This window comes from Rubellimicrobium thermophilum DSM 16684 (assembly GCF_000442315.1).
Lineage (GTDB): Bacteria > Pseudomonadota > Alphaproteobacteria > Rhodobacterales > Rhodobacteraceae > Rubellimicrobium > Rubellimicrobium thermophilum.
In genome coordinates this window covers 1-56360 of sequence record NZ_KE557318.1, presented here as the reverse complement: position 1 = coordinate 56360, position 56360 = coordinate 1, and the positions used below count along the sequence as shown (strand labels likewise).

General features: G+C 68.8%; 49 protein-coding genes, 1 tRNA gene and 2 pseudogenes (1 of these 52 running past the window's edge). 29 read left to right on the top strand and 23 right to left on the bottom strand.

The genetic code is table 11. The annotated features are described in order from the left end of the window. The 7 genes and pseudogenes from RUTHE_RS00255 to RUTHE_RS00225 all read right to left on the bottom strand — a co-directional run. Window positions 1-885: the 5' portion of a transporter substrate-binding protein gene (locus RUTHE_RS00255; protein ID WP_021096200.1), read on the bottom strand. Its footprint begins 156 nt before the window's first position; 885 of the gene's 1041 nt are visible here — the first part of the coding sequence; its start codon is at window positions 883-885; the stop codon falls past the left edge of the window. A gap of 181 nt (window positions 886-1066) precedes the next feature. Continuing rightward, window positions 1067-1453 (bottom strand): monovalent cation/H(+) antiporter subunit G, encoded by a 387-nt coding sequence (mnhG, locus tag RUTHE_RS00250; protein WP_021096199.1) that lies wholly within the window; start codon window positions 1451-1453, stop codon window positions 1067-1069. Then, a complete protein-coding gene (locus RUTHE_RS00245) occupies window positions 1450-1734 on the bottom strand; it encodes a K+/H+ antiporter subunit F (protein ID WP_021096198.1) in 285 nt (94 codons plus the stop codon). The genes mnhG and RUTHE_RS00245 overlap by 4 nt, the downstream gene beginning before the upstream one ends. After that, entirely contained in the window at window positions 1731-3875 is a 2145-nt protein-coding gene (locus tag RUTHE_RS00240; RefSeq protein ID WP_021096197.1) for a monovalent cation/H+ antiporter subunit D, read from the bottom strand. The genes RUTHE_RS00245 and RUTHE_RS00240 overlap by 4 nt, the downstream gene beginning before the upstream one ends. Further along, on the bottom strand, window positions 3872-4219 hold the full coding sequence (locus RUTHE_RS00235; protein WP_021096196.1) for a Na+/H+ antiporter subunit C: 348 nt from the start codon (window positions 4217-4219) through the stop codon (window positions 3872-3874). The genes RUTHE_RS00240 and RUTHE_RS00235 overlap by 4 nt, the downstream gene beginning before the upstream one ends. After that, window positions 4219-7157, bottom strand: a pseudogene (locus tag RUTHE_RS18500) (monovalent cation/H+ antiporter subunit A). The gene RUTHE_RS00235 and the pseudogene RUTHE_RS18500 overlap by 1 nt, the downstream one beginning before the upstream one ends. Window positions 7158-7245: 88 nt before the next feature. Then, entirely contained in the window at window positions 7246-7737 is a 492-nt protein-coding gene (locus RUTHE_RS00225; RefSeq protein ID WP_040644839.1) for a PTS sugar transporter subunit IIA, read from the bottom strand. A gap of 253 nt (window positions 7738-7990) precedes the next feature. Here RUTHE_RS00225 and speD point away from each other — a divergent pair, with 253 nt between their 5' ends. Both speD and speE read left to right on the top strand, forming a co-directional pair. Next, complete coding sequence (gene speD / locus RUTHE_RS00220; protein WP_021096192.1) at window positions 7991-8503, top strand: adenosylmethionine decarboxylase; 513 nt, start codon at window positions 7991-7993, stop codon at window positions 8501-8503. Beyond that, the gene (speE, locus tag RUTHE_RS00215) at window positions 8500-9354 is read left to right on the top strand and encodes a polyamine aminopropyltransferase (RefSeq protein WP_021096191.1); all 855 of its coding nucleotides are present in this window, start codon (window positions 8500-8502) and stop codon (window positions 9352-9354) included. Before speD ends, speE begins: the two co-directional genes overlap by 4 nt. Window positions 9355-9624: 270 nt before the next feature. Here the strand turns inward: speE and folE2 are convergent, their stop codons facing one another. Then, window positions 9625-10728: a GTP cyclohydrolase FolE2 gene (gene folE2, locus RUTHE_RS00210; protein WP_021096190.1), complete on the bottom strand. Its 1104-nt coding sequence runs from the start codon at window positions 10726-10728 to the stop codon at window positions 9625-9627. 113 nt (window positions 10729-10841) lie between these two features. Then, the gene (gene metZ, locus RUTHE_RS00205; RefSeq protein ID WP_021096189.1) at window positions 10842-12017 is read right to left on the bottom strand and encodes an O-succinylhomoserine sulfhydrylase; all 1176 of its coding nucleotides are present in this window, start codon (window positions 12015-12017) and stop codon (window positions 10842-10844) included. Between the two features lie 227 nt (window positions 12018-12244). Between metZ and RUTHE_RS00200 the strand changes: the two genes are divergently transcribed. From RUTHE_RS00200 to RUTHE_RS00185, 4 genes are all read left to right on the top strand, one after another. After that, on the top strand, window positions 12245-12949 hold the full coding sequence (locus RUTHE_RS00200) for a glutathione S-transferase N-terminal domain-containing protein (protein ID WP_021096188.1): 705 nt from the start codon (window positions 12245-12247) through the stop codon (window positions 12947-12949). A 134-nt stretch (window positions 12950-13083) separates the two neighbouring features. Further along, window positions 13084-13983 (top strand): hypothetical protein, encoded by a 900-nt coding sequence (locus RUTHE_RS16585; protein ID WP_021096187.1) that lies wholly within the window; start codon window positions 13084-13086, stop codon window positions 13981-13983. A gap of 71 nt (window positions 13984-14054) precedes the next feature. Further along, on the top strand, window positions 14055-14486 hold the full coding sequence (locus tag RUTHE_RS00190; RefSeq protein WP_021096186.1) for a hypothetical protein: 432 nt from the start codon (window positions 14055-14057) through the stop codon (window positions 14484-14486). 141 nt (window positions 14487-14627) lie between these two features. Next, a tRNA-Ser gene (locus RUTHE_RS00185) sits at window positions 14628-14717 on the top strand. A gap of 905 nt (window positions 14718-15622) precedes the next feature. On the opposite strand, the gene RUTHE_RS18105 is transcribed toward RUTHE_RS00185, so the two are convergent. The 4 genes from RUTHE_RS18105 to RUTHE_RS00170 all read right to left on the bottom strand — a co-directional run bounded on the left by RUTHE_RS18105 (window position 15623) and on the right by RUTHE_RS00170 (window position 17780). Beyond that, window positions 15623-15814 carry a hypothetical protein gene (locus RUTHE_RS18105; protein ID WP_021096185.1) on the bottom strand — a complete coding sequence of 64 codons (192 nt, stop codon included), beginning with the start codon at window positions 15812-15814 and terminating at the stop codon, window positions 15623-15625. 23 nt (window positions 15815-15837) lie between these two features. Then, on the bottom strand, window positions 15838-16377 hold the full coding sequence (locus RUTHE_RS00180; RefSeq protein ID WP_021096184.1) for a hypothetical protein: 540 nt from the start codon (window positions 16375-16377) through the stop codon (window positions 15838-15840). Between the two features lie 168 nt (window positions 16378-16545). Next, on the bottom strand, window positions 16546-17178 hold the full coding sequence (locus tag RUTHE_RS00175; protein ID WP_021096183.1) for a MarR family winged helix-turn-helix transcriptional regulator: 633 nt from the start codon (window positions 17176-17178) through the stop codon (window positions 16546-16548). 185 nt (window positions 17179-17363) lie between these two features. Next, a complete protein-coding gene (locus RUTHE_RS00170; protein ID WP_040644809.1) occupies window positions 17364-17780 on the bottom strand; it encodes an RrF2 family transcriptional regulator in 417 nt (138 codons plus the stop codon). 87 nt (window positions 17781-17867) lie between these two features. Here RUTHE_RS00170 and RUTHE_RS00165 point away from each other — a divergent pair, with 87 nt between their 5' ends. The 3 genes from RUTHE_RS00165 (at window position 17868) to RUTHE_RS00155 (ending at window position 19358) form a co-directional block, all read left to right on the top strand. Then, a complete protein-coding gene (locus tag RUTHE_RS00165; RefSeq protein ID WP_021096181.1) occupies window positions 17868-18326 on the top strand; it encodes a group III truncated hemoglobin in 459 nt (152 codons plus the stop codon). 220 nt (window positions 18327-18546) lie between these two features. After that, on the top strand, window positions 18547-19011 hold the full coding sequence (locus RUTHE_RS00160) for a 5-formyltetrahydrofolate cyclo-ligase (RefSeq protein WP_021096180.1): 465 nt from the start codon (window positions 18547-18549) through the stop codon (window positions 19009-19011). A gap of 17 nt (window positions 19012-19028) precedes the next feature. After that, a complete protein-coding gene (locus tag RUTHE_RS00155) occupies window positions 19029-19358 on the top strand; it encodes an integrase core domain-containing protein (protein ID WP_158453411.1) in 330 nt (109 codons plus the stop codon). Window positions 19359-19610: 252 nt separating this feature from the next. On the opposite strand, the gene RUTHE_RS00150 is transcribed toward RUTHE_RS00155, so the two are convergent. The 6 genes from RUTHE_RS00150 to RUTHE_RS00125 all read right to left on the bottom strand — a co-directional run bounded on the left by RUTHE_RS00150 (window position 19611) and on the right by RUTHE_RS00125 (window position 34903). Further along, a complete protein-coding gene (locus tag RUTHE_RS00150; RefSeq protein ID WP_021096178.1) occupies window positions 19611-20372 on the bottom strand; it encodes an HNH endonuclease in 762 nt (253 codons plus the stop codon). Beyond that, window positions 20372-24238, bottom strand: a complete 3867-nt coding sequence (locus RUTHE_RS00145) for an Eco57I restriction-modification methylase domain-containing protein (RefSeq protein ID WP_245542161.1) — start codon at window positions 24236-24238, stop codon at window positions 20372-20374. Before RUTHE_RS00145 ends, RUTHE_RS00150 begins: the two co-directional genes overlap by 1 nt. Before the next feature lie 26 nt (window positions 24239-24264). Further along, on the bottom strand, window positions 24265-27030 hold the full coding sequence (locus RUTHE_RS00140; RefSeq protein WP_021096176.1) for a DEAD/DEAH box helicase: 2766 nt from the start codon (window positions 27028-27030) through the stop codon (window positions 24265-24267). 4 nt (window positions 27031-27034) lie between these two features. Beyond that, a complete protein-coding gene (locus RUTHE_RS00135; RefSeq protein ID WP_021096175.1) occupies window positions 27035-32206 on the bottom strand; it encodes a DEAD/DEAH box helicase in 5172 nt (1723 codons plus the stop codon). A gap of 724 nt (window positions 32207-32930) precedes the next feature. Beyond that, a complete protein-coding gene (locus tag RUTHE_RS00130; RefSeq protein ID WP_021096174.1) occupies window positions 32931-33650 on the bottom strand; it encodes a response regulator transcription factor in 720 nt (239 codons plus the stop codon). Further along, window positions 33647-34903 carry a GAF domain-containing sensor histidine kinase gene (locus RUTHE_RS00125; protein ID WP_021096173.1) on the bottom strand — a complete coding sequence of 419 codons (1257 nt, stop codon included), beginning with the start codon at window positions 34901-34903 and terminating at the stop codon, window positions 33647-33649. The genes RUTHE_RS00130 and RUTHE_RS00125 overlap by 4 nt, the downstream gene beginning before the upstream one ends. Before the next feature lie 249 nt (window positions 34904-35152). Here RUTHE_RS00125 and RUTHE_RS00120 point away from each other — a divergent pair, with 249 nt between their 5' ends. The 5 genes from RUTHE_RS00120 (at window position 35153) to RUTHE_RS00100 (ending at window position 40519) form a co-directional block, all read left to right on the top strand. Next, the gene (locus RUTHE_RS00120; protein WP_021096172.1) at window positions 35153-36181 is read left to right on the top strand and encodes an ABC transporter substrate-binding protein; all 1029 of its coding nucleotides are present in this window, start codon (window positions 35153-35155) and stop codon (window positions 36179-36181) included. Between the two features lie 97 nt (window positions 36182-36278). Next, on the top strand, window positions 36279-37730 hold the full coding sequence (locus RUTHE_RS00115; protein WP_245542160.1) for a sugar ABC transporter ATP-binding protein: 1452 nt from the start codon (window positions 36279-36281) through the stop codon (window positions 37728-37730). Continuing rightward, complete coding sequence (locus RUTHE_RS00110) at window positions 37727-38668, top strand: ABC transporter permease (protein ID WP_021096170.1); 942 nt, start codon at window positions 37727-37729, stop codon at window positions 38666-38668. Before RUTHE_RS00115 ends, RUTHE_RS00110 begins: the two co-directional genes overlap by 4 nt. Beyond that, complete coding sequence (locus tag RUTHE_RS00105) at window positions 38665-39609, top strand: ABC transporter permease (RefSeq protein WP_021096169.1); 945 nt, start codon at window positions 38665-38667, stop codon at window positions 39607-39609. The genes RUTHE_RS00110 and RUTHE_RS00105 overlap by 4 nt, the downstream gene beginning before the upstream one ends. Before the next feature lie 67 nt (window positions 39610-39676). Then, on the top strand, window positions 39677-40519 hold the full coding sequence (locus RUTHE_RS00100) for an SMP-30/gluconolactonase/LRE family protein (protein ID WP_084464959.1): 843 nt from the start codon (window positions 39677-39679) through the stop codon (window positions 40517-40519). A 632-nt stretch (window positions 40520-41151) separates the two neighbouring features. Here the strand turns inward: RUTHE_RS00100 and RUTHE_RS00095 are convergent. Further along, the gene (locus RUTHE_RS00095) at window positions 41152-41442 is read right to left on the bottom strand and encodes a DUF2218 domain-containing protein (protein WP_040644836.1); all 291 of its coding nucleotides are present in this window, start codon (window positions 41440-41442) and stop codon (window positions 41152-41154) included. A 126-nt stretch (window positions 41443-41568) separates the two neighbouring features. On the opposite strand from RUTHE_RS00095, the gene RUTHE_RS00090 reads away from it, so the two are divergent. The 4 genes and pseudogenes from RUTHE_RS00090 to RUTHE_RS00075 all read left to right on the top strand — a co-directional run bounded on the left by RUTHE_RS00090 (window position 41569) and on the right by RUTHE_RS00075 (window position 45081). Further along, window positions 41569-42462 carry a siderophore ABC transporter substrate-binding protein gene (locus RUTHE_RS00090; RefSeq protein WP_021096166.1) on the top strand — a complete coding sequence of 298 codons (894 nt, stop codon included), beginning with the start codon at window positions 41569-41571 and terminating at the stop codon, window positions 42460-42462. Continuing rightward, window positions 42459-43391 carry an iron chelate uptake ABC transporter family permease subunit gene (locus tag RUTHE_RS00085; RefSeq protein WP_021096165.1) on the top strand — a complete coding sequence of 311 codons (933 nt, stop codon included), beginning with the start codon at window positions 42459-42461 and terminating at the stop codon, window positions 43389-43391. Before RUTHE_RS00090 ends, RUTHE_RS00085 begins: the two co-directional genes overlap by 4 nt. Continuing rightward, window positions 43384-44323 (top strand): annotated as a pseudogene (locus tag RUTHE_RS00080) (iron chelate uptake ABC transporter family permease subunit). The gene RUTHE_RS00085 and the pseudogene RUTHE_RS00080 overlap by 8 nt, the downstream one beginning before the upstream one ends. Further along, window positions 44320-45081 (top strand): iron ABC transporter ATP-binding protein, encoded by a 762-nt coding sequence (locus RUTHE_RS00075; RefSeq protein ID WP_040644802.1) that lies wholly within the window; start codon window positions 44320-44322, stop codon window positions 45079-45081. The pseudogene RUTHE_RS00080 and the gene RUTHE_RS00075 overlap by 4 nt, the downstream one beginning before the upstream one ends. A gap of 583 nt (window positions 45082-45664) precedes the next feature. On the opposite strand, the gene RUTHE_RS00070 is transcribed toward RUTHE_RS00075, so the two are convergent. Both RUTHE_RS00070 and RUTHE_RS00065 read right to left on the bottom strand, forming a co-directional pair. Further along, window positions 45665-46006, bottom strand: coding sequence for a YnfA family protein (locus RUTHE_RS00070; protein WP_021096163.1), 342 nt, complete (start codon window positions 46004-46006; stop codon window positions 45665-45667). Continuing rightward, window positions 46003-46443 (bottom strand): MerR family transcriptional regulator, encoded by a 441-nt coding sequence (locus RUTHE_RS00065; RefSeq protein ID WP_021096162.1) that lies wholly within the window; start codon window positions 46441-46443, stop codon window positions 46003-46005. The genes RUTHE_RS00070 and RUTHE_RS00065 overlap by 4 nt, the downstream gene beginning before the upstream one ends. An 87-nt stretch (window positions 46444-46530) precedes the next feature. Here RUTHE_RS00065 and RUTHE_RS00060 point away from each other — a divergent pair, with 87 nt between their 5' ends. The 5 genes from RUTHE_RS00060 to RUTHE_RS00040 all read left to right on the top strand — a co-directional run bounded on the left by RUTHE_RS00060 (window position 46531) and on the right by RUTHE_RS00040 (window position 51013). Beyond that, window positions 46531-48828 (top strand): heavy metal translocating P-type ATPase, encoded by a 2298-nt coding sequence (locus tag RUTHE_RS00060; protein ID WP_021096161.1) that lies wholly within the window; start codon window positions 46531-46533, stop codon window positions 48826-48828. A 4-nt stretch (window positions 48829-48832) separates the two neighbouring features. Beyond that, window positions 48833-49456 carry a methyltransferase family protein gene (locus RUTHE_RS00055; protein WP_021096160.1) on the top strand — a complete coding sequence of 208 codons (624 nt, stop codon included), beginning with the start codon at window positions 48833-48835 and terminating at the stop codon, window positions 49454-49456. A 186-nt stretch (window positions 49457-49642) separates the two neighbouring features. After that, window positions 49643-49933, top strand: a complete 291-nt coding sequence (gene lspA, locus RUTHE_RS16900; protein WP_021096159.1) for a signal peptidase II — start codon at window positions 49643-49645, stop codon at window positions 49931-49933. Further along, window positions 49920-50357, top strand: a complete 438-nt coding sequence (locus RUTHE_RS00045) for a disulfide bond formation protein B (RefSeq protein WP_021096158.1) — start codon at window positions 49920-49922, stop codon at window positions 50355-50357. Before lspA ends, RUTHE_RS00045 begins: the two co-directional genes overlap by 14 nt. Then, on the top strand, window positions 50354-51013 hold the full coding sequence (locus tag RUTHE_RS00040) for a DsbA family protein (protein WP_021096157.1): 660 nt from the start codon (window positions 50354-50356) through the stop codon (window positions 51011-51013). The genes RUTHE_RS00045 and RUTHE_RS00040 overlap by 4 nt, the downstream gene beginning before the upstream one ends. Before the next feature lie 8 nt (window positions 51014-51021). On the opposite strand, the gene mntR is transcribed toward RUTHE_RS00040, so the two are convergent. Next, on the bottom strand, window positions 51022-51474 hold the full coding sequence (gene mntR / locus RUTHE_RS00035) for a manganese-binding transcriptional regulator MntR (protein ID WP_021096156.1): 453 nt from the start codon (window positions 51472-51474) through the stop codon (window positions 51022-51024). 114 nt (window positions 51475-51588) lie between these two features. On the opposite strand from mntR, the gene RUTHE_RS00030 reads away from it, so the two are divergent. From RUTHE_RS00030 to RUTHE_RS00005, 6 genes are all read left to right on the top strand, one after another. Then, window positions 51589-52911, top strand: a complete 1323-nt coding sequence (locus tag RUTHE_RS00030; RefSeq protein WP_021096155.1) for an Nramp family divalent metal transporter — start codon at window positions 51589-51591, stop codon at window positions 52909-52911. A gap of 89 nt (window positions 52912-53000) precedes the next feature. Continuing rightward, window positions 53001-53594 carry an SCO family protein gene (locus tag RUTHE_RS00025; protein WP_021096154.1) on the top strand — a complete coding sequence of 198 codons (594 nt, stop codon included), beginning with the start codon at window positions 53001-53003 and terminating at the stop codon, window positions 53592-53594. 6 nt (window positions 53595-53600) lie between these two features. Next, complete coding sequence (locus RUTHE_RS00020; protein ID WP_021096153.1) at window positions 53601-54074, top strand: copper chaperone PCu(A)C; 474 nt, start codon at window positions 53601-53603, stop codon at window positions 54072-54074. Beyond that, on the top strand, window positions 54053-54655 hold the full coding sequence (locus RUTHE_RS00015) for an SCO family protein (RefSeq protein ID WP_021096152.1): 603 nt from the start codon (window positions 54053-54055) through the stop codon (window positions 54653-54655). Before RUTHE_RS00020 ends, RUTHE_RS00015 begins: the two co-directional genes overlap by 22 nt. 16 nt (window positions 54656-54671) lie before the next feature. Next, entirely contained in the window at window positions 54672-55835 is a 1164-nt protein-coding gene (locus RUTHE_RS00010; RefSeq protein ID WP_021096151.1) for a M23 family metallopeptidase, read from the top strand. Beyond that, window positions 55832-56311 carry a DUF411 domain-containing protein gene (locus tag RUTHE_RS00005; protein WP_021096150.1) on the top strand — a complete coding sequence of 160 codons (480 nt, stop codon included), beginning with the start codon at window positions 55832-55834 and terminating at the stop codon, window positions 56309-56311. The genes RUTHE_RS00010 and RUTHE_RS00005 overlap by 4 nt, the downstream gene beginning before the upstream one ends. The last annotated feature ends 49 nt before the right edge of the window (window positions 56312-56360 follow it).

Here is a 56360-nt window from a genome sequence, read left to right as displayed (position 1 = left end):
CGGGTCGATGGCCAGCACGCCCCCGTCAGGGGCGGCCAGCAGGTCCTCGAGCGGGGCCCCGGCGCCGGTATGGGCCATGCGCCGTGCAAGGCTGAGCACGGCGGCATGGGCGGCGGTCTCGAAGGAGCCCAGCCCCTCGCCGAAGGAGGGACCAGCAGCGATCAACCCCTCGGCCGCCGCACCGAGGGCCGGCAACTCGCATTCGGTGAGGTTGCAGGACAGGATGGGAATGGTCAGCCCCCCGGCCCGCAGATCGGCCATCGCCCGCAGGAAGGCATAGGAAGAGGCCCCGACCAGACTGTTCAGGACGAAATCGGGCCGCATCGCACGGATTTCGGCCAGCAGGCGCGCGACATCCTCGTCGCCCAGCGGCAGATGCCGTTCGGCCAGCACGGCGCCACCTGCCCCCTCGATCAGGTCACGGGCGACACGGTTCGTCTCCCAGCCCCAGATGTAGTTGGAACCGGTCAGGATGGCCCGGCGCCCCAGGCGCGGCAGCGCCCAGGCGAGCAGCGGCACCAGATGCTGGCTCGGGCAGGCATGGGTATAGACGACCTGCGAGGAGGCCTCGAACCCCTCATAGGGGCACGGATACCAGAGCACCGTGCCGGTGCGCTCGAGCGTCGGGATGACCTCCTTGCGGCTCCAGGAGGTCACGCAGCCCACGACATGGCGCGCCCCCTCGGCGGCCAGTTCGGCACAGAGGGGGGCATAGGCATCGGCCTCGCCTGCGGGATCGCGTTCCACCGGCTCGAAGGTGACGGCCAGCGAGGGATCGGCGTTGACTTCCCTCACGGCGCGCAGGGCGCCGGCGCGGCAGGCCTCGGCCAGGAGGCGGTAGGTGCCCGAACGGGACAAGAGCAGACCGATTCGCACCACCGTCACGGATCATGCCCTCCCAAAAGCCAAGCGCCCCGCGCCGCACCCCCCAAAAGGCAGGAGGGCGGCACGAGGCGCGATTGCCGACCGGGCGCAAGGCCCGGCATGTGGCTTCATTCATGCGCTGATCGGACGGCCCGTCAAGACCCATCGCAGGGCGGATCCTCCGGCGCAGCCGGACCGACCATCAGGCGGGCGGCCGGGGGCCCTGTGCCTCTTTTTCGGGCAGGGTCGCTGCGCCGGCGCCTGAGGGGCCGGCGCGCCGCTCGATGCGGTCGCGATAGAGGGCGGCGCGCGCGAGCAGCATGAGCGTGACGGGGGTCGTGACGGTGGTGAAGGCGACGACCAGTAGCTCGGCCAGATGCAGCTTTCCCGTGGCGACCGTGAAGGCGACCATCGAGGCCGTCGCGATCGCGGCGATGCCGAGCGAGGTGCCCAGGGTCGGGGCATGGGCCCTTTCGTAGAAGGAGGGCAGGCGCAGCAGGCCCAGCGATCCCGCACAGGCGAGCCCCGCCCCCGCAAGGACCAGCAGCGCCACCGGAATCGCGGCCCAGGCGGGCAGATCGGGGGTCATTCGATCACCTCGCCGCGCATCAGGAACTTGGCCAGCGCCACCGTCGAGACGAAACCGAGCAACGCAATGACAAGGGAGGCCTCGAGGTAGACGCGGCTGCCGCTAGCGATGCCGAAGGTCATCAACAGCATCGAGGCATTGACATAGAGGGTATCGAGGCCGAGCACCCGGTCCTGCGCCCGGGGCCCCGCGATCATGCGGAAGGCGGCCGCGAGCATCGCAAGGGCCAGCAAACCCTGCGCAAGCATCAGCGCCCAGCCGAGGATCGCGACAGCGGTCATGAGGGCGCCTCCTCTCCGACGATGGCCATCAGGCGGGATTCGTAGCCGGCGATCACCCGTCGCCAGGCGTCCTCGTCCTTCAGGTCGAGGACATGGAGCAGCATGCTGCCATCGGTCGAATCATACTCGACCCAGAGCGTGCCCGGCGCGACGGTGAGGATCACGGCGAGAGCGGCAAGGACATAGGGATCGCGCGTATCCAGGGGGACGCGGACAAAGCCCGAATGGCGGCGCCTGCCCCCCTGCGGCGAGAAGATGATCCAGGCCACCGCCAGGTTGGAGCGCAGGACCTCCCGCAGGACATCGCGCAGCAGCGCCAGCAGCGCGAAAGGACGGGCCAGGCGCAGTCGCGGGGCGCGCAGGGCCGCAGCCAGACGGCCGCCCCCCAGGGCGAGCAGCAGCCCCAGAAGCATGGCGCCGGGCGCGGTGCTGCCCGTGAGCAGAAGCCAGGTCAGCAGCAGGCCCAGCGAGAGCAGCGGATAGGGCAGCCAGCGGGTCATGGCATGTCCTCTCTTCCTGTCCCGGTTTCTTCCGCAGCCTCTCCGCCCTGTTCCATCGGGGCGGCGGTGACGACCTCCTCGACATAGGCGGCGGGGGCGATGCAGGGCGCGGGCCGTATCCTCCATGTAGCGCAGCACCGGACCCGGGCGGACGGTCAGGGCGACGCAGACCGCGAGCAGGACCAGGATCGGCCCGATCTCGACCGGACGGATGCGGGGCGGGCGCTCGGGCGGAGAGGTCCAGAAGATCTCGATCCCGGTGCGGGCCATCGCCACCATCACGGTGAACCCCGAGAGGATCAGCCCGCCCAGGAGCCACCAGGCCTCGGTGCGGACGGTCCGGTCCCCTTCGAGCAGGGGGGCGAGGATCGCGAATTTGGCGAGAAAGCCCGAGAGCGGCGGCAGACCGGCCAGCAGCAGCGCACAGGCGAGGAAGCTGAAGCCCAGAACGGCCGCCGTGGCGGGGATGGCGATTCCGGGATCGTCTTCGGCCGGATCCTCCTCCTCGCTGCCGAAGGCGGCACGGCTGACGGCCAGCACATCCGCCCCGACCTCGCGCCCGCGTTCGAGCAGCTCGATGAGCAGGAAGAAGGCGGCCAGCGCAGGGACGGCCACGACGAGATAGAACAGGGCCCCGGCGGTCACTGCGGCTTCGCCCATGCCGATGGCAGTCAGCAGCGTGCCCGAGGAGACGAGCAGGCTTGCCCCGGCGAGACGGGCCATGTCCTGTGTCGCCAGCACCGCGATGGCCCCGTAGCCGAGCGTCAGCAGCCCGCCCGCCAGGAGCCAGCCTTCGCCGAAGCCCGCCGACGGCCCTGCCGCCTGATCGAACAGCAGAAGCCACAGGCGCAGGACGGCATAGATGCCGACCTTGCTCAGGAGCGACAGGATCGCCGCCGAGGGGGCCGCGGCGGCGGCATAGGTCGTCGGCAACCAGAAGCCGAGCGGCCACATCCCCGCCTTGATGAGGAAGGCCGTGCCGAGCAGCGCCGCGCCGGCCTCGAAGAGGGCGCGGTCGGCGGCATCGATCTGAGGGATGCGGGCGGCCAGATCGGCCATGTTGAGCGTCCCGGCGACGCCGTAGATCATGCTCACCCCGATGAGGAAGAGCAGCGAGGCGGCCAGATTGATGGCCATGTAGTGCAGCCCCGCCCGCACCCGTGCTGTCCCCGATCCATGCAACGCCAGCCCGTAGGAGGCCGCCAGCATCACCTCGAAGAACACGAAGAGGTTGAAGAGGTCGCCGGTCAGGAAGGTGCCGTTCAGCCCCATGAGCTGGAACTGGAGCAGGGGATGGAAGAAGGATCCGGCCCGCTGCCAGCCGGCCAGCGAGAAGACGAGCGCGGCCAGCCCCAGCCCGGAGGCCAGCAGGACCATCAGTGCCGAGAGGCGGTCGAGCACCAGCACGATGGCGAATTCGGAGGGCCAGTTGCCCAGCCGGTAGACCTGTACGGCCCCCTCCCGCGCCCCGTCCGCCATCGCCACGAGGGCCACCGCCACCGCGACCAGCGCCCCTGTCGAGACAAGGCCGAGCGCCGTCTCCACGCGCCGGCGCCATTCGCCCGCCAGGATCATCAGCGCGCCCGTCAGAAGCGGGATCAGGACGGCCGCGGCCAGCAGATGGTCGCTCCAGTGGGTCACGACGGTTCCCGCTCCCGTCCGTCCACATGGTCCGTTCCCGTCAGGCCGCGTGCCGCCAGCAGCACCACGAGCAGCAGCGCCGTCGTGGCAAAGGCGATGACGATCGCCGTCAGCACGAGGGCCTGCGGCAGCGGATCGGCATGGCGGGCCAGATCGCCGGTCTCGCCCTTCGCGAGGATCGGGGCGGCGCCGACGCGCAGGCCCCCGGTCGCGAAGATGAACAGGTTGACCGCATAGGACAGCAGCGACAATCCGGCGATGAGCTGGAAGGTCCGCGGACGCAGCAGAAGCCACAGCCCCGATCCGGTCATCACCCCGATGGCCAGCGCCACGACGAGTTCCATCATCCCTCCCTTCCCGCTGCCGGGGACTCTCCGGTCGGAGCGGGGCCGCGGGGGGCGGCACGCCGCCCCCGGATCGACTGATGCGCCAGCGCGATCAGCAGCAGCACGGCCGAACCGAAGACCAGCATGAACACCCCGATATCGAACAGGAGCGCGGAGGCCGTCGGCACCTCGCCCAGGAGCGGCAGATCGGCATAGCCGAAATAGCTGGTCAGGAAGGGCAGGCCGAAGGGCCAGGCGGCCAGCCCGGTGCCGACCGCGACCAGCAGCCCCCCGCCCATCCAGGTCAGCGGCCGCACGAGGATGCGCGATTCGATCCATTGCGCCCCGCCGATCATGTATTGCAGCAGCAGTGCGATCGAGGCGGTCAGCCCCGCGGCAAAGCCGCCGCCGGGCTGATCATGCCCGCGCAGAAGCAGATAGACCGCAACCAGCCCGATCACGGGAAACAGCAGCCGCGCGATCACCGACGGCACAAGCAGCCAGTCGGCGACGATCGTCCCTTCGGAGCGGGCGGGATGGGCGGCCTCCCAGGCGGCCAGGGTGCGCTGCTGGTCGGGGATGTCCACGCTGTCGGCGGCAGGCCGGAAGCGCCGCAGCAGCGCGAAGGTGGCCAGGGCGACCGCGGCCACCACGGCGATTTCGCCCAGCGTGTCGAAGCTGCGGAAATCCACGAGGATCACGTTGACCGCATTGGTCCCGCCCCCTGCCGTATAGGCATTCTCGAGGAAATACTGGCCGAGAAGGTCGGGCGGGATGCGCGTCATGACCCCGAAGGCGAGCAGGGCCATGCCGGCCCCCCCGGCGATGGCGAGGGTGAGGTCGATCAGGCGACGCGCCGTGGTGATGACCTCGGGGCCGGGGGTTCCGGGCGACCTCCCGGCGCTGGGGCAGCCAGCGCAGACCCAGCAGCAGCAGGACGAGCGTCACGATCTCCACCAGGAGCTGGGTCAGGGCCAGATCGGGGGCCGAGAGCCAGACGAAGGTCACGCAGCTGGCCAGGCCGGTGCCTCCCAGCAGGATCAGCGCCGCGAGGCGGTGATACTTGGCCGACCAGGCCGTCCCCAGGGCGCAGGCCCCGCCCACCAGCCAGACCAGCGCAAAGGCCGGATCGACCGGCGCGGGAAGGAGATCGCCCGGACCGATCCCGCGCCACCACACCGTGCCGCCGCCTGCGGCCAGGGCCGCCAGGACAAGCAGACGAAGCTGCGGTTGCAGGCGTCGCGTGCCCAGACGCCGTTCCGCGGCCCGCGCCAGGCGCCAGGACAGGAAGACCAGGGTCTTCTCGAACAGGCGTCGCCCGTCGAGGCGGCCGATCAGGGGGGCGCCATCCATGCCACGGGCCAGGCGCGGCTCGAGCAGAAGATAGAGCCCCACGCCCAGGGCCAGGGCGACGGCGCTCATCAGCAGGGGCAGGTTCAGGCCGTGCCAGATGGAGAGGCTGTAGTAAGGCAGGTCCGGCCCGAGGATCGAACCCGCCGCGAGCGCAAGCGCAGGGCCCACGGTGGCAGCCGGCAGAATGCCCACGACGATGCAGATGAGGACCAGGATCTCGACCGGAAAGCGCATCCAGGAGGGCGGCTCATGCGGGGTGCGGGGCAGATCCGAAGGGAGCGGGCCGAAGAAGGCACCGTGGATCAGCCGCAGCGAATAGGCGACGCTGAAGGCGCTGGCCACGACGGCTGCCAGCGGGAGGATGTCGAGGAGGAAGGGCAGCGCGGCCTCGGCCGAAAGCGCCTCGGCAAAGAACATCTCCTTGGACAGGAAGCCGTTGAGCAGCGGCACGCCGGCCATGGCGGCGGCGGCGACGGTGGCCAGGCGCGCGGTGAAGGGCATCGGCCCTGCAAGGCCCGAGAGGCGGCGGATGTCGCGCGTGCCCGTCTCGTGATCGATGATGCCGGCGGCCATGAACAGCGAGGCCTTGAAGGTCGCGTGGTTCACGATGTGGAAGACGGCGGCGACAAGGGCGCGTTCGCTGTTCAGGCCCAGCAGCAGGGTGATCAGGCCCAGATGGCTGATCGTCGAATAGGCCAGCAGACCCTTCAGGTCGTTCTGGAAGATCGCGACATAGGCGCCAAGCAGCAGCGTCACGAGACCGGCCGTGCCGACGATCCAGAACCAGGCCTCGGTCCCCGCGAGCACGGGCCAGAGCCGGGCCAGCAGGAACACCCCCGCCTTCACCAGCGTTGCCGAATGCAGATAGGCCGAAACCGGCGTCGGCGCGGCCATCGCCTGCGGCAGCCAGAAATGGAAGGGGAACTGGGCCGACTTGGTCAGGGCTCCGAGCAGGATCAGGATCAGGGCAGGCAGATAGACCGGATGCGCGCGCACGCGTTCCCCGGCAGCAAGAACGGCATCGAGATCGTAGCTGCCTGCCGCATGGCCGAGCAGGAGCATCCCGGCAAAGAGACACAGCCCGCCCCCCCCGGTCCAGCGTGAGCGCCATGCGCGCCCCTTCGCGTGCGGCCGCGCTCTGGGTGCGGTAGGCGATCAGGAGGAAGGAGAAGAGGCTCGTCATCTCCCAGAAGAAGGCGATCTGGAGGAGATTGCCCGACAGCACCAGCCCGAGCATGGAGCCCATGAAGGCCAGCAGGAAGGCAAAGAAGCGCGGGACCGGATCCTCGGCCGCCATGTAGTAGCGGGCATAGATCGCCACGAGCGCACCGATCCCCGTCACCAGCGCGGCGAAGAGCCAGGCGAAGCCATCGAGCCGCAGGCTCAGGCTGATTCCCAGCGAGGGCATCCAGGGCATGCCGTGGCGGATCACGCCATCGCCCGCCGAAGCCGGATCGAGCGCCAGCACCACGGCCAGCGAGAGGACGGCGACCGACCCCGCCAGCCAGGCGGCGGCATTGCGCGCATGGGTCGGCAGAAGGCCCGCCGCCGCTGCACCGGCGAAAGGCAGGCAGACAAGAAGGAAAAGCAGCGTTCCGGTCATCGTCTCCCTGTCCGGGGTCGTTCCGACCTATGGCAGAGGGGCCGCGCGGAGGGAAGCGCAGCGAACCGGAAATTCCTGCACGACCTCGTCAGTTCCGGTCGGGGTCCCCTGTGGCCTCGGGGCGGGCCGTTGCATCGTTCAGCAGGGCGGCGACCTCCTCTGCGGTCCCGGCCCGGCGCAGGCGTCGGAGGAGGACGGGATCCCGCAGGCCCTGCGCGATCTCGCCCATCCGGCCGAGCAGGCCGGCGCGCATCTCGGCCGGCCAGACCAGAAGGATCGCGAGATCCACGGGCTCGTCGTCGCGGGCCTCGAAATCGATGGGCCGGCGCAGGCGGGCCAGGAGAACGGCGGGCGACCCGGCCCCCGTGATCTGGGCATGGGGCATGGCGATCCCGCGGCCGAGCGCGGTCGATCCCAGGGCCTCGCGCGCCAGAAGCGCCTCGAGGATCGCCTCCTCGCCGACATGGCATCGCGGCGCGGCCGCCGCAGCAAGGATTTCGAGAAGCTCGCGGCGGTTGCGCGGCTCGATGTCGAGCAGCACATCCTCCGCGCCGAAACGATCCGGGTCCGGGACGGTCATGGCCTCCTCCGGCTGCGCCAGCAGCGGTTCTCTCTGGATGCCAAGAACCGCCTCCGCACGCCAGAGCAGGCTCTGCCGGTCGCCGCCGGGCGTGCGCCGGAGGGCACGGCGGAAGGCGACGCCGCGCCGGGACGATTTGCAATCGCCGCCCGTCTGCCCTATCTGGGCGCTCCACGGATCTCCGATCACGAACCTCCCCGGAGGGGACGCTAAGGAGCCGTTCAGATCTCATCTGCTGGTAAGGGAGGCGCGCATGACCCATGCAGCCCTCGGCCAACTGGGGATGGACCTGGCGACAGGCGCCCCCGTGCAGGCCGGACCGATCGACACTTCCGCAGCCATCCCGGTGACGGCCGCGGATCGCCACGACCACTTCATCCGCCGCGACGGCAAGGTCTTTGCCGGCACCCATCTCATCGTCGAGGTGCTGAGGGGCGAAGGACTCGACGACGAGGCCCTCATCGAACAGGCCTTCCGCGACTGCGTGAAGGCCTCCGGGGCCACGCTGCTGCACATCCATACCCACAAGTTCACGCCGCAGGGCGTGTCGGGCGTCGCCGTCCTGGCCGAAAGCCACATCTCGGTCCATACCTGGCCCGAGATCGGCTATGGCGCCTTCGACGTGTTCATGTGCGGCGAGGCGACCCCTGGGCCGCGGTCGATGTCCTGCGCCGCACCTTCCGCGCCGGCGAGGTGCGGGTGCGCGAGATCCTGCGCGGCGAAGGCCTCATCTGAATCCGCACGGATCCGGGAGCAGAGAGCATGACCGACACACCGGAATGGTTCCGCGAAACGCTCTGCCCCGACTACGGGCTGAGCCTGCGGGTGGACCGTGTCCTGCAGGAGAGCGAGACCGGCCACCAGCGGCTGCGCCTGTTCGAGAACGCGCGATTCGGGCGCGTTCTCACGCTCGACGGGGTGATCCAGACGACCACCGCCGACGAGTTCATCTATCACGAGATGATGGCCCATGTGCCGATCCTCGCCCATGGCGCCGCGCGGCGGGTCCTGATCCTGGGGGGCGGGGATGGCGGCCTCGCCCGCGAGGTGCTGCGCCACGCCTCGGTCGAGCAGGTGACGATGGTGGAGATCGACGCCGGCGTCGTCGCCTTCTCGCGCGAGCATCTGCCCGGTCTCTCGGCCGGGGCCTTCGACGATCCGCGGCTCGATCTGGTCATCGCCGACGGAATGGCCTTCGTGACACAATCCTCCGCGCAGTTCGACGTGATCCTGGTCGATTCGACCGATCCGGTCGGCCCCGGCGAGGTGCTGTTCACCGACAGCTTCTACGGCCGCGCGAAGGCGCGACTGGCCGAAGGCGGAATCCTCGTCACCCAGAACGGCGTGCCCTTCATCCAGCCCGAGGAGCTGCGCCAGAGCATGCGCGCCTTCCGCGCCCTGTTCCGGGACGCGACCTGCTACCTCGCCACCGTCCCGACCTATTCCGGCGGGCCGATGGCCCTGGGCTGGGGCACGGACGGAACAGCGCGGCAGACCCCGGTGGATGTCCTGCGCGACCGGCTCGAGGCGGCGGGTTTCGAGCCCCGCTACTACACGCCCGAAGTCCATGCCGCCGCCTTCGCGCTGCCGGGCTATGTCGCGCGCCTGATGACGTGACACGCCGCGCAACCGTCCTGCCGTCATCCTCCCTCCTGCCCTTCTGTCCCTGCCGGCGCGGGAAGACAGCCCCGCCCCTTCCGTCAGACGGCAGGATCGTCACGACAGGTTAAGGATCGGTGACAGGACCGAACGGTGGAGGTGCGATTCGCGCAACACCTTCATGCCCGTCCCGCGTCCCGGCCGCAGCGGCCCTGGTCGGGGCCACGGACAGGCACCACAGGCGCAGCGCCCCGGACGGCGCCGCACGACCCCGCCCGTCAGACCCCGTCAGGGCACATGGATCAGCGTGCCGAACAGACGCGGATCGAGGCTCTGGGCGGCGAAGGTCTCGCCCTCCACGAGGATCGAGACCGCATCATGGCTGTGCAGCGATTCCTGATGGCTGGCGATCACGCGGAAATCGCCGATCCGGGGATCGGCCAGCAGCTCGGCGGCAAAGAGACGGGCGGCATCCTCGACAAAGACGGGATGGGCGGCGTTCAGCTCGCCGAAGGCCTGTTCGTCCTCGCGCTTGACCATGACCTGCGTCTCGGTGGGCACGGCGCGGCGGGCCATCTCGATGAGATCCTCGAACCACAGACGCGCCTGGCCGGGCAGCACCTCCACCGACAGGCGGGCGACCGAGCGCTGGGCATGCGGCACGGCGAGCTGGCCGCGCATCTGGCGGGCATGCTCGCTCAACTCCAGCGAGCAGGGGCAGGTCGAGGAATAGACATAATCGAGATGGAACAGCTTCTTGCGCACCCCGCCCGTTTCCACCAGTTCGAGCGCGATGTCGTAATACTGCCAGCCCGAGAGGCCCGAACGCAGCGAGGCCACGCGCAGCGGATAGCGGAAGCGCATCTGGAGGCGGGCATCGCAGCTTGCCAGATCCGCCTTGTAGCGATCGAGCGCGCGTTCCATCACGTCGAAGGAGAAGGTCTCCTCCGCATACAGATAGAAGCTCCGCATCAGGCGGGACATGTTGATGCCCTTCTTGCCCGCCTCGAGGCTGACGGTCCCGGTGACGGCCGTCTCGAGCGTCACCTCCCCGTCATCGCGGGTGCGGAAGCGGACCGGCAGTCGGAAGCCGGAGATCCCGACATGCTGGATCGGGGCCCTGGCGCCGCGGATCAGGGATTCGGGCCCGTTCTGGAGATCCGGCAGCGTGGCCCGATAGCACGCATCGGCCTGGAACCCTTCGGGATAGCTGCGGGAAAGATCGGGATAGTTCGACAGCTCGCGCCCCGGCAGAAGGCGGGCGATGGCCGGATCGAGATCGGCCACTTCCTCCGGGCTGGCGCGGGTGGCCCAGCGGCGCAGGGTGGCCAGGGCATCTTCGGCCTCGGCGCGCGTTAGGTCCCGCTCGAAATCCGGCTGATGGAGGTTCATCGGCTGGCTCCCCTTGCGTCACGAAACCCGCATATGGGGCATCCGTGACAACCCCGCAACGATAGCACCGATACGCCGTGCTGTCCCGGCCGGATCACGACGCCGCGCAGGCCTCAGACGGCATCGAGGGCGGCGGTGAGATCGGCCAGCAGATCCTCGGGATCCTCGAGGCCGCAGGACAGCCGCACCAGACCCGGCGTGATCCCGAGGCGGGCCTTCTGTTCGGGCGGCAGGCGCTGATGCGTCGTCGTTGCGGGATGGGTGGCGATGGACTTGGCATCGCCCAGATTGTTCGAGATCGTGACGATGCGCAGGGCGTTCAGCAGGCGGAAGGCGGCCTCGCGGCTGCCGGTATCGAAGGACAGGACGGTCCCGCCCGATCCGGTCTGCGCCATGGCCAGGGCATGCTGGGGGTGGCTCGGCAGGCCGGGAAAGATCACGCGGGTCAGCTTCGGGTGCCCCTCGAGCGCGCGGGCCAGACGCAGGGCCGTCTCGGCCTGAGCGCGCACGCGCAGGTCCATCGTCTCCAGCCCCTTGAGCATCAGCCAGGCGGTGAAGGGCGACATCGCCCCGCCCGTATGCTTCATGTAGGGCTCGAGCGTCCGGCGCACGAAGGCCCGGCTGCCCAGCACGATGCCGCCCAGGGCCCGCCCCTGCCCGTCCACATGCTTGGTCGTGGAATAGACGACGACATCGGCGCCGAGTTCGGCCGCGCGCGAGAAGACCGGCGTGGCAAAGACATTGCCTGCCACCACGAGGGCCCCCTGCGCATGGGCGATCTGCGCCACCGCGGCGATGTCCACGACCTCGAGCGTGGGGTTGGAGACGGTCTCGAAGAAGACGGCCTTCGTGCCGGGGGTGACGGCCTGCCGCCACTGATCGAGATCGGTCCCGTCCACGAAAACCACCTCCACGCCATAGCGGCGGAGCACCTCCTCGAGCACATAGAGGCAGGAGCCGAAGAGCGCGCGGGAGGACACGACGCGATCGCCCGCGCGCAGCATCGCCATCAGCGTGCCCGAGACCGCTGCCATGCCGGAGGCGGTGGCGAAGCCGTCCTCCGTCCCCTCGAGCGCGGCCATGCGGCTTTCGAACATGGCGGTGGTGGGATTGCCGTAGCGGGCATAGATGAATTCGTCGGGTCCGGCCTCGATGAAACGCGTCTCGGCCGCCTCGGCGCTGTCATAGGCAAAGCCCTGGGTCAGGAAGATCGCCTCGGCCATTTCGCCGAAGCGCGAACGGCGGATGCCGGCATGGACGGCGCGGGTCCGGCGGCTCCAATGATCCATGATCAGTCCCCTGTGGCACGGCAGGGCGGGCGATAGGCCCGGCCCGCCGCGGGGTCAAGCGACAGCGGACCGTCGCGGCGCCGTCATCGCCCTGTCGCCGGTCCGTCGCCGGAGGCGCCCGGCACGACAGGCACCGCCCTGGGAGGGACAGCGGCCTGGGGCCGGGCGCCCCTTGCCCGCCGGGGCCATCCGGGCGATCTGATGCGGACCCCCGCAAGGAGACCGCCATGCCCGCCCCCATCGAACTCCATTTCTGGCCCACACCGAACGGCCACAAGATCACCATCGCCCTCGAGGAGATGGGCCTGCCCTACGAGATCCGGCTCGTGAACATCGGGCGGGGAGAGCAGTTCCGGCCCGAATTCCTGGCCATCGCGCCCAACAACCGGATGCCGGCCATCGTGGACCCCGAGGGGCCGGACGGCGCGCCCATCGCCATCTTCGAATCGGGCGCGATCCTGCAATATCTCGCCCGCAAGACCGGCCTGTTCTACGGCCGCACGGAACGCGAACGCATCGCCGTGGATCAGTGGCTGATGTGGCAGATGGGCGGCGTCGGCCCGATGGCGGGACAGGCCCATCACTTCCTGCGCTACGCCCCGCAGATGGAGCCGCCGCAGATCCTGCCCTATGCGCAGGACCGCTACCGGCGCGAGGTGGCGCGGCTCTATGGCGTGCTCGACCGGCAGCTCGCCACGCGGCGCTTTGCCGCCACCGACGAGTTCACCATCGCCGACATGGCCATCTACCCCTGGGCCGCCGGCTGGGAACGGCAGGAGCAGACGCTCGAGGACAAGCCGCATTTCGCCCGCTGGCTTGCGGACTGCGCCGCACGGCCCAGCGTGCAGCGTGGCATGGCCGTCGGCGCCGAAGCCCGATCGGCCGGGCCGATGAGCCCGGAAGAGCGCGAGGTGCTGTTCGGGCGCCGCTGACGGGCCGCTGCTGTCCCCTGCCCGGCGGCGGGCAGGACGGGGCGCCTGTCGCAACGGTTCCTCAACGGGGCCGTTGCCACCCTGTTGCGGGCGAATCGTCCAGGATGCCTCCATACCATCAAGGAGGATCCGACATGAAACCCATGCTGCCCGCACTGCTCCTCTCGGTCGCTCTGAGCGGGGCGGCCATCGCCCAGGAGATGCGCCTGTCCGGCACCGTGGCCGAGCAGTTCGGCCGCCAGATCGTGGTCGAGACCCCCGAGGGCCGCATCCTCGTGACGCTGCCCCCCGCAGCCAGCCCGCCCGCCATCGGAGAGCGGGTCGCCTTCGAGGGCCGCGCCGAGGGTCAGACCTTCACCGCCAGCCGGATGGAAACCGGACCGGCAGCAGGCGGGCCGGGCGCCACCCCGCGTCCCGCCCCGCCCCCGCCGCCGGCCCCGGGCCCCGTCTCCGGCCCCTTCGGAGCCGATCTGCCTCCCGAACTGGCCGGACTGGGGCTGAGCGACGTCATCACCCGCTACGAGCGCAGCCCCAGCGGCAATGAGGAACGCAAGATCCATGCCCGCCTGCCGGGGGATGTCTGGCTCATGGCCGATCTGCGCAATGGCCGGCTGACGAAGGTCGATGTCTCGGGCGGGCCGATGCCGCAGGCCCTGATCGATGCGATGCTGCCCCCCAGCCTCCGCGACGCCCGGGAACTGGGCGAATTCGCCCGCATCACCCAGATCGAGCGCAAGCCCGAAGGCGAGATCGAGATCGAGGGCCAGGGGCGGGACGGTTCGGCGATCGAGGTCGAATACTGGCCCGACGGCCGGCTGAAGGAGTATGACCGCGACAGGGCCGACCGTCGCCCGTCGATGTCCGAAGCAGCGGCACGCGCCGAACTCGCCCGGCTGGGCTACCGCGATGTGGGCTTCGTGAGCCTCCATGGCCGCCATGTCGAGGCGGTCGCCCGCAATCCCTGGGGTGACTGGGTCGAGCTGCGCATCGACGATCGCGGCCGCATCGACAGGGAACGCGCCTTCGTCCGTTGAACCCACGGCCTGAGGCAACCGCCCGGTCCCCACGCAGGGGCCGGGCCGTCCCATGATGAAGGAGGGATTCCATGACCGACGACACCACCCCCGACACTCCCTCCCCGCATGGCGGAGGGGACGACATCGCCGGGCTGCGCGCCGAGCTGCGCGCGCTGGCCCTGCGCATCGAGGCGCTCGAGAACCGCAGCGCCGCCTCCGCCCCCGGCGGGCCTGATCTGAGCGATCACCTGGCCGCCGCCGCGACGACCGCCCGCACCCGTGCCGGGGCCGCCTGGGCCGCCCTGCGGGGTCAGCCCCCCGCGCCATCGGCCGCGCCAGGCGTCGCATCGGGACCGGATGGCGCAGGGCATCCGGCTGGCGCTCCGGCAGCGCGGCGGCAGCGATCGGCTCTGGCGACTGTCAGCCTCATCCTGCTGGGGCTGCTGGCCGCCCTGGTCGCCATCGAACTGATCGAGGAGATCTGGCACGGCCTGCGCCATGTCCTGCGCTGGATCTTCTGAGCAGGCCCCGGTCTTCCCTGAGCAGGCCCCGGTCTTCCCGCGGCGGGCCGGCATCCGGCCGGAGGCTTCCGACTCCGGCCCTTCCATGACCAGGCGGGGCTTGCACCGACTGCCTTGCGCGTCTAGATAGCGGGCAGCCGCGGAGAGATGCCGGAGCGGTCGAACGGGGCGGTCTCGAAAACCGTTAGGGGTGCAAGCCCCTCCAGGGTTCGAATCCCTGTCTCTCCGCCAATTCTTGCCAATCCTGTGATTGTGATGGCGTTCCCTCAAGCCGGTCCCCCGGAATATCCCCCATTGCGACCCGGGATTCATGGACGTTCACGGACTCCGAAGCAGGGCGGATGCCAAACAGTCAGGCCCGCCCGTGCAGGGCATCGACGGGCCGCCGAGAACCGCGAAGAGGATCGCGTGACCCCGCCCTGCGCACCAAGTGCGCAGCCGGTGCGCACCCCGATTTTTGCCCTGACACTGGAAAAAGACTGGAACTCTGCCGCCCGAATCCCATGACCCTGCGGGGGGTCCGAGGCTGCCCCGGTCAGGCGGACCAGATGAAGGAGCGGGCGGGAGGGGGCGGCGTGATCTCGGACGCGTCCGGCGCCGGCAGCCGCACTGTCCTGCAGAGTTCCGGCGGTCGGACCGAACCCAGCCCCGGCGGCTTCGGATAGTATGGAGGGCTACGGCGGGGGCACGCTCACGCTGCCGTCGGCGCGTTCGTGGCCGGCCTCCGCGCGTGCCCGATGGCGCCGGTCGAATGCCGCGAGCGCTTTGCGCTCAGCCCGCATGAGAAACACCGCGCGGCTGCTGGCGGCCGACCTGACGGGTGTCCTTGAGGCCGGCGCACTGCGGAGACGTGAGATGCCGCGGCAGAGGGCAGAATTCCCTTCGACGCGCCGTTCCATGTGCAGATCGCCCGGGCTCGGCCCTGGCGCTGCGGCCGGCCTGCGGCAGGCCGTGGAGGACGCAGCCGGGGGCAGAGCATCTGGAAGGCCTCGACCGCCAGCACCCGGCCGCGGAAATCGGCAAGGCCGGCGGCCGGTCGCTGTTCAGCCATTCGGCGGCGTGAAGGTCGGGGGTGTCGGTCATGGGGCCCTCCGGCAGGGTCGGGGGCGGCAGGTGCGCCGCCCCCCCCCGCCGCGTCACTCGTTCACCCGGCCCGGCAGGCTCAGATCGCCCGAGGCCACATCGAAGACATCGGTCACGCACAGAAGCGGCGCATGGGCGCTGGCATTGACGCGCAACCCGGCGGTGACGCCGTCGAAGCCTACCCCTTCAAGCTCGGTTCCCTGCGGGAAGGCGACCATGACCTCGACGCTGTCGCCACCGATCACCGGCTGCCAGCCGGGGCTGTCGATCAGCAGGGGCAGGCCCGGCCAGGTCGCCGGGAGCGGGGCGAGGCGCCTTCGGGGATGTCGATGACCTTGAGCGCGCCCGCCCCGCAGGCGTCGTCCGGCCCCAGCACCACCCAGTGGCTGTGCCACAGGTCGCCGTCGTTGGCCCGGTCGCCGTCGCCGTTCTCGTCATGAAGCGGCGTGTCGTCGAAATCGGGATGCGCGGTCACGGCCAGCGCGAGGATCCCGGCGCCGGGGTCGAAACCCACGGTTCCGGCATCGAGCGTCAGCGGCCAGACATAGGAGAAGACCTGCGATCCGGCCAGCGCGCCCGTGGCTGCCGAGCGGCTTTCGCCTGCCGCGCCCGAGACCGCCATGCGGAAGGTGGCGACATTGCCCTCGGCCGCGATGCGGGCATGGACGATGTCAAAGGGGGCAAGGGCTGCATTGCCCGCCCCGGCCTCGATGCCGGCCTCGATGCCGCCGGAAGGCGCGTCCTCGGCACGCGCCGCGGGCGCGATGGTCAGCGCGGCCAGCGCCGCGAGGATGAGGGGGTCCTTCATCACGCGGCCCCCCGCAGATCGGCCGGCGCGGCGCCGAAGTCGATGGCAGGGGCGTGGTGGAACCTGGTTTTCTGTGTCATGGTGCTGCGTCTCCTGTCTGTTCCAGAGTCGGGTGGACATCAGGGGCGCCCCGTCCGTTGCCGCGGGCGGGGCGTCCGGCTTTCGGCCTCAGGCCGCGTCGCGCAGGCGCCGCAGGCTGGCAGCGGCGCGCTCGGCCGGGGCCGCCTCGTGGTCGCCGCAGTCGAGGCGCAGCGCGGCGTCCCCGAAGGCGGCATCCACGAAGTCGCAGTGATGCGGAGCCTCCGCATCGGAATGGACATGCGGGCGGAAGTAGCGGCAGGTCGCGCAGATCCGCTGCACCGGGATCGCACGGGCCGTCTGAAGCGCGGCGATGGTCAGCATCAGCCCGCGCGCAAGGCCCGCCCGGTCGGCCTGAGGCAGGCCGGCCAGTGCCTCAAGCAGCACTGCGGGCGCCTCGGGCATGGCCCCGGCCAGCGCCGCGCCCTCCCCGGTCGGGCGCAGCAGCGTGGCGCGGGCATCGGCGGGGTCGGGCCGGCGTTCGGCCAGCCCCTTGGCGACCAGCGCCGCGGCGGAATCGCTCAAGGTCGCGGCCGTCACCCCCAGCGCCGCGGCCAGCTCGGCCCCCCGGGCCGGCCCGCGCCGCGCCAGATGGGTCAGGATCTCGGCCTGGGTCGGCGTCAGCCCCGCCGCCCGCGCCGCCTGCCAGCCCGCCGAGCGCAGGAACAGCGAAAGCCGCGACAGCGCGGTGGCGATCTGACGGGCGCTGCGATCCGCGGACATGCGACCCTTCCCGCGCAATAGATTATAAGGACTCCTATATTAGGAGTCCTGTCTATCGTCAAGCGCAAACCGGCGCCGGATGCACGCTCAGCCGCCAGCGGCCGGCGTCCTTGGCATCGCCGGCGCGCAGAGGGTCGCGCGCGGCGGCATCGGGCCGGGTCAGCCTGGCGGCGACGCGGAACGCCTCACCGCAAGGTGGAAGCCGCCGTGAGCGCGATGTCGGCGAGCGTCGAGCGGTCGAGATCGGCGAGGAAGGCAGCCTCGGCACGGCGCAGCCGCGCCTTCAGCCGGCAGCGCCCGTCGATCGGACAGTCGCCCCCGGCGGCGAAACATTCCACCAGCGGCTGGCCCTGTTCCAGCGCGGCCACCAGCGCGCCCAAACGGATCTCGCGCGCGGGCCGCGCCAGCACCGCACCGCCGCCGCTGCCGCGCCGGGTGGCCACAAAGCCCGCCTGCGCCAGCCGCTGCATGATCTTGGCCAGATGGTTGCGCTTCAGCCCGAACTCCTCGGCCAGAGCGGCGGTCGAGAAGGCGCGCCCCGGCTCGGCCGCCATCCGCATCAGCATCCGAAGCCCGTAATCGGTGAAGGTGGTGAGGCGCATGGTCGCGGGGCGTTCCCTCTTAATCGGCATTTTCAATACCTATTGTGGGGACTAGACCGGAAGGCAAGCCGAACTTCCGGAGGCGCCATGCCGACATCCGACTCCACAGCGCCAAGGGTCGTCTCCGCCCGGCCCGAGATGACCGCCCGGCTGATGGCCGAGACCGGGCTCGACGAGGATATCCTGACCGCGCTGGTCCACCGCTTCTATGCGAAGGTGCGCGCCGACGACCTGCTTTCCCCCGTCTTCGCCGCGCGGATCCGCGACTGGGGGCCGCATCTCGACCGGATGGTGGCCTTCTGGTCCTCGGTCGCTCTGATGACCGGCCGCTACCACGGCGCGCCGGTCCCCGCCCATGCCGCGCTGCCCGTCACATGGGACCATTTCGACCGTTGGCTGGCGCTGTTCCGCGCAACGGCCGCCGAGGTCTGCCCGGGCCCCGGCGCCGCCCATGTGATCGCCGCCGCCGAACGCATCGCGCGGTCGCTGCACATGGCGGTGCAGGACGCACAGGCCTGCCCGCATGCCGCCCCCGCCCTGCGCTGAAGGAGAGCCCAATGACCGGCGCCGCCCCAGCCGACTACGCCCCATCCGACCCTGCCGCACGGCCTCGCCCTTCGCGGTCGCCTGCCTTGGCTGTGGGCAGGGGTCCGGCCGGACCGGTTCGAGCCACTTGCCGTCGATCCGCAGCAGGTGATCGACGTGGCGCGCTGGCGGCAGGCGGGCCGAGCGCGCGCGGCTTCTGGCCGCGCGGCAGGCGCCGGGCGTGGCCGAACGGCAGGCCCTGGGGGCGGCGCTGGCCGGACATCTGCGCCGCCTGGTCGCCGACCGTTTCGGCCCGGTTTCGGGGCGCGTCCTCTCGGGCTACTGGCCGATCAGGGGCGAGTTCGACCTGCGCGGGCTGATGGCCGACTGGCACCGCGAGGGCGCCATCCTCGCCCTGCCGGTGGTCGAGCGGAAGGCCGCGCCGCTGGTGGGCTGGGCCATGAACGGCGAAGGGGGTGCCTGGCGGCTGGGCTATGGCGGGGGCTATTTCGACCGCACGCTCGCCGTGCTGACCCCGCGCCCCTTCGCCATCGGCGTGGGGTTGGCGGCCGCGCGCCTCTCGACGATCTTCCCGCAGCCGCACGACATTCCCCTTGCCGCCATCGTCACCGAGGCGGGGCGGGCCGAGAAGGGCCCGGCCGCGGCGGGGCTGGCCGAGCCGAGCGCGGCCGCGGCGGGGCCATGACCACCTCGGCCGAACGGATGCGCGCCTGGACCGGCCCGGCGATCCTGGGCTTCGGCTTCCGGCCCTTCTTCCTGGCCGCGGGGCTCTGGGCCGCGCTTGCCATGGCGCTGCGCTGGCCGGGCATCCGCCACATCTTCAGCCGGTTCGCCCGGCCCTGCACGCCCAAGACCAACGGCAAGACACAAAGGTTCATCCAGACCTTCCTGCGCGAATGGGCCTACGGCCTCGCGCACCCAACCTCAGCAGCCCGAAACGCCGACCGGCCTGGCCGGCTTGACGGGTTCAACCGAGCGCGACCGCACTCGGCATTCAAGGGCCTGCCCCGATCGATGCTCCGAACACGCTGATGAGAAACGACAGCTCGGCGCCTGGTTGCGCTGTCACCTGCAGCCGATCTGTCGCATGAGTGCTGACGGGGCACAGTGAGTGAGCTAACCCCTGACGGTCGATCCCTGCGGACGGATCCTCGGCGCAATGACCGAGCCTCACACCTCTCCCGCTCTACCCGACTTGACTCTGAAGGCGGAGACGATCCGACGCAAGATCCGCTTCCTCCGCCACCTGCCGCCGCAAGGACGATCCGTGTCGACTGCTGCCCGTCAGGGCAGGCCGTGCACGAAGATCCGGGTCCGATGCCAGACAAGGCGGGCGCGGTGCCTGTCGGTGAGCGGGATGGGCGCATGCCAGCGCAGCGCGGCGCGCGCCACCTCGCTCAGCGCGGGCGAGAATTGCGGAACGCCGCCATCATCGAAGGTCACCAGCCCCCGGTCGAAGGCCGCATCCCACAAGGCCGACAGCAGCAGGCCGTTGTGCACGTCCAGCCGGTCGGCATCGCTGGCGCAATCCTTCCACGGCACGATGTGACTGGCGCGCAGAAGTGCCGGATCGCTGATCCCGGTCAGGGGGCAGCGGCCCTGCCAGTAGGTCATCAGCCTGTCGCGGAAAATGTCCTGGCCGATGCGCTGGATGACCAGCCGATCGGCCTCGGTGCCGCCGGGCAGGCCCGCCACCGCCGCCCGGAAGGCCTCGAGCGGGCCATCGGGCAAGCTGACGCCCAGCCGATAGACCTGCTCGAGGGCAGCATAGAGTGCGGTCAGGTTCGCGAAGGCGTGGCGGACGAGGCCCGGGCCGGGCAGGTCGGCCGCGGGCAGGGTCAGCCCCTCGGCGATGCCGGGGTGATCGAGGGCCAGATACCACGGCCCGGCGGGCCCTGCCGCCGCGAGCCAGATCGTGCCATGGGCGGTGGTCGAGGCAAAGCGCGCCCAGCCCGCCTCCTGCCCCAGCTCGCGGCGGAAACCGTTCTGCCAGGCGGCCTTGAGGCATTCCTCGGCGACGATGAAGCCCTGCGGCGCCTCGATCATCACAGCCCCATCGCCGCGAATTCGCCGCTGGCCTCCATCCGGTCCCAGGCCCCGAGCAGCAGGCGGCGGGTGCGGTATTCGCCGTATTGGCGGATTTCCTTTTCCTTGAGGACGCGGAAGGTTTCCGAAGGGTAGCCCGCGCCCTTCACCTCGGCGGGGTCGAGGATGTAGCGCAGCTCGTCGCGCGTCAGGCCGTAGGCGCGGGCGTAGAAAACGTCGAGATCGGCGCGCAGATGCGCCCGGCGATCCTCGTCCCAGGCGAAGGGCGGGCCGTCATGGCCCAGATCGCAGGCGAAGGGGGCGAGGGAATGCGAGGTATAGGTGAGCTCCAGCACCCGCGGCGTGACGAAGCCGAGGCGGGCTTCGGTGTAGAAGCCGGGGGGGAGGATGGGGAACTGCTTGATGTAGCCGTAGGTCAGATGTGTGCCGCCGACTTTCTGCCGCGCAACGAAATCGAGCGAGAGCGAGCAGAGATTTCCGACCAACGAAGCCCACTTTCGCGCTTCCGCATCGACGAAGAAGAGCGGCAGCACATGGCCCACCCCTACCCTTGGAAACACCGTGGCAATCACCGTCCGCTCGTTCGTCGCGTTAGTGATATCCCGCCAGCCCATCAGCCAGCCCCTTGTCCAGCCTTTTGCCGCCAGTCTTTCATCCACCTCGTCCTTCGGCACCCAGTAGCGGGGTGCGGGTTCAAAGCCGGGATCGGCCTTTTGCGCAAGGCCGATATCCGCGGTGTCGGTGCCGTTGTTGGCGTAACCGGCCCAACGATGGTCGAACTGGTGGATCATCTTCGCTTCATAGAGGGGCACATAGCGGGTGGTGCCCAGCACCCAGTCGGTGCCGTCGCGGGCGAAACCTTCGGTGTGCAGTTGCGCTGCCGTGCGGAAGAGGTGGGAGTCCGAAGTCATGTTGAACAGCCCCTGGCGGAACTCCACCCCCCAGGGATTGCCCGCCGCGCCCTTGCCCTCGTCGATCAGCACCGGGGCGTTGCGGTAAATCTTTCCGGTCAGCTCCGCATCGGCGCGGGACCGGAACACCGGCGCAGTGCGGGTGTTGGGGTTGATCGCGGCGATCTGGTCGGGCGAAAGGGTGAAGCGGCGCTCGGATTCGGCCAGCTGGGCCGGATCGGTCAGGAAGAAGGCGAAGCGTGCCGCGGGCTCGTCGCGGCCAAGCGTCAGCAGCGCGAACTTCATGCGGCTGTCCACCGCCGGGAAGAGGCCTGCGCGGTTCTCGAAATCCACCAGTTGCGCCAGCCGTTTGGCCTTGACCAGATGGGCGAAGAAGGGGGCGGTGGTGGCATCGGTGGCGATGCCGGTGGGGACAATCACGCCTGCACGAAGGCGGGCAAGGTTGGCGAATAGCTCGGCGAACAGGGCATAGGTGTTGAGCTTGCCGCGCGCGGTCAGATCGAAACGTCCTGACTCCCTTGCAAACTCGTTGCCAGCCTCAAAGTGCCGTTTGTCTTGGGCAAACTCTGAAAAGAGCGCTGGTTCTTCTTTGGCAAGTGCCGCGATTGCCCTCTTGCGCGCTGCGCCCGTAAGTGCAGCGATTTCCGGCTTTCGCGTGGCAAAATATTCCTCTTCGCCAAGCTGCATCACCTCCCACGGCGGGTTGCCCACCACCACATCAAACCCGCCGCGCGCCATCACGTCGGGAAACTCGAGCGGCCAGTGAAAGGCGCGGGCTTCGTGCGCAACTTTTGGAGCCTCGACCATCGCGTCCCGGATCTTGCCCTGATTGAGCGCCATCCAGATCTCTTCGGTCGTCGGGATATTCCGGGTGGACGGACCTGTTGGGGCAAGGCCGATCTTGGGCAGCAGAAACGCTGCAATGAAAAGGTCGCAGGCGGTCTTTGCCCGGACGAAGTCCTGCGTCTTGCGAAGCTCCGTGAAGCGCGCGACCTTGGCGTCGATTTGGTCCAGCGTGTCTTCGGGCAACTCGCGGAAGCCGGAGAAATCGACAGCGAAGGGCTTGGTTTCCGGGAGTTTGTGGATCCCGGTCCCGAAGTCGAACCCGCTCTGTCCGGATTTCGTCGCGGCGTTAATCTTCCTGTAGATACTGGCAATGTCCCTGTCGTCGCCGGTCAGCGGCTTGTAGGCAGCATCGGGGATGCCATCCTGCAGCACCTTCAGGTCGAACACGCCCAAGAGCGCATCGCCGCAGCGGATCTGCGCATCGAAGAAGCCGAGGGGAAGGCCCGGGTCCACCGTCTCGATCCAGAGCGCGACCTTGGTCAGCTCCACCGCCATCGGGTTACGGTCCACCCCGTGCAGGCATACCCTTGCGACATCGCGCAGCGCATGGCGGAAATCGGCCAGCGAGGGCGTGCCCCCATGATCCCGGGCGGCGCGGATGCGCGCAAGCCGCGTGGCGATGCGGCGGGCGGCGGCCAAGAGGAAGTGGCCCGAGCCGCAGGCGGGGTCGATGACCGAGAGCTTCAAGAGCGCCGCGGCGGGATCGTCCGCCTCGGCCTCGGTCCGGTCGAGCACGGGGTCGAGCGCGGTGTCGAGGAGCGCCTGCACGAGGCTGTCGGGCGTGTAGTAGGAGCCGGTGGTCTTGCGCTGATTGCCCCTCTGCTCGGCCGCCTCGGCGGCGAAGGTCAGCGTCCTGCCGTCGGCGCCCAGCTGCGGCTGGAGTTCGAGGAGGGATTCATAGACCGAGCCGAGCTCCTCGGTCTCCATCGCGCGCCAGTTGACGGGGACCATGCCGGTTGTCTGGTCAAGCCAGGACAGGCGGTAGAGCGCCTCCATGAAGGCACGGTTGCGCAGGCGGGCGCTCTCCAGATGGGGCAGCTGGCCTTCGGCGAAGAGGCCGCCGAGGGCGGGCAGGCCCAGCCGCTCCTCCCCCCGGGCCAGGGCGCGGAAGACGATCTTGATGCCTTCGTAGAGGTCGTGATGCCTGTCCCAGGCGGCGGCGCGGATGCATCGGGCACGCAGATGGCTCAGGCTGTAGCCCTCGGCATAAAGCCGGCGGGCCTCGGGCCGGGCCGTTTCGGGGTGCAGGAGGCCCCGATCCTCGGCCACCATCAGGAAGATCAGCCGGTAGACGAGGCGCAGCAGTTCGTTGAACCACTCGGTCAGGTTGATCTCGCCCGATGTCAGCCTGGCGCGCAGGTCGGGATTGGCCTCGAGGAAGCCGGAGCCGAGAACCCTGAGCGCCTGCCGGACCTGGGCGGCCAGACGCTCGCGGGCGGCCTCGCCTTCCCTGGATCCGGCCTCGCGCCAGCGCTCCAGCGCGCAATCGGCGGCCGGGGTGCCTGCGGTGCCGAAGCGGCTGCGATGGATCAGCAGCCAGAGGACGGCGAAGGAGGCGGCATCCTCGTTGGCGAAGATCTGGGAGAGGTCGGCCTCGATATAGGCCGGGCGAGTCAGCGAAGCATTGTCGCGCATCAGCCGGATCAGGGTGCCGTTGGTGACAAGGCCCCAGAGGGTTTCGTCATGGGCGTTCAGATGGTCCTGCAGCGCGAAGGCGGGCGAGCGCGTGCGGTCGGTCGAAAGGGTCGCGCTGCGCCGGTCGAGCCTTTCGTCCGATGGGGGCACGACCACGATCGGCACCCGGCCGCCGGCGATGAAGGACAGGGGCGCATCGGCGGGGGCGAGGTCGTCGAAGCCGAAAGTCTCCTGCAGGAAGGCCCTGACGAAGCGACGCGTGGCATCGGCCGAGGGGGTGGCGATCCTGGCGAAGGCGTCGAAATGCGACTGGCCGACGCGGAAGGCGGTCGAGATTTCCTCGCGGATCGTCAAACCCTTGCGGATGCGATAATCGGCCTCGGTCTGTTCGGGGGCCTCGCGGCGTTCGATGCGGGCGACCATGGCGGGCGCGATCAGGTTGCCTTCGAGGCTGAGCGAGGGCCATGCAGACATGTCGGCGATGGGTTTGCGCGGCATGATCAGACCTCGCCCGGCAGCAGGACGAAGAGACCGATGACGTCCGGCGGGAGGACCGGCTCGACCGTGACGCGAGTGGCCGCCCCGGAAGCAGTGCGCAGGCGGGCATGATCCTGCATGAGGTCCTCGGCGCGCGATCGGGCGAACGCGGCCAAGGGGCCGTTTAGCAGGCCGGGCAGATCCTCCTTGGCCCTGGCGATGAAGCGGTCGCGGGCGGACGGCGCGAGGTCGGCCTCTGCCGGCGCGTTGAGAAGCTCGCGCGCCGCGTCGCCGGTTGCGACGATGCGGCCATCCTGCATCGCGACGAGGGCGGCTTCCTCGGCCAGAAGCAGGCGTTCCTTCCGGGCATGGACAGTCAGCTTGAACCGGATCCGAAGCAGCGCCAGCCGGGTCACCTGCCGGACGGCCGCGCTGGGCCAGGCGCCGACCCGTCCGATCCCCAGGCCGGACAGCGCCTCCGGATCGAGCGAAGCCTCGACCAGCGCCTCGGCGAGGGTCGCGGTCAGGGGATGTGTCCTGGTGAGCAGCGCAGCTCCCGCCGGCGCGGGTTCGGCCGTGGCAAGACGGACCGAGCCGGTCAGGTTGCGCTGGGCGAGACGTTCCTTCAGGCCCGCCTCCAGCGCATGGACATGGGCGATCAGCAGCGTCCTGCGCGGCTCAAGCGGCACGCCGAACCGCGACATCGCCCGTTCGACGAAGGTCTTCGCGTCCTCCGGCGACCCGAGCAGGGTGCGGACCTTTTCCCATTCCGGGGCAACCTCCTGCGGCTTCATCGCATTCTGGGCGAAGCGCGCGCGGGATTTCCGTTCATTCTCGAGAACGTCGCGCCAGCGCGCCTCCATCGCCCGGCTGCCGTCCTCGAGGCGCAAGTCGAGTGCCAGCTGCCGGGGCCTGCCCCGCCGCAGCATCACGGCCGCCATCAGGGCGTCGGTGACCGGACCGCGCTCGTCGGGCAATGGAACCGTGATCCCCGTGGCCTTTCGGATCTCTTCCGCCTTGCGCAGGATGACATCCAGGACAGCCCCGTCGATGGCGCTGTCCGGCGAGAACATCATGATCGAGCGGACAAGCTCGGCCGGCTGGCCGAAACGATCGACCCGCCCCTCGCGCTGCTGATGCCGGGTGGGGTTCCAGCACAGGTCGTAGTGAACGACGGTATCGAACAGCTGCTGGAGGTTGATCCCCTCGGACAGGCAGTCGGTCGCCACCAGGATGCGCTGGACCTCCCCTTCGACCTCGGCCGCGGCCATGTCGGCCACGCGGTCACGGCGCTCGTCGGGGGTCAGAACGCCGGTCACCGCTTCGACGACCAGTTCTGGAAAGGCCTTGCGCAGGCCATCCCGAACATGCTCGGCCGTGGCCAGGAAGCGGCAGAACACGACCGGATTGGCGCCCTTCCTGATCAGCGGCCCGAGGGCCTCGATGAGGGCTGCAAGCTTCGGATCGGGTTTGCGGATCAGCTCTTCGGCCTGCGCGACGAGGGCCTGAAGGGCCGGATCGGCATCAAAGCCGGTCCCGGGTTCGATATCCACCGCGTCTTCGTCGTCGGAGTCCTCATCGTAGATCTGCGGCTCGAGCCGGTCGCTCTCGTTGGACATCCGGTTGCGCAGCGCAGCAAGGGCCGCGGCGGGCGAGGAGCCGACACAGCGCATCAGGGCGAGCGTGCCCCAGAACGCGAGCCGCCGCTCCCGAAGCCCGGATCCTGCGCGCGAGACGACGCCGAAGCAGTAATCGAGCACGGCATTGTGGAAATCGAGGTGTGCTTGCGACAATCGGTAGGGGAACTCGGTCGTTTCATGCCTGGGGAAAGCCCGGGTCTCGCCCCAGTCGCCCGAGACGAGATCGATCCTTCGCCGCTGGACGAAGTGCCGCGCCAGACGTTCGCGATAGCGGGCGTCCTCGAAGTTCATCGTGGCGAAGGACGGCTCGATCAGCGAAAGAAGGCGGCCGAAGGCATCTTCGTCCCCTGAATGGGGCGTTGCGGTCAGAAGGATCATCCGGCGCTGCGGATCGCGGGCAAGGCCGGCAAGCAGGTCGAAGCGTTGCTGCCTGCCGCGCTGGGTGCCCACGCAGGCATGGGCCTCATCCACGATCACGAAATCGGGGCAGGCCCGCGCGAAGCCTTCGCGGCGCTTTTCGGCCTTGATGTAGTCGAGGCTGACGACGGTATGAGGGTAGGCATCGAACAGCGTCTGCGCCAGCGGAAGACCGCGTTCCAGCCGCGCGGCGCTGCCCGATGTCACGGCGACCGCGTCGATCCCGAAGCGCTGCTTCAGCTCGCCGACCCACTGCTCGACAAGATGCGGCGGACACAGCACCGAGAAGGCATCGACCTCACCCCTGTCCATCAGTTCGCGCAGGATGAGGCCCGCCTCGATCGTCTTCCCGATCCCGACATCATCGGCGATCAGGAGACGGGGCACCTGCAGGCGAAGCGCCATCAGCAAGGGGACGAGCTGATAGGTTCGGGGCTCGAAGGAAAGTTGCGCGGCGGAACGGAAGGGGCCAGCCCCCCGCCGAAGGGTGAGCTGCAGCGCATCCGCCAGAAGCGCGGCCTTCGCCTGGACGGTGGGCCGGGCATCGGCAGGCAGGTCGAAGCGTGCCGGGGCGACGGGCTGGATCTCGAGCGAGGGGTCAAGGATGACCGTGTCGTTCTCGCTGCCGGAGAGCGGCCGCAGCGCCAGAATGCCCTCGCCAGGGGCCGGCAAGGCCACCCATTCCCGCCCACGGGCGCGCACAAGGTCTCCGGGGACAAAATTCACGGTCATCCGATCAATCCTTGAACATCGCAATCAACCCGTCGGGCACGCCGTCCGCGCAGGTCTCGGGCAACTCGAAAACGGTCCAGCCCTTGCTGTCTGCAACCTCTCGTGCAGCTTCGGACAGGGCGCCAGTGCAGGCGGCGACGAAATGGGTGCGCCAGACAAACCGCATCTCCTGCCCGGCAAGGCTGACGGAAGCGCCGTCCGGGGCCGGGATGCCTGCATCCTTGAAGGCAAGCGCCCATCCATCGACATCGGCATGGCGCGAGGAGCCGGCCGCCGGCACGACCTCGCCCCGAGCCAGATCGATCAGCAATTGCCTGGCCTCGGCACGGGTGCGGTCGATCAGCTCGTGATCGGGCTGGTTGAAATAGGACAGCAGACAGCGATAGCAGCCCCGGACACAGGCCTCGTGCCCCCGGTCGCGCAGCAGCGACGCATCCCCGGCTGCGATGGCCTCGTCGACCTTGTCGAAATGCATGAGGCAAAGGGCCTCCCGCGCGACCTGGCCCAGGGCGTGCGGATCTTCGATCAGGCGACTCAGGACGCCGGCGCCGCCCTCGGCCGCTTCATAGAGGAGGATCGCGCGCCGGTTGTCCCGGGCGGGCAACGGCTCGCCGAGGATCTCCCCCTCTTCAAGCTGATAGGTGATCGCGATTCCGCGCAACAGCGCATGTTGCACGGTGGCGATGGTTTGCGGGGCGTAGGCATCCGGATCGAGGAAGCGGAGCAGCAGCGCGTTCTTGCGATCGCGCACGATCGGCACGATGCGGACCGGTCGCACGAAATCGGGCGGCACATCGACGTCCGGTTCCTCGTCGTCCGACTTTGCCCAGTAGCCGCTGCGCGGGTCGATGTTGAAGCCGAAGACGGTCTGGTTCCTGCGCCGTTTCAGGCCCTTGTTGATGCGGCTGATCTCGGCGCTGTTGGCATATTGCAGGGCGAGGATGGATGTCTCGCGACAGCGGAAGACCGCCTCGGTCACCTGCACCCGCCCCGCCTTCCGGGGCCAGGCGAACACGGTCTGGATGTCGAAGCCCTGCCGAACCCGTTCCTCGTCATTCGCGGTGATCCGCTCGGCTGGGGCCGCCTCGACATTGTCGATCCTGAGCGTCCGCTGCACCGGCACTTCGCCCGCCATCGGCGCGTTGCAGGCGTGGCAGCGTTCGACCTCGCCTTCGTGGCAGGCGCCGCAGCTGGAACAGATGAAGATGTCCTTGGTCGCCAGGTCCGAACCATCGGTTGTTCTGACCTCGGGCGGCAGCTTGGCCTTCATCACCCGATAGGCCCGGCCCTCATGGTAGATCAGGCTGCGCGGTCCGAACTCGGAAATCGCCAGGAACCTTGCGCGTTGCAGGAAGGATCCGGTCTTTCCCTCGCCGGGAATGAAAGCGTAGAGCGGCAGCCGCGGGAAGTTGTAGCCCGGCAGGAAGCCCTCGGTCGCAAGGTATCTGTAGGAATAGAAATCCGATCCATTGGAGGCCTTCCCCTGTTCGAGGATGGCGATCTGGTCGCTGGCCTGCATCTGGGCGTCTCTGATCTTGCGCCGGTCTGCGGCAGACAGGCCCGTGATCTCGGAGCGGGTGTTTGCCTCCATCAGCTGGGTGCGTGCCGAGTTGTAGAGCTCGCGCCAGCGATCGAAGGCGCGGTCGAATTCCTGCGGCGCGCGTGTCGCGACCTCCAGGACGAAGTCGTCCGCGTCGCCCATCCAGGCTGGCTTCCTGCCGTCCACTGACGCAAGGATCTGGTCCAGCACCCGTTTCATGGGCGCGTGCGCCGCCGTCACGAGGCTTGGCCGGCTGATGACCTCCTTCACCTCCTGCTTCAGCGGGTATTTCGGCTGGGTCAGGTCGAGGATCTCGGGGATATCCGGCGACAGCGCCAGCCTGGCCTCGGCCAGCCAGACGGCATGCAGGTGCGAGCGGACCAGTTCTTCATTGGTGATGTCGAGCGCAGGCGGACGGACGACGCCGGCGACCATGTCGTTCCGGCGCTCGAAGAAATACTGATCGTGAGGAGACTGTGCAGCGCAGTAGGTGACGATGACCGCCGCCTGCCCGGATCGGCCGGCCCGACCGGCACGCTGCGCGTAATTGGCAGGCGTCGGCGGGACGTTGCGCAGATAGACGGCATTCAGCGCGGAAATGTCGACGCCGAGCTCCATCGTCGGCGAGCAGAAGAGAACAGGCAGGAACTGATCGGACTCTCCGGAGGCCCTGATCTCGGCAGCGTTCTGCCTGATCTTCTCGCGGTCGTCATCCTCGAAGCGGAACCGCCACTCGCGCCACTCGCGCTGTCTGGTCGAGACCTGAGCGGTATGTTCGCGACCCTCGAGGCCCCAATAGATGCTGCGGCCCTTCTTCAGATCGGTCGCAATGGCGTTGTAGTGATCGTGGAAATACCGGTTTCCTTGTGCCTGTCCGGTGCGGACGGCCTCTCCGGAGACAAGACGCACGGCCGAGGGCGCCAACCGCCACCCGCGCAGATCAGCCTCGATCTCGACAGGCGAAACCAGCCCTTCGCGGGCCAGCAGGTCCAGAAGCCCGGTCATCACGACCAGGTAGTCCTCCCTGTTCAGCTTCGTTCCGATCACGCTTTTCCAGTTGATCGACCGGCCGATCCGGGAGTTGTGCCCGGCGCGGAGGAGGGTCCGTTCTTCGCGCAGCCCGACACGATCCTTGCCGGGGGCCTGCAGGACCAGGGTCGAACGGCTTCGCAGCGGTTCCTTCTGGTCGATGGCCCAGGGGGCCCGCAGCAGATCCCGCGATTTCTGAGCGACCGTGTCGAGGATGGTCGGATCAAGGGCCTCGGTGCCGACGGCCAGACCTTCGACCATCGCGCCGAGGATTCCCCTGAGCAGCTTCTTGCAGGCTGCCGCATCCAGGTTTCCGAGCGCCGGATGCACCGCCATCAGGGCTTCGCGATCCTGCGCGATCTCGTCCAGCCCGATGAATTCGACCTCGACCAGCTTCAGGTCCGACAGGTTGGGGTTGGTATGGCGCCATCCGCGCCGCAGATCCGTCCAGACCCGGTGCGTGAGCACCTTGGCAAGCGAGCGCTGGGCATCCTCGCGCATCACGGCGCCCGCTTCGGGGTTCAGCATCCAATGGATGCGGGCGTCCTTGTTCGATGCCGTGAACCCAAGCGCCTTCACCACGCGCAGGCCGAACTCATCCTCGGCGATGCCATCCGCGCCAGCGTCGATGACAGCACGCAGGATGGCGCCGCGCAGCAGGCTGACAAACAGGTAGTCGTTGAAATGTCCGGCCTGAAGGGCGGCGTCCTGACGGTTGTCCGTGAAGCCCAGGAGCTTTCGCTTCCCGGCGGGAACGCCGCTGGCATCGCCATTCATCCATTCCAGGGCAGTCGACACAAGATGCGTGGTCGCCGAGCTTCGGCCTTCACCCGAAAGGCCCGCAAGCTTGCTGCGTTCGCGCATGCTCGGATGAGGTTGATCGAGGCAGCAGGGACAGAACCCGAACTTGCCCGGAATGAACCAGAAACCGGCGCCGTCCTCGCTCAGGCGTCCGTCGGGTCGCACCGTGACCAGCTCGGGCAGTCGGCCCTTGCGGTTCGCGCGCAGGCGTTCGATGCCATTGCGCTCTTCGCGCCAGTCTTCCGGGTAGGTCTCGACCTCGCCGGTGAAGGCGTAGTCCGGGTCATTCCCGCCGATGGGCGTGAGATACCCGGCCACATCGCCATCCGGGTCCGGGATCGGTTCGTCATCGATGTTCCGCGGCAGGAAGAGAGTGCCTTCGGCATCCTCTGATTTCGTGACGACATGGACCTCGTGGCCGCATTTCCTGCAGAACCGCGTCGGATAGAGGCGATGGCCGGGGGCCTCGGGATCTTCCATCTGGCCCTCGAACAGGACCCGCCTCGGCCGCTCGGCCAGGGTCGTGAAGAGCTCCCCGGCGCCGGAAATGAAGCGATGCAGCTTGAAGGCCAGGAAGGCGCCGGACCCTGTGCCGCCACGCTCGGTTTCCGGCAGGCTGACGCGGGTCAGGAACTGCTCGAGTCCTTTCCGGCATGTCTCGGCATCGAGACCGCTGTCCTGCGCCAGCTGTTCGACAGCCTTGTCGAAGGGGACGGGCTTCTTGCGCTTCAGGTCCTGGCCGTCATCAAGGCCGAGCGCCAGCTCGGCCCAGACCGCGAGGGGATGGCGCCGCAGCGCCTCATCCGTCAGGGTTTCCGGCAGGTCGCTGCCAAGCACCGTCGCGAGCTGCGGCCGAACATCGTCCAGCGTCAGGCTGTCATCCGTCGCGCGCTGGAGGGATTCATCGATGACCGCGTCCGGGCCGATCGCTGCTCCGAACAGACGCGAGGCAACCGCCGCCACGACCTTTGCGCGATCGGTGTCCGATCCTTCGCTGGACATGGTGGCCGATGTGCCGATGCAGATCGGCGCCTTGGCCGGTGCGCAACGGTCACGCAGGCGACGCACCAGGATCGCCACATCGGCGCCCTGGCGGCCGCGATAGGTATGCAACTCGTCGAGGACGATGAATTCGAGCCCGCCGGCATTGTCGATGACCCTGGTATCAAGCGCGTCCTGCCGTGTCAGAAGCAGCTCGGCCATCATGAAGTTCGTGAGCAGGATATCGGGCGGATCGTCGGCGATGCGCTGACGCTCGTCCTGGCTCTCCTGACCCGTGTAGCGCCGGACCACGGGCTTCAGCCCCTCCGGCAAGCCGGACTGGGAAATGAATTTCTCGATTTCCTTGATCTGGCTGTTGGCGAGCGCGTTCATCGGGTAGACGATGATGGCGCGCGTCCTGCGCGGCTCTCCGGCCTTGCGCGAACGAACCGCAGCATCGACGACAGGGACGAAGAAGCAGAGCGACTTCCCCGAGCCGGTGCCTGTCGTCACGACAAAGCTGTGACCCGCCCGCGCCTTGGCGATGGCTTGCGCCTGGTGCCGGTGAAGCCGGATGGGTTTGGCATCGATCCGGAAAATCCGGGCTGTTGCCTCGTCCAGCTCCCCCGATGCGACAAGATCATCCACCTTGGGGCCCGACAGGTACCTGGGGTTCAGCGAAAGGAGGGCGTCGGGCCAGAAGCGACCCTCATCATACTGGCGTCTGATGGCGTCGGCGATGTCCTGCGCCCGGATTTTGCTGAACGACCGCGAGAAGCGCTCATAGCAGTCGATGAGGTGGCGGTCGAATTCAAACGCTTTCATGGGGCTTCCACGGCTCTGCTTCTCGACGCGGGCGGTCGGGCGATCGCGCTTTCGTCCGAAACATCACATCGCCACGGCGCCCGTCGAATCCGATAACGTGCGGAGCGATCCGGTGCCAACCGGGCACCGGGCCGGACAGGGACTGACCCCTCAACTCGATCGTCTCACCCAACGGATAGCGCCGACCTCCGAACAGCGTGTTCACCGGATCGACACCACACAAAGATGCCGGGACGGATGCGCAGGAAGGGTTCCGATCCGAGGATGCCTGGGTCCCCGGGGGACCCAATGGCCGCATCACATCGATGCGATTGACCTGTCTCTTCCAGAACAGGCGGACCGCGACGAAGCCGCGCCGCCGCCCCCCCGCATGGTCCGGCCTTGTCCCTGTCCACGTCATGCCCCGCCTGGCCTTGGCGCGCAGGCGAACTGGACGCGCCCCTTTTCGGACTGACCATGATGCCAACCGGAGGAGGCGAGATGGCGCAACCGAAATGATCTGTAAATCATGCTCTTGCATGCATGTCGCCTGGCCGGCCAGGGGCAGGGCCTCATGGGGCGCGGCCTTGTGCTGATGCTTGTCGATCCGAGACGGATTGGCGCCTCGACATCGATCAGGCCGGGCATGCTTCTCGTGCTGCCGGCGCTGCTCCTGGGCCCGGAATAGCGGCTGGCCATATCGCTGAGCGCGCTGCCCGGGCCGTCGACAGGAACCTGGAGCCTCTCAGCGCTGCCGCCGGGCGGACCATTCGGCGAGATCGGCTTCGGCGCGTTCCAGCGTGCCGAGGTTCAGCAGCCGCCGCAGCACGGCCAGCGCCACCGCCCTGCCGCGAAGGTTGTAGAACCCCTCCTGTCCTTCGGCGGCATGCACGCCGAGCTTGTCATAGATCGCCTGGAGCCGGTTCTGGACCGACCGCAGCGACAGGCCGCGCCGGACCGAGATCGCCCGGTCGGTCAGCCCCAGCGCGATGTCGAGGAGCACCTCGTACTCGGCCTCGGACAGGGCCACGGCATGGGCCGTGCTCTTCTGCTGGGTGCCGCGGACCTCGCCATCGATGACGCACTGATTCTCGACGAAGATGCCCCGCAGCGCGAGCCGCAGCCGCTCGCCCGAGGCGGACTTGAGCACATAGCCATAGGCTGCACCCGGCGGCACGATGCGGCTCACGCCGCGGACATAGGCCTCGTCGGAATAGTTCGACCAGAACAGGATCCGGGTGGCGGGACGTTCGCGCCAGATCGTGCGGGCGGCATCGATGCCGGTGCGCGGCTGCATCTGCAGATCCATCACCACATGCGCATCGGGCATGTCCCGGGCGCGGGCCTCGCCTTCGGCGCCGTCGGTCGCCTCGACGATCTCGCGGCATTCGGGCAGGGCCGCCCGCACCGCCTCGCCGAGCCAGGCCCGGTGCAGCGGATCATCCTCGACGATCAGCACCCTCATGATGCCGCCCGTACCGCTTCGGACGCCTCCGGAGCCCCGGCCGGCGTCAGGGGAAGGGTGAGGCGCATCTCGGTGCCCTGTCCAGCAGGGCCGGGCCCGATGGCAAAACGGGCGCCGACCAGACGCGCCCGGGTGCGCATGTTGTCGATGCCTGCTCCGCCACGGCGCGGCGACGGTCCGAGGCCGCAGCCATTGTCGGCCACCTTCAGCAGCAGCACGCCGCCTTCGGCGGACATCTCCACGGTCAGATCTGCCGCGCCCGCATGGCTCACGGCGTTGTTGACCGCCTCCTGCACGATGCGCAGAAGCGTCACGGCCACCGGCCCCGGCAGATGGTCGAGCGCCCCGCCCGTGCTGTCCACGACCCGGGTGGCGATGGCCGCCCCGCTGTCGCGCACCGCCCGGTCGAGATGGTTCTCGACCGCGTCGCGGAAGCCGAAGAGCTGCAGCACCGTGGGCTTGGCCGCCTCGATGATCTGGCGCAGCCCGGCCATGCTGTCCTGCAGGCTGGCGATGAGCGGCAGCAGATCCGCCCGTCCTGCGGCCGGCGCCTCGGCCAGCTGTTCGAGCCGCCGCGCAAGGCGGGTCAGCTCGGCCAGGGTCTGGTCATGCAGATCCATGCCGATGCGCTGCCGTTCGGCCTCGAGCGCCTCGGTCAGCCGCAGGGCGCCCTGGCGCAGCCCCTCCTCGCGCGCACGGGCCTCGGCTTCGACGATCGCCGATCGCCGGGCATCCTCGGCGGCGCGCAGGGCGAAGAAATAGGGGGCCAGAATTTCGGCGATGTAGCGGCAGTTGCGCACATCGGAGGCGCCATAGGCCCCGGCTTCATGGCGCGAGCAGGACAGCGCCCCGATCACCTCGCCATGCACGATCATCGGCACATGAATGCGCGCGCGCAGCCCGTGCTCGTGGATCGGCCGGGTGAAGGCCCCGGGAAAGCGGAACCGGGGATCCCGGGTGGCGTCGTCGGTGAGGATATGATCCACCTCGCCCATCAGCAGCGAGCGGATCGGGCTGCGGTCCACGGGGGCCTGCGGGGCACTGCCCCAGGCGGTGTCGATCCCCGTCTCATAGGCGGTATGCACCTTGCCGTCAGAACGCACGATGCAGACATCGAGATGGTCATGGGGCACGATGCCGGCGATCTCGGCCGCCACGGCGCGGATGGCCGAGAGGAAATCGAGCTGGCCGGCAAGCAGCCGCGCGATGCGCAGGAACTGGTTGAGGCGCGTGTCGGGGCGCTGCCTGGACATCGGGTCACTCCTCCCGCCCTTCATGATGAACCCGGCGCCCCCCCTGCGAAAGGGGGGAGGCGGCAGGAAGCGCTGCGGGTTCCCGCATCCGGTCCGCGCATTTCCGCATCCCGGCTGCGTGTTCGACCCTGTTCAGCGCCCTGCCGGGCAGGCAGGCTCGGGTTCCACGCGGGAAGGAGGAGCCCGCGCCACGCCGTTGCCGACCGCAGCCCGAGGATGCGGGCACCGGTCCCCCGGGAGGAGAACGCCATGAGGAGAAGCATCCTGTCCACCACCGCGCCCGGCCTGCTGCTGGCTGCGGTCCTGTCGGTTGCCGCCGCGCCGGTTCTGGCCGATACTTCGGACAAGCGCATTGCCCTGTCCAACAACTATGCCGGGAATTCCTGGCGTCAGGCCATGCTGACCAGCTGGGAGACGGTGACCCGACCTGCGGTGGAGGCCGGCATCGTCGCCGCCGCGGATGCCTTCACCACGGGAGAGAACTCGGCCACCGAACAGGCGGCGCAGATCCAGAACCTGATCCTTCAGGGTTATGACGCCATCGTGCTCAACGCCGCCTCGCCCACGGCCCTCAATGGCGCCGTGAAGGAGGCCTGCGATGCCGGCATCATCGTCGTCAGCTTCGATGGCATCGTCACCGAACCCTGCGCCTGGCGCATCGCCGTCGATTTCCGCGAGATGGGCCGCGTGCAGGTGGAATATCTTGCCGGCCGGCTGCCCGAAGGAGGCAACCTGCTCGAGATCCGCGGCCTTGCCGGGGTCTTCGTGGATGACGAGATCAGCGCCGGCATCCATGAGGGCGTCGAACAGTTCCCGCAATTCACCATCGCCGGATCGGTCCATGGCGACTGGGCGCAGGATGTGGCACAGCGTGCCGTGGCGGGTATCCTGCCCTCGCTGCCCGAAATCGTCGGCGTCGTCACCCAGGGCGGGGATGGCTATGGTGCGGCCCAGGCCTTTGCCGCGGCCGGCCGGCCGATGCCGATCATCATCATGGGCAACCGGCAGGACGAGTTGCAGTGGTGGAAGGAACAGAAGGACGCCAACGGCTATGAGACGATGTCGGTCTCGATCGCGCCGGGGGTCTCCACCCTCGCCTTCTGGGTCGCGCAGCAGATCCTCGATGGTCGCGAGGTGCCCAAGGATCTGGTGGTGCCCTTCCTGACCATCACCCAGGACACGCTGGAGGCCAGCCTCGAGACCACCCCCGTGGGCGGTGTGGCCAATGTGGAATACACGCTCGAGGATGCGGTGGCGGTGATCCAGGGGGCCAACTGACGCATCCCGCCGCAACGGGACAGGCGCCGCGCCACGAGGGCGCCTGTCCGCAACCGCGATCCGGCCGGTGCCGCCCATGATCCCTCACATGCGCGACATGTCCCCCCTCCTGTCCGTCTCCGATGCCCGTCTGCGCTTTGGCGAGGTCACCGCGCTCGACGGGGTGAGCCTGGCGCTGCATCCCGGCGAATGCCTTGGCCTTGTCGGGCACAATGGGGCCGGCAAGTCCACGCTCGTCAATGTCCTGAACGGCAGTCTGTCCCCGCATGCGGGCCGCGTGATCGCCGACGGGCATGCCGGCCGCTGGGACGTGACCACAGCCCGTGCGCTGGGGTTGCGCTGCGTCTTCCAGGAACTGTCGCTCTGCCCGAACCTGACCGTGGCAGAGAATGCCCGCATCCTGCATCGGGGTCATTTCGGCCCCCGATGGCGGGCCGAGGCGCGGCGCCTGGCGCGCGAGGCGCTCGATGCCGTTTTCCCCGGCCATGGCATCGATGTGCAGGCCCAGGTCGCGAGCCTCGCGCTCGCGCAGCGGCAGATGGTCGAGATCGCCCTGGCCTTTGCCGAAGCAGGCCGGCCGGCGCGTCTGGTCATCCTCGACGAACCCACCTCCTCGCTCGATGCCGGCGTGGCAGGACAGCTTCTGGCCCATATCCGCCGCTTCGTCGCCGGCGGGGGCACGGTGGTGCTGATCTCGCACATCCTGTCGGAGGTGCTGGCCACCGCCACCCGCATCGTGGTGATGAAGGACGGCCGGGTGGTGGCCGACCGCCCGGCGGACAGCTTCACGCAGGCGGGCCTTGTGGCCGCCATGGGATCGACCGCGCGCGAACGCCGCCGACCCGGACGCAACGGCCTGTCCGGTCCTGTCACCCCGCTTGTGGTCCAGGAAATGGCCCGCGGGCTGCCCGTCCGCGTGGCAGCGGGCGAGGTGGTGGGCCTGTCGGGACTGGCCGGCCACGGGCAGACCGAGATGCTGCGGGCCCTGCATGACCGCCTGGCACCGGGCTGGATCGCGGGCCGCAGGCCGAAGGTGGCCTATGTGGCCGGCGACCGGCGCCATGACGGCATCCTGCCGCTGTGGTCGATCCGCCGGAATCTGACCATCTCGGCCCTGGCGTCGCTGGCAAGGCGGGGACTTGTGGACGAACGCGCCGAGGCTGCGATCGCCGAACACTGGCGCGCGCGCATCGGCATCCGCTCGCCCGATCTCGGCCTGCCGATCCTGTCACTGTCCGGCGGCAATCAGCAGAAGGTGCTGTTTGCCCGGGCCCTGCTGGCCGAAGCCCCGCTTGTCCTGATGGACGATCCGTTGCGCGGGGTGGATGTGGGCACCAAGCAGGAGATCTACGACATCATCCGGGCCGAGGCCGCGGCAGGGCGTGCCTTCGTCTGGTATTCGACGGAGATCGAGGAGATGGAGCTCTGCGACCGGGTCTATGTCTTCCGCGAGGGGGCGGCGGTGGCCGAACTGACCGGCGATCGGATCTCCGAGGCGGCGATCCTGGCCGCATCCTTCGCCGGCCCTGACACGGAGGCCGCGGCGTGAGGCCCTCTTCCGATCTGATCCGTCTGGCCCTGCCCTTCGTGGCGCTCGGGGCGCTGCTGGGCGGGGTCTTCTGGCTCCAGCCGCGCGCCATGAGCTATACGGGGCTCAATCTTCTCTTCAACCTTGCCGTGCCCATCGCGCTGGCCACCCTGGCGCAGATGTTCATCATCGCGGTCAATGACCTCGACCTGTCGATGGGGGCCTTCGTCGGCTTTGCCGCCTGTGTCACCGCGACCTTCCTGAACGAGACCCCCTGGCTTGGCGGGTTGATCCTGCTGGCCTCCGTGGCCGTCTATGCGGCGCTGGGTGTGGTGATCCATCTGCGCCGCCTGCCGGCGATCGTGGTCACGCTGGGCATGAGCTTCGTCTGGCTCGGTCTGGCCGTGATGATCCTGCCCGCGCCGGGAGGTGCGGCCCCGGGCTGGCTCCGGACGCTGATGACAGTGCGCCCGCCCGGCATCCCGATGGCGCTGGCAGCCAGCCTCCTGATCGCCCTCGCGGCGCATCTCGTCGTGGCGCGGTCTGCGCTCGGCGTTGTCATCCGCGGGGTGGGCGGCAACGAACGCTCGGTCGCCCGCGCGGGATGGAGCGTGCTGCATGCCAGAGCCGCGGCCTATGCCCTGGCCGGGCTTTTCGGCGTGCTCTCGGGGATGGCACTGGTCGGCCTCACCACCTCGGCGGATGCCAACATTGCGCTGCGCTACACGCTCCTGTCGATTGCGGGGGTGATCCTCGGCGGGGGCGAATTCGTCGGCGGGCGCGTCTCGGCGGTGGGCGCCGTGGCGGGCGCGCTGACGCTGGCGCTGGCCGGCTCCTTCCTCTCCTTCCTGCGCCTTTCGCCCGATTGGCAGATCGGTGCCCAGGGGGCGATCCTCATCCTGGTTCTGGCGCTTCGGCTGGGCCTCGATGCCATCGAACAGCGGAGGGCGCGGGCGTGACAGTGCTGCGCAAGCCCTGGGCCTGGGCCTGGATCGCGACCATCGTCGTCTATGCCATCACCATCGCGGCAACTGCCGGGGCCAGTGCCGCGGGCCTCGCCCAGGCGGCCTTCACCTTCGCCGCCTTCGGCGTGATCGTCGGCCTGGGGCAGATGTTCGTCATCACCCTGGGGCCGGGGAATGTGGATCTCTCCATCCCTGCCACCATGACCCTGGCTGGCACCCTGTCGCTGAAGCTCATGAATGGCGCCGATGCGATGGTCCTGCCGGGTCTGACCCTGGCCCTGGCGATCGGCACGGGGGTGGGGCTTCTCAACTACGGGCTCATCAAGGTCCTGCGCATCCCCCCCATCATCGCCACCCTGGCCCTGTCCTTCATCGTGCAATCGGCCGCGATCTGGACGAACCGGGGCCTGCGCATCAAGCCGCCCGAATCCCTGGCCGCCTTCAGCACCGGCACTCTTCTCGGCATCCCGAACCTGGCCATCATCGCGGGGCTTCTGACGGTCGTCGCCTGGGTCCTGCTCGAGCGCAGCATCTGGGGCCGCCGCGTCACGGCCATCGGCCAGAGCCTGCCGGCCGCGCGCCGTGCCGGCGTGGCCGTCGATGGCGTGCGCCTGTCCGCCTATGTCCTCTGTGCCATGCTGGCCGGGCTCTGCGGCTTCCTGCTGGCCTGCTTCTCGGGAGGAGCCGCACTCAACATGGGTGCGGAATACCTTCTGATCTCGATCGCCGTGGTGGTGATCGGCGGCAGCTCCGTGGCCGGCGGCAACTCGAACGTGCCGGGGATCTGGGGGGCAGCCCTGTTCCTGTTTCTGGTGGTCTCGATGCTGAATACCTACGGCTTCGGCGCCGGACCGCGGATGATCCTGACCGGCATCATCATCATCGCCGTGATCCTGGCCGCAAGCCTGCGTGGACGAGGGACAGAGGGGGGCTGAGGTGACGCAATCCTTCTACGAACAGCACGATCCCCGTTTCCTCGCCTGCGTCGTGCCCTACAGCCCGATGGAGGAGATCGCCACAGGCTGCCGCTGGGCCGAGGGCCCCGTCTGGTTCGCCGACCACGGCTGCCTGCTCTTTTCCGATATCCCGAACGAGCGCATCCTGCGCTGGACTCCGGGCGCGGGGGTTTCCACCTTCCGTCAGCCGTCGAACTTCGCCAATGGCCACACCCGCGACCGGCAGGGACGGCTCATCTCCTGCGAGCATGGCGGGCGGCGGGTGACCCGCACCGAACCGGACGGCAGCATCACCGTCCTGGCCGACAGATGGGGCGGGCGCCGCCTCAACTCTCCGAATGACGTGGTGGTGCGCTCCGACGGATCCATCTGGTTCACCGATCCGACCTACGGGATCCTCTCCGACTACGAGGGCTACCGTGCCGAACCCGAACAGACGGCGCGGCATGTCTTCCGCCTCGATCCGGTCACGGGGGACCTGGCCCCCGTGGTCAGCGACTTCGTCCAGCCGAACGGCCTGTGCTTCTCCCCTGACGAGAGCCTGCTCTACATCGCCGAAAGCGGATCGAGCCACGACCCCGCGGTGCCCCCGGTGATCCGCCGCTTCCGCGTCACGGAACGGGGACTGTCCGGCGGCGAGGTCTTTGCCACCCTTGATTGCGGCCTGCCCGACGGCATCCGCTGCGACATGGCCGGCAATCTGTGGTCCAGCGCCGGGGACGGCGTGCACATCTTCGCACCGGACGGCACCCTGCTCGGCAAGATCCGCGTGCCCCAGCGGGTTGCGAACCTGACCTTCGGCGGGCCGCGCCGCAACCGGCTCTTCATCACGGCCACGACATCGGTCTATCTCGTCTTCGTGGCGGCCACCGGGGCCCAGACCCCCTGAGCCGGCGCCACCCTGATCCGTCATGCCGACGCCTGCGCCAGCCGGATGCCGTTGACGAGACCCGATCGCAGCAGACCGCCACCCGGAAGAGGGGCGCCCCGTCCCCTCGTCCTCTTGCAGCGCTGACTCTTGCGGCCCGGACGCCCCTGTGATGCTGCCCCTGTGACGCCTGAATCCAGCCCGAGGGCGGCCGAGGCATCGGAAACCTGCCGGATGCGACGGCCCGAGAAGTCCGGCAGCCCCCCGAACAAAGCCTGTGCCGGAATGCTGTGGCGGAGACTCCGCTATGGGCTGTTCCGGCTTGTCCGGCATGCTCCGGGAAAGCCCATGAGATCATGACAGGCAAGGGTAAATGTCTCTTGCCTGTCCGCCCATGCTCACCAATTTCCCCCCCCAATCCGGACCCATCGGGTGACATTCTGGGGATTGATCGGCACCCCCGCCAGATCCATGCGCCGCTTTCCCGTCATGCCCTGTCTTCTTCCCCGGTGCCTGCCGCCATCGCTTGCCGGGTTGCGCGCAGCCCGCGGTCTGCCCTGATCCGGAAAGGAAAGGCTCGGGTCGTGCGGGATGGCCCTGCCTGCACCACCTCCGCGGGGTCTCCACGCCCCGACCTGCCCCCTGCTCTGGGCTCAGCCTTGCGTCGTCTGCCAGTCCAGCCCGGTGAAGCCTTCGCGATGGGCAAAGGTCACGAGATGGCTGTCGATCACGAAGCGTGCCTGAATCAGGCTCTTGGCATCTTCGGCCTCGACGCGGACGGTCAGGCCCTCGGCATCGGCGGTCAGTGTAGCCGGGCCGGTCGGCAGGGCGGCATGACCGCTCTGTCCATCGCAGCGGGCCTCGACCTTGTGGGCAAAGTGCCGGCACAGCTGCTGCAGATATTTCGAAGCATGGGCGGTGGGATACCGGGCGGTGCTGATCAGCATCTCGCTATTCCATAGTATTTTTATCAAAATATGCGCTGGACCGGTCGCCGGCAAGCTGCTAGTCAGCCCGCGCCGCGTGCAGCCAGATCCCGCAGCCACACGCCCTATCGACCGGAGCCTGTCATGCTGCATCATCTCGGCCGCGCTGCGGCCTTTCTCATCCTGACCAGCCTGCCCGCATGGGCCGAGGATGTCACGATCACCACGGCCCGGGGGGAGGTGACCCTGCCCGCCAATCCGGCGACCCTTGCCGTCATGGACATCGCCGCGATCGACACGCTGGCCGCACTGGGGGTCGTGCCGCAAGGCGTGCCGGACAAGCTGTATGTCCCCTATCTCGCCGACCGGGCGGGCGAGGCCACGGTGATCGGCACCCTGTTCGAGCCCGATCTCGAGGCGCTGGCCGGGCTGGACCCCGACCTGATCATCGCCGGCGGCCGATCCGCGTCGCAGGTGGAAGCCCTGTCGCAGGTTGCGCCCACGATCGACATGACGATCTGGGAGGATGTCGTCGGGCAGGGGCGGGACCGCATCGCGGCCTATGGGACGCTGTTCGGGAAGGAGGAGCAGGCGGCCCAGCTGATCGCGGCCCTGGATGCCAAGCTGGCCGAGACGGCAGCCGCGGTCGCCGGCAAGGGCAATGCGCTCATCCTCCAGACCAACGGCCCGAAGATCTCGGCCTATGGGGCCGGGTCGCGCTTTGGCTGGATCCATACCGCTCTGGGCCTGCCCGAAGCGCATGAGAACCTGAATCCCGAGACCCATGGCGACTCCGTCTCCTTCGAGTTCATCGCCGAGGTAAATCCGGATTGGCTGATCGTGATCGACCGCGCCGCCGCCATCGGCGAACCGGCCAGCGCCGCGGACACGCTCGACAATCCGCTGGTGGCCGGCACCACGGCCGGGCAGAAGGGCCAGATCGTCTATCTGTCCCCCGCCCCGATCTATATCGCGGGGGGCGGTTATACCTCGATGATGACGACGCTGGACGAGCTGCTGGCCGCCTTCAGCCGGTGACGCGCCCCGCCCTGGTCCTGGCCCTGCTGCTTGTCCCGCTGGCCGGGGCAAGCCTCCTGACCGGCGTGGCCAGCCTGTCGGGTGACGGGCTGGTCTTCTGGATCTCGCGCCTGCCCCGCACACTTGCCGTGAGCCTGACGGGCGCCGCCCTGGCCGTAGCCGGCGTGATCATGCAGCAGCTGGCCCGCAACCGATTCGTGGAGCCGGGCACGGTCGGCACGGGCGAGGCTGCTGCCCTGGGCCTGCTCGCGGTCACGCTGGCGGCACCCGGCGCCGCGCTGTGGATCAAGATGCTGGCCGCCACGGGGGCGGGGCTGCTGGGCACGGCCCTGTTCCTGGCGATGATCCGCCGCCTGCCCCGGCAGGAGGTGCTGCTGGTGCCGCTGGCCGGGCTGGTCTGGTCGGGCGTGCTGGGGGCGGCGGTGCTCCATATCGGATGGCAGACCGATCTGTTGCAGCTTGTCGGCATCTGGCTGATGACCGGCGAGTTCTCGGGGGTGATCGCCGGGCGATACGAATTGCTCTGGATCGCCGGACTGGCCGCAGCCTTGGCCATCCATGCCGCCGACCGCTTTGCCATTCTGGGGCTGGGCGATGACGTGGCGCGGGGGCTTGGGCTCGACCCGGGGGCGGTGATGCGGCTCGGGCTGGTCGTCGTGGCCTTGGTCACGGCCCTGGTGATGGCGACCGTGGGCATGGTGCCTTTCCTGGGCCTTGTGGTGCCGAACATTGTCAGCCGGATCATGGGCGACAACCTGCGGGCCAGCCTGCCGGTCACCGCCCTCGGCGGTGCAGCGCTGCTGCTGCTCTGCGACGTTCTCGGACGGCTGCTGATCTTTCCCTATGAAATTCCTGTCGGATCGGTTCTGGGCATCCTGGGGGCGGGCCTGTTTCTGTGGCTGCTGTGGCGGGCCCCGCGGCATGGCTAGGCTGACGCTCCTGATGCTGGCCCTGCTGGCCGCTTCGGCGCTGTATCTGCTGCCCGGCCTCGGACCGAAATGGGAATTCGTCCTGATGCTGCGCAGCACCCGGCTGGCCGGCCTGATCCTGGTCGGAATGGCCATCGCGGTGGCGACCGTGCTGTTCCAGACGGTCGCACGCAACCGGATCCTGACGCCACAGATCATGGGCCTGGATGCCCTGTTCCTGTTCCTGCAGACGGCGCTGGTGGCGGGCCTCGGCCCGGTGGGCTTTGCCGCTCTGCCCGGCACGGCCCGGTTCGGCGCCGAAGTCGCCGTGCTGATCGGCGCGGCACTGCTTCTGTTCGGCACCCTGCTGGGCCGCGGCGCGCAGGACGTGCCGCGGATGATCCTGACCGGCGTGATCCTCGGCATCCTCTTGCGCGCGCTGGCGGGGTTCCTGGCACGGGTGATGGACCCGAACGCCTTTGTCATCGTCCAGGCCGAGACGGTGGCGAGCTTCTCGCGAGTCGATGCCGGGCTTCTGCCCTTTGCCGGTCTTCTCACCGTCGCGGCCGCAGGCACAGCCCTGGGTCTGGCCCCGCGGCTGGACGTGCTGGCCCTGGGGCGACCGACGGCCATCTCCCTTGGCCTGAGGCATGACCGTCTGGTGCTGGGGGTGCTGGCGCTGGTGGCGGTCCTGGTCGCGGTGGCGACGGCGCTGGGTCGGGCCGCTGGCCTTCCTGGGCCTGCTGATCTCAGCCCTGGCGCGCCCCCTGGCCGGATCGGACCGGCACAGGCCGGTGCTGCTGACCGCGATGCTGCTCACCGCGGCGATGCTGGTGATCGGGCAGACCTTGTTCGAGCGCGTGCTCGGCCTGCAATCCACCCTGCCTGCGGTCGTGGAATTCGCCGGCGGGCTGGTCTTTCTGTTCCTCCTGCTGCGGGGACGCATCCGATGATCGAGATCCGCAACCTGCACCACCGGATCGGCCGCACGACCATCCTCGACGACGTGACGCTGCGCATTCCGGCGGGCCGGATCACCGCGCTGATCGGACCGAACGGCGCCGGGAAAAGCACCCTGCTGTCCCTGATCGCCCGGCTGGAGCGTATGCAGCAGGGGCGCATCACGGTCGCAGGGCTCGACGTGGAGCGCACGCCCACCGACATGCTGGCCCGCGTCATGGCGATCCTGCCGCAGAACGCCATCGTCCACAGCCGCTTGCGCGTGCGCGAGCTGGTGGCATTCGGACGCTGGCCGCATCATCAGGGCCGCCCCAAGGCCGAGGATCGCGCGCAGGTCGAAGCGGCGATCGCCCGGATGGGCCTGGGCGATCTGGCCGACCGCTTCCTGGACGAACTGTCCGGCGGCCAGCGCCAGCGGGCCCATCTGGCGATGGCCTTTGCGCAGGGCACCGACTGGCTCTTGCTGGACGAACCGCTGGCCGCACTCGACCTGGCCCATGCCCGCCGCCTGATGCAGGAACTTGTCGTCCTGCGGAACGAAGGCAAGAGCGTGCTTCTCGTTCTGCACGAAGTCAACCATGCCGCCGCCTGGGCGGATCATGTCGTCGCGATGAAGGCCGGTGGGATCGTCGCCGAAGGCTCCCCGCTCCAGGTCATCCGGACCGCCGTGCTGAACCAGCTTTACGACATGCCGCTGCGGGTCGAATGCTTCGACGGCCGCCCCCTGGTGCTGCATCACCTTTCGGGTTGAGACTTGCATCACAGCCGGAATGCGGCGGCGGCGCGGTGGACGGCGGATAGGCCGCTGCGGGCGGGCTTGTCGTGGCGGAGGGGCGGGCTGCCGGAAGTCCTCGGGGCGGCAGCAGATGGCCTCGAGCCGCCAGCTGTCTTTGTCGCGCCGCTCGTCATACTGGATCGGCCGCTTGCGATGACGGCGGCCGGGATGACCCGGCGTGGTGCGCGCCCGCAGCTTCGGAAACCCGGTCGGCTCCGCGGCCGTGCCTGACCCGGACGGCTGCGACCCGGGTGGCATCGTCCGCGATGGTCCGGGCTGATCCCCATCCAAGTGGGGAGCAGAATGGGGGATCTTTTCGAGAAATATCTATGAAATTCCAGATTCTTAACTGGAAGATTGGCGGAGGGGACGGGCCTGGAATCCAACCTTCTCCAGTCTAACCTATTGATTTTAATATACTTATGCATCGCTTCCCCGGCTGCACTTCTGGCGCATCCGCGACCGACCTACGTCGCGAAGACGACAATCATCTAGTGGCACTATCTTCGGCTGTTCCAGCGTGACACACCGCCTTGACGATCATCGGTCGAGCGCCTGACTAGCTCCCCATCGCCCTTGGACCGAACAGGATGACCGCCGCGCCGAAGAGGCAGATCGCCCCGCCTGTCAGGTCCCAGGCGTCCGGCCGCTGCTTTTCGACCATCCAGAGCCAGAGGAGCGATGCGGCGATGTAGACCCCGCCGTAGGCCGCATAGGCGCGCCCGGCGAAGTCGGATGGGGCAAGCGCGAGCAGCCATGCGAAGGCGGCGAGGCTCGCCACTCCGGGGACAAGCCAGATGGCGCTCGCCCCCTGCCGCATCCAGGCCCAGACCGCGAAGCAGCCCGCGATCTCGGCCAAGGCGGCACCGGCATAGATGGCGAGTGTGCCGGGTGCGGTCACGGACTGGCCTCGCTCTCCAGATGGCGGTGGTCGGTGGAGCAGAGGGAATGGTCGCCCAGCACCTCGATCACCCGGCAATCGGCAATCTTGCCGCCCGCGCATTGCACGACCATCCGCTCCAGTTCGGCCTTCAGCGCCGTCAGCCGCGCGAGGCGGCGCTCCACCTCCGCAAGCTGCGCGCGCGCGATAGCGTCGGCTGCGACGCAAGGCTGTTCGGGATTGTCCGAGAGGCTGAGAAGGTCACGGATCGCCTCGAGCGTGAAGCCGAGATCCCGTGCGTGGCGGATGAACGCAAGCCGTTCCAACGCCTTGCGTCCGTAGAGCCGCTGGTTGCCGGCGCTGCGCCCGGCCTCGGGCAGAAGCCCGATCTGTTCGTAGTAGCGGATGGTCGGAACCTTCACTCCGGCCTGCGCCCCGAGTTTTCCGATGGTCAGCATCAGATTCCCCTTGAAGCTATAGTTGCTAGAGACATTAGCTTCCCGACTCGATGAAGACAATCGCCCCGCTGGGGCCGAGGATTGACGATGGCCGAAGCACGAAACGAAACCGCCTGCGACTGGACCGTGAGGGGCATGGATTGCGGATCCTGCGCCACCAAGATCAAGGATGCGGTGTCGCGCCTGCCGGGAGTGAGCGGTGTCGAGGTCGCCATCATGTCGGAACGTCTCCGTCTGACCCTCGACGAGGCGCAAACCGGGCGGGACAGGATCGAGAGCGCCGTTCGTGCGCTCGGCTATGAGATCGCGCCACGGGCAGCATCGGCGAGGAAGGACTTTGTGCTGCCCGCGACGCCGACGGCAGGGGCGCCTGGCGAGAGGGATGGCGGGGCAGATCCATCGGGCCACGACCATGACGGTCATGACCATGCGACGCACGGGAAGGATTCGCCGCGTGACGACTCGGGCCATGGCAGCCCGGGCCATGTCCACGACGACCCCGCCGACCGGGGCAAGCACTGGTACCAGACCGGAAAGGGCAAGCTGGTCATCTTCACGGCAGTCCTGCTCGGCGCGGCCTGGATCGTCGAGTTGATCGCGCCGGACATCGGCCGATGGGCTTTTGTCGCGGCCTGCCTCATCGGGGTTGCTCCGGTCGCGCGGCGCGCCTTCGCCGCGCTGCGGATGGGCCAACCCTTCACCATCGAGAGCCTGATGACGATCGCCGCCGTCGGCGCGCTGTTCATCGACGCGGCGGAAGAGGCAGCGCTGGTCGTGTTCCTCTTCGCGGTCGGCGAGGTGCTCGAAGGTGTGGCGGCGGGCAAGGCGCGCGACGGCATCCGGGCCCTGGCCAAACTGGTGCCCAAGACGGCGCTCCTCGAAGTGAACGGCACCACGCGCGAGGTTCCTGCGGCGAGCCTGGCCATTGGCCAGACCGTCCTGGTACGCCCGGGCGACCGCATCCCGGCGGATGGCGAGATCGTCGAGGGCACCTCGGGCGTCGATGAAAGCCCGGTCACCGGCGAAAGCGTGCCAAGGACGCGCGGACCCGGGGATGCGGTGTTTGCCGGGGCAATCAATACCGAAGCGGCCATCCGCGTTGCGGTGACAAAAGGGGCCGAGGACAACACCATCGCGCGGATCATCCGGCTGGTCGAGGAAGCCGAGGAAGCGCGCGCGCCGACGGAACGCTTCATCGACAGGTTCAGCCGCTGGTACATGCCCGCCATCGTTGGCGTCGCGGCGCTGGTCGTGCTGGTGCCGCCACTGGCCTTCGGCCAACCCTGGGATACCTGGGTCTATCGTGGCCTGGCGCTGCTTCTCATCGGCTGCCCCTGCGCGCTGGTGATCTCGGTTCCGGCCTCGATCGCCTCGGCGCTGTCCTCCGGCGCGCGGCGTGGGCTGCTGATGAAAGGCGGCGCGGTGATCGAGGCGGCGTCCAAGGTCGGCTGGGTCGCCTTCGACAAGACCGGCACCCTGACGCATGGCCGGCCGCAGGTGACCGATGTGGTGCCCTTCGGCAAGACGACCGAGGCCGAGCTTCTGGCTGTCGCCGCGGGCGTCGAGACGGGGTCGAGCCACCCGTTGGCGGTCGCCATCCTGAACCGGGCGAAGGACGCGGGCGTCGCGCCGCTCGCCGCCAGCGACGCCAAGGCGCTGATGGGCAAGGGCGTCGTGGCGACGGTCGACGGCGCCCCGGCCTGGGTCGCCTCGCCCCGCTACGCCATGGACAACGGCGGCCTTGACGGGCTTGGACTGCGCCAGGCGACGATCTTCGAAGAGGAGGGCAAGACCGCCGTCGCGGTGTTCCGCGCCAAGTCCCCGCTCGGCCTGATCGCGATGCGCGACGAGCCGCGGGCGGATGCGAAGGATGCCGTGCGCCAGCTGACCGCGATGGGCCTGACCCCCGTCATCCTGACCGGCGACAACCCGCGGACGGCGGCGGCGATCGCGGGCGGCCTTGGCCTGAAGTTCGAGGCCGACATGCTTCCCGAGGACAAGCTCGCCTATATTCGCGAGATCGGGGCGAAGGACGGCGTCATGATGATCGGTGACGGCATCAACGATGCGCCCGCCCTGAAGCAGGCGTCGGTCGGCGTCGCCATGGGATCAGGCACCGATGTGGCGCTGGAAACCGCCGATGCGGCGATCCTGCGCGACCGCGTGACCGACATTCCCGCAACCATCCGCCTCTCGCGCGCGGCCATGGCCAACATCCGTCAGAACGTCACCATCGCCCTGGGGCTGAAGGCGGTGTTCCTCGTCACCTCGGTCCTCGGCCTGACGGGCCTCTGGATCGCGATCCTGGCCGATACGGGTGCGACGGTGCTGGTGACGCTGAACGCGCTGCGTCTCTTGCGGTTCAACCCCGAGCGCGAGGCGTGAGGCGATGATGTCGGCTTTCGGCTGGGCCGCGCTGGCCCTTCTCTTCGGCTATCTGGCACTGTTCCTCTGGGGGACCACGGCGGCGACGCGGGCGGCGGGCAGGCCGGTCTGGCTGTTCGGGCAGGCAAGGGGACGCGGGCGGCTGGCCGCCTTGGGGTTTCGTGCGGCCTTCGTGCTTGCCTTCTTCGGGCCGCTTCTCTGGCTGGCATGGCCTGCGCTGCACAAGGCCGATCCGCTCTGGACCGAAGGCCGGACGGTTGCCGCCGGGTTGATCGGTGTCTTCCTCGCGGGCGTGGGGGCGATGGTCGCCTTTGCGGCACAGATGTCGATGGGCGCCTCCTGGCGGGTGGGGGTCGTGCCCGGCGCGACGGGCGCCCTCGTCACGGGCGGGCTCTACCGCTACAGCCGGAACCCCACCTTCGTGGGGCAGTTCGCCTTGCTGGCCGGTGTCGCGCTCGCGGTGTCATCGCTGCCCACTGTCGTCGCGCCGCTCGTCTTCCTGTGGTCGGCTGTCACACAGGTGCGCACGGAGGAGACGGCCCTGCGGGCGGCACTCGGGGCGGACTACGACCGCTACACCGCCGCCGTGCCGCGCTGGATCGGGCTGCGCCAGGGAACCGCTCCATGACCCGACCTGCGATTGTGGTGCTGGCCACGGTTCTGCTCGACCAGACCACCAAGGCGGCCGCGCTCTCCGGCCTGGTGCCCGGCCAGCCCGTTGCCATTCTTCCCGGTCTCGACCTGACGCTCGGTTTCAACGAAGGCGCGAGCTTCGGCCTCCTGTCCGGTCCGATCGTCCGGTCGGCCGCTGCTGATGGCCGCCGTGACCGCCGGGCTGACGCTGGTGTTCGCCGTGATGGCCCTGCGCGCGCGCCATCCGGTCGAGCGCACGGGGTTCGCCCTGATCGTCGGCGGGGCGATTGGCAACATCATCGACCGGCTGCGGCAGGGTGCGGTGACGGACTTCCTCGACGTCTTCTGGCAGGACTGGCACTGGCCGACGTTCAACGTCGCGGACATGGCGATCACCTTGGGAGCGGCCTGCCTCCTCGCGTCGTCCCTGCCACAGCGCCGCCGCAAGGAGCCCGTTCGTGACCAAGGCTGACGCTGACACCCCGCCCCGGGACGACCTTGCGGTGACGACTGCGTTCGTGATCGCTCTTGCCGCCACCCTCGGGGCTCTCTTCATCGGCGAGGTGCTGGGGCAGATGCCCTGCACCCTGTGCTGGTACCAGCGTATCGCCATGTTCCCGCTGGTCCCGATCCTTGGCCTGTCGATCTGGCGGGGCGACCGCCTGGCGCGGGTCTATGCCCTGCCGTTCGGAATCGCCGGGCTGGCGCTCGCGGCCTGGCATTCCGGACTTTATGCGGGGCTCCTGCCTGCTCCGGTCGTTCCCTGCACCGAGAACGGCCCTTCCTGCTCGGGCCCGGCGCAGGTGATCCTGGGATTGCCCATTCCTTACCTTTCGCTGGCGGCCTTTGCCGCCATCCTTGCCTGTCTGATCCTTCCAAGGGGGACCCGCGCATGAATCGCCGCACTGTCTTGATCGGGGCCTCAGCCCTTGGGCTCGTCGCTTTCGGGGGCGGCGCCTTTGTCGTGAACACCCGGCGTCAGGCAGACGCCGATGCCCGCGCCGCCGCTGCGCCGCCCGTGGACGCAGCACTCCTCGACCGCCCCTACTCGCCCAGCTTCGGCCCGGCCGATGCGCCCGTCACGCTGGTCGAGTTCTTCGACCCCTCCTGCGAGGCCTGCCGGGCGTACCATCCGGTCATCAAGGAGATCCTCCGGCTGTTCCCGGATCAGGTCCGCGTTGTGCTGCGCTATACCCTGTTCCACGAAGGGTCGGACGAGGCTGCCCGGATCCTCGAGGCGGCGCGGATGCAGGGCAAGTTCGAACCGGTGCTTGACGCCCTGTTCGAAGAGCAGCCGGGCTGGGCGGTCCACGGGGCGCCCGAGATGGACGTGGCCTGGGAGATCGCCGGGAATGCGGGCCTCGATCTGGACCGGGCCGAGACGGACAAGCTCTTTCCCGGCATCACCGGAACGATCAACCAGGACATGGCGGATGTCGAAGCCCTGGACATCCGGCAGACGCCGACCTTTTTCCTGAACGGCAAACGGCTGGAGAACTTCAGCGCGGAAAGCCTGATCGCCGATGTGCGCTTCGCCGTCGAGAACGCCTGACGCCGCCGTCAGGACTTGCTGGCGAAGGCCGCGAAGAGGGCCAGCGTGCGCGCGCTGACGTGATGCTCGATCCCCTCGGCGTCGCGCTCGGCGGTTTCGGGGTCGAGGCCCAGGCTCAGCAGGAACCGCAGCACGATCTCGTGCCGCCGACGGCACTCCCGGGCCAGCGCGCGGCCCTCGTCGGTGAGGAACACGGACCGATACCGCGCCCGGGTGATCAGGCCCTCCCGGGCCAGACGGTCGAGCGTCTTGGTCACCGTCGGGACCCGGACGCCAAGCCGCGCGGCGATATCCACCGGCCGCGCCTCGCCGTGGTCGTGGATCAGTTCGGCGATCAGTTCGACATAGTCCTCGGCAAGCTCGCGGCTGCGCGCCGCGCGCACGCCCTGGAACGCCTCGGCCCGCAGGTCGGCGGCTCGGTCATCGGTGCCCATGCGGTTCTTCGGATCGATCCCTGTCATCGCAGAAGCATCGCACGGGACGGATTGACAAGTAAAGCCATGGGGAGAATTGTTAGCACCATCTAACATATTGCGCCCGGCCTTTGCGGACGCGTCCTTCTGGGGCTTCCATCCATGCCGATCCATGCCTGGCGTACCGACAGCACCACGCCGTCCCTGTCCGAAGTGTTCCGTTCGATCGCAGTGCCGCGCGGCGCGTCGCCCTTCCGCCGGTTCCTTGCCTTCATCGGACCGGGCTACCTCGTCGCGGTCGGCTACATGGACCCCGGGAACTGGGCCACCTCGCTCGCCGGGGGGGCGGCCTTCGGCTACACGCTGCTCTTCGTTGCGCTGTTGTCGAACATCATGGCGATCCTTCTGCAATCGCTCTGCGCGCGGCTCGCCATCGCCTCGGGCCGCGACCTGGCGCAGGCTTGCCGGGATGCCTTTCCGCGCTGGGTGTCGGTGCCGCTCTGGCTGTTTGCCGAAGCGGCGATCATCGCCACCGACCTCGCGGAGGTGATCGGCACGGCCATCGGCCTGAACCTTCTGTTCGGCATCCCGCTCGAGATCGGCATCTTCATCACCGCGGCCGACGTGTTCCTGATCCTCTGGCTGCAGAACAAGGGATTTCGGTGGATCGAGGCCTTCATCATCGCACTTCTGGCGGTGATCGCGGCCTGTTTCTTCGTGCAGATCGCGATGGCCGACCCCGACTGGGGCGCGGTGATCGCGGGCTTTGCGCCCTCGACCGAGATCGTGACCAATCCGCAGATGCTTTACATCGCGCTCGGCATCATCGGCGCGACCGTGATGCCGCACAACCTGTACCTCCATTCCGGGATCGTGCAGACCCGGGCCTTCGGACAGGATCCGGGCGGCAAGCGCGAGGCGCTGCGGCTTGCGACCTGGGATTCGACCATCGCGCTGATGCTGGCGCTTCTGGTCAACTCGTCGATCCTGATCCTCGCCGCCGCGACGTTCCACGCCAGCGGCACAACCGAAATCGTCGAGATCGATCAGGCGCATGCGTTGCTTTCGCCGCTGCTTGGCAGCGCCATCGCCCCGACCCTGTTCGGCATCGCGCTTCTGTGCTGTGGGCTGAACGCGACCGTGACAGCCACGATGTCAGGGCAGATCGTGATGGAAGGGTTCATCGCCTTCCGCATCAGCCCGGTGTTGCGGCGGCTGATCACCCGGCTGATCGCCATTGTCCCGGCGATGGCCGTGATCCTGCTTTACGGCAGCGAGGAGACCGGCCAGCTCCTGATCCTGAGCCAGGTCGTGCTGTCCTTCCAGCTTCCCTTCGCCATCGTGCCGCTGGTGATGTTCACGGCAAGCCGGGCCAAGATGGGCGATCTGGTGGCCCCCCGCTGGCTTACCGCGCTCTGCGCGCTGATCGCGGTCACGATCATCGTGCTGAACATCAATCTGCTGGCGACGGTTCTGCTCGGCTGACGCCTCATCTTTCCGTGACACCGGGCTTTTTCGCTTGAACCTCAAGCCGCTGGAGGGTTTAGGCACGCCGCATCATAGACAGGGACCGCATGAGACTGACAACATTCCAGAAAGCCCTTTGGGCAGCCGCGGGCCTGGCCTGTCTGGCCTATGGAACCTGGGTTCTGGTGGCCGATCCGGCAACCCCGCCCCGGGCCGAGGCCGCGTTTCGCCCGGTGTTTTCGTTGCCCGACGCCGAGGGCCGGATCCGCACCGAGGCGGACTTCGCGGGAAAGCACCTTCTGATGTTCTTCGGCTTCACGAGCTGTCCGGACGTGTGCCCCACCACGCTGTCCGAGGTCGCGCAGGTCATGGATGACCTCGGATCGGACGCCGACAAGGTGCAACCGATCTTCATCTCCGTCGATCCCGTCCGCGACCGCCGTCTGGGGCTTGCCGCCTACACATCCGCCTTCCACCCGGCGATCCTGGGCCTCGCCGGAGACGAGGTGCAGACGCGCGCCGCCGCGGAGAGCTTCCACATCTACTTCGAACGCCAGGACGACCCGGCCGCGCCGGATGGCTACACCATGTCGCACAGCCCGGCGCTCTACCTGATCGGGCCCGATGGCGACTGGCTGCGCCAGTTCGCCTACGGCACGCCCGCCAGTGACATCCTGAATGACCTTCGTTCCAGACTGTGAGGCTCCATGAGAACCCCGATCCTTGCCGCCCTTCTGTCCCTTGTCGGCCTGCCTGCCCTGGCCTGCGAAACCTTCACCATCGGAAACCTGATGATCGAGCACGCATGGTCCCGCGCGACGATCGGCGCCGAACGCCCCGGCGTGCTCTATGTCGAGATCACCAACACAGGCAGCGCCGATGACGCGCTGGTCGGCATCGCGACGCCCGTCGCGGGAATGCCGATGCTGCACGAAACTGTCGTGACGGACGGCGTCGCCTCGATGCCGCACGCCATGTCGGTTCCGGTTCCGGCGGGACAGACGGTGGCGCTGGCGCCCGGGGGCTATCACGGAATGCTGATGGGCCTGACAACCACCCTGAAGGAAGGCGAGGGCTTCCCCGTGACATTGACCTTCCGCGACGCGGGCGAGGTGACGGTGCCGGTCGAGGTCCTGTCCATGCGGGCGGAGGGGCCGGATTGCGAACACGCAGGGCAGTGATCCTCGGCCTCGGCGGGGTGGCGGGGGCGCTGGCTTTCACGCTCGGCCTCGGGGCATGGCGCAGCCGCGGCACCGCGCCTGCCACAGACCCACGTCTGCCTTTGCCGATCGCCGAAATGGACTTCACGCTGACCGACCAGCGCGGCGCAACCGTCCGGCCGTCCGACTGGATCGGGCGCCCGACCATGATCTTCTTCGGCTTTACCTTCTGTCCCGACGTCTGTCCGACCACGCTCAGCGACATCTCGGGCTGGCTCGAGGATCTCGGTCCCGAGGCTGACCGCCTGAACGTCACCCTGATCTCGGTGGACCCTGAACGTGACACGCCGGCCGTCCTGTCCGACTACCTCGCGAATTTCGATCCGCGCATCACCGGCCTGACGGGCCCGTTGGCCGAGGTCGAACGCGCCGCCGCGGGATTTCGCGCGTGGTTCGAGAAGGTGCCGCGCGATGGCGATTATACGGTCAACCATACAGCCGGGGTGTTCCTGTTCCACCCGGACGGGCGCTTTGCCAGCATCATTGATTATCACGAGGATCGGCGTTTCGCCGTTCCGAAGATCCGCCGAACCATCAGCTGAAAGGTCATTCTGCCAGATGATCCGCTCTGCCCTCATCGTCCTCGTCGCCACCACTCTTGTGCCCTTGCGGGCTGTTGCCGACCCGCCGACCGCGTACGGTCCAGCCGTGATCGATGTGACGGTCGCCTCAGGCGACACGCTCGACAGCGTGCTTGACCGCGCAGGTGTCCCCGCGGGCATCCGGGCCGAGGCCGCCCTGGCGCTTGCGGGGGTCTACGACCTGACCGACCTGCGACCCGGTCATCGCGTCGAGTGGACGGCCGCATCGGGCGATCCGACCAGCCTGACGCGCCTGTCGCTTTTCGTGGAAGATGGCGTCGAGATTGCATTGACGTTCAATGGCCAGGTGACAGCCGAGCGCCTTGAGCCTCCGATCCGTGAGACGGACCGGCGGGAGACGCTGGTGCTTGACGGCACGCTTTACGAAGCCCTCGTCGCGCGCAACGCGCCGGAGCGCTTCGCCGTGGACCTGACTGCGCTCCTCGCGGGCCAGGTCGATTTCCGGCGCGATCTGCAGGGCGGCGAGACCTTCGCGCTGGTCTGGCAGGAAGACCAGCTTCCTGACGGCAGCATCGCGGGCGAGCCTCGGCTGAACTATGCGCGGCTGGAACTTGCAGACCGGGTGCTTGAGCTCGTCGCCACCGAAGCCGCAGGACCCGTCATCGTGTTCGAGGACGGGGAAGCCGTCCAGCGGTCTGCCGCGCCGATCCTCGGTGCCCGGCTGTCGTCTGTCTTCGGGCGACGCAACCATCCTGTTCTCGGGGGCGTGCGGATGCACACCGGGATCGACTATGCCGCTCCGGTCGGAACCGAGGTCTCGGCCACCGGTGCCGGGCGTGTGGTCTTTGCCGGTACGATCCGAGGTTACGGTCTGACCATCGACATCGATCACGGCGGCGGGGTTGTGACGCGCTATGCCCATCTGTCCGAGATTGCCGAGGATGTTCGGGAAGGCACCCGGGTCAAGGCAGGTGACAGCATCGGTGCCGTTGGCGCGACGGGCCTCGTAAGTGGCCCGAACCTGCACTACGAGGTCCGCGTTGACGGTCGGCCGGTCGATCCGACGGACCGGGACGCCCTGCCGGAACAAGAGATTGCCTCGTCCGAGGATCTTGATGCGCTGACGACATGGCGCCGCGAGACGGGCTTTGAAGCTTTGGTAGTAGGGGATCGGGGATGAGCGGGCAGCACATCGGACGGCGCAACCTGCTGCTTGCGGCAGCGGCCAGCGTCGCGGTCCCGGGGCGCGCCGCCTGGTCGCAAGCGGAACCACCGATCCATGTCGTCAAGGGACGCGGCTGTGAATGCTGCGATGCCTGGGTCGACTACCTGCGCGAGCAAGGCTTCACCGTGACGGACGAAGTGTCGATGGGAACGCTGCTGATCCGCTTCAAGATGGACCATGGCGTCCCGGCGAAGGCTTTCTCCTGCCATACCGGCGTGGTCGATGGCTATGCGCTTGAAGGCCACGTTCCTGCCGTCGACATCCGGCGCCTGCTGGCCGAACGCCCCGACGCGGTCGGGCTTGCGGTCCCTGGTATGCCCTACGGTTCGCCCGGCATGGGGCCGGAGGACGAGCGCGATGCCTATGACGTCCTGCTGATCCGTCGCGACGGTTCGCTGGACGTGTACTCCCGGAACGCAGCGAGATCCTGAACCACCCGCGAGCCGCGGCAGGCGAGAAGCCTAGAAGTCGGTTTCCAGG

Bases quoted from the DNA above. Each gene is read 5' to 3' on its own strand.
- mnhG (WP_021096199.1), bottom strand. From the start codon at position 1,453: ATGACCCCCGATCTGCCCGCCTGGGCCGCGATTCCGGTGGCGCTGCTG.
- RUTHE_RS00245 (WP_021096198.1), bottom strand. From the start codon at position 1,734: ATGACCGCTGTCGCGATCCTCGGCTGGGCGCTGATGCTTGCGCAGGGT.
- RUTHE_RS00235 (WP_021096196.1), bottom strand. From the start codon at position 4,219: ATGGAACTCGTCGTGGCGCTGGCCATCGGGGTGATGACCGGATCGGGG.
- RUTHE_RS00225 (WP_040644839.1), bottom strand. From the start codon at position 7,737: ATGACCGTCCCGGACCCGGATCGTTTCGGCGCGGAGGATGTGCTGCTC.
- speD (WP_021096192.1), top strand. From the start codon at position 7,991: ATGACCCATGCAGCCCTCGGCCAACTGGGGATGGACCTGGCGACAGGC.
- speE (WP_021096191.1), top strand. From the start codon at position 8,500: ATGACCGACACACCGGAATGGTTCCGCGAAACGCTCTGCCCCGACTAC.
- folE2 (WP_021096190.1), bottom strand. From the start codon at position 10,728: ATGAACCTCCATCAGCCGGATTTCGAGCGGGACCTAACGCGCGCCGAG.
- metZ (WP_021096189.1), bottom strand. From the start codon at position 12,017: ATGGATCATTGGAGCCGCCGGACCCGCGCCGTCCATGCCGGCATCCGC.
- RUTHE_RS00200 (WP_021096188.1), top strand. From the start codon at position 12,245: ATGCCCGCCCCCATCGAACTCCATTTCTGGCCCACACCGAACGGCCAC.
- RUTHE_RS16585 (WP_021096187.1), top strand. From the start codon at position 13,084: ATGAAACCCATGCTGCCCGCACTGCTCCTCTCGGTCGCTCTGAGCGGG.
- RUTHE_RS00190 (WP_021096186.1), top strand. From the start codon at position 14,055: ATGACCGACGACACCACCCCCGACACTCCCTCCCCGCATGGCGGAGGG.
- RUTHE_RS00180 (WP_021096184.1), bottom strand. From the start codon at position 16,377: ATGAAGGACCCCCTCATCCTCGCGGCGCTGGCCGCGCTGACCATCGCG.
- RUTHE_RS00175 (WP_021096183.1), bottom strand. From the start codon at position 17,178: ATGTCCGCGGATCGCAGCGCCCGTCAGATCGCCACCGCGCTGTCGCGG.
- RUTHE_RS00170 (WP_040644809.1), bottom strand. From the start codon at position 17,780: ATGCGCCTCACCACCTTCACCGATTACGGGCTTCGGATGCTGATGCGG.
- RUTHE_RS00165 (WP_021096181.1), top strand. From the start codon at position 17,868: ATGCCGACATCCGACTCCACAGCGCCAAGGGTCGTCTCCGCCCGGCCC.
- RUTHE_RS00155 (WP_158453411.1), top strand. From the start codon at position 19,029: ATGCGCGCCTGGACCGGCCCGGCGATCCTGGGCTTCGGCTTCCGGCCC.
- RUTHE_RS00150 (WP_021096178.1), bottom strand. From the start codon at position 20,372: ATGATCGAGGCGCCGCAGGGCTTCATCGTCGCCGAGGAATGCCTCAAG.
- RUTHE_RS00145 (WP_245542161.1), bottom strand. From the start codon at position 24,238: ATGTCTGCATGGCCCTCGCTCAGCCTCGAAGGCAACCTGATCGCGCCC.
- RUTHE_RS00140 (WP_021096176.1), bottom strand. From the start codon at position 27,030: ATGACCGTGAATTTTGTCCCCGGAGACCTTGTGCGCGCCCGTGGGCGG.
- RUTHE_RS00135 (WP_021096175.1), bottom strand. From the start codon at position 32,206: ATGAAAGCGTTTGAATTCGACCGCCACCTCATCGACTGCTATGAGCGC.
- RUTHE_RS00130 (WP_021096174.1), bottom strand. From the start codon at position 33,650: ATGAGGGTGCTGATCGTCGAGGATGATCCGCTGCACCGGGCCTGGCTC.
- RUTHE_RS00125 (WP_021096173.1), bottom strand. From the start codon at position 34,903: ATGTCCAGGCAGCGCCCCGACACGCGCCTCAACCAGTTCCTGCGCATC.
- RUTHE_RS00120 (WP_021096172.1), top strand. From the start codon at position 35,153: ATGAGGAGAAGCATCCTGTCCACCACCGCGCCCGGCCTGCTGCTGGCT.
- RUTHE_RS00115 (WP_245542160.1), top strand. From the start codon at position 36,279: ATGTCCCCCCTCCTGTCCGTCTCCGATGCCCGTCTGCGCTTTGGCGAG.
- RUTHE_RS00100 (WP_084464959.1), top strand. From the start codon at position 39,677: ATGGAGGAGATCGCCACAGGCTGCCGCTGGGCCGAGGGCCCCGTCTGG.
- RUTHE_RS00090 (WP_021096166.1), top strand. From the start codon at position 41,569: ATGCTGCATCATCTCGGCCGCGCTGCGGCCTTTCTCATCCTGACCAGC.
- RUTHE_RS00075 (WP_040644802.1), top strand. From the start codon at position 44,320: ATGATCGAGATCCGCAACCTGCACCACCGGATCGGCCGCACGACCATC.
- RUTHE_RS00065 (WP_021096162.1), bottom strand. From the start codon at position 46,443: ATGCTGACCATCGGAAAACTCGGGGCGCAGGCCGGAGTGAAGGTTCCG.
- RUTHE_RS00060 (WP_021096161.1), top strand. From the start codon at position 46,531: ATGGCCGAAGCACGAAACGAAACCGCCTGCGACTGGACCGTGAGGGGC.
- RUTHE_RS00055 (WP_021096160.1), top strand. From the start codon at position 48,833: ATGATGTCGGCTTTCGGCTGGGCCGCGCTGGCCCTTCTCTTCGGCTAT.
- lspA (WP_021096159.1), top strand. From the start codon at position 49,643: ATGGCCGCCGTGACCGCCGGGCTGACGCTGGTGTTCGCCGTGATGGCC.
- RUTHE_RS00040 (WP_021096157.1), top strand. From the start codon at position 50,354: ATGAATCGCCGCACTGTCTTGATCGGGGCCTCAGCCCTTGGGCTCGTC.
- mntR (WP_021096156.1), bottom strand. From the start codon at position 51,474: ATGACAGGGATCGATCCGAAGAACCGCATGGGCACCGATGACCGAGCC.
- RUTHE_RS00030 (WP_021096155.1), top strand. From the start codon at position 51,589: ATGCCGATCCATGCCTGGCGTACCGACAGCACCACGCCGTCCCTGTCC.
- RUTHE_RS00025 (WP_021096154.1), top strand. From the start codon at position 53,001: ATGAGACTGACAACATTCCAGAAAGCCCTTTGGGCAGCCGCGGGCCTG.
- RUTHE_RS00020 (WP_021096153.1), top strand. From the start codon at position 53,601: ATGAGAACCCCGATCCTTGCCGCCCTTCTGTCCCTTGTCGGCCTGCCT.
- RUTHE_RS00010 (WP_021096151.1), top strand. From the start codon at position 54,672: ATGATCCGCTCTGCCCTCATCGTCCTCGTCGCCACCACTCTTGTGCCC.
- RUTHE_RS00005 (WP_021096150.1), top strand. From the start codon at position 55,832: ATGAGCGGGCAGCACATCGGACGGCGCAACCTGCTGCTTGCGGCAGCG.